This window comes from Ruegeria sp. CDSB086, from assembly GCF_059611065.1.
On the sequence record NZ_JBXWOV010000002.1, the window covers coordinates 392,804 to 450,474 of the forward strand.

51 protein-coding genes (2 of these 51 running past the window's edge) are annotated in these 57,671 nt (G+C 57.6%); 20 read left to right on the forward strand and 31 right to left on the reverse strand.

Annotated features, from left to right (window positions below):
• Nucleotides 1-154 carry the 3' portion of a ribose 5-phosphate isomerase B gene (rpiB, locus tag AC2FIO_RS05600; RefSeq protein WP_496696189.1) on the forward strand. Its footprint begins 296 nt before the window's first position, so only the last 154 of its 450 coding nucleotides appear in the window; the start codon falls outside the window, past its left edge; the stop codon is at nt 152-154.
• Nucleotides 155-211: 57 nt separating this feature from the next.
• Here the strand turns inward: rpiB and AC2FIO_RS05605 are convergent, their stop codons facing one another.
• From AC2FIO_RS05605 to AC2FIO_RS05635, 7 genes are all read right to left on the reverse strand, one after another.
• Nucleotides 212-562 carry an H-type lectin domain-containing protein gene (locus AC2FIO_RS05605; protein ID WP_058275511.1) on the reverse strand — a complete coding sequence of 117 codons (351 nt, stop codon included), beginning with the start codon at nt 560-562 and terminating at the stop codon, nt 212-214.
• Between the two features lie 116 nt (nt 563-678).
• Nucleotides 679-1,089 (reverse strand): F0F1 ATP synthase subunit epsilon, encoded by a 411-nt coding sequence (locus AC2FIO_RS05610; protein WP_496696191.1) that lies wholly within the window; start codon nt 1,087-1,089, stop codon nt 679-681.
• A gap of 12 nt (nt 1,090-1,101) precedes the next feature.
• Nucleotides 1,102-2,526 carry a F0F1 ATP synthase subunit beta gene (gene atpD, locus AC2FIO_RS05615; protein ID WP_058275509.1) on the reverse strand — a complete coding sequence of 475 codons (1,425 nt, stop codon included), beginning with the start codon at nt 2,524-2,526 and terminating at the stop codon, nt 1,102-1,104.
• 20 nt (nt 2,527-2,546) lie between these two features.
• The gene (locus AC2FIO_RS05620; protein WP_058276006.1) at nt 2,547-3,422 is read right to left on the reverse strand and encodes a F0F1 ATP synthase subunit gamma; all 876 of its coding nucleotides are present in this window, start codon (nt 3,420-3,422) and stop codon (nt 2,547-2,549) included.
• Between the two features lie 15 nt (nt 3,423-3,437).
• Nucleotides 3,438-4,976 carry a F0F1 ATP synthase subunit alpha gene (atpA, locus tag AC2FIO_RS05625; protein WP_058275507.1) on the reverse strand — a complete coding sequence of 513 codons (1,539 nt, stop codon included), beginning with the start codon at nt 4,974-4,976 and terminating at the stop codon, nt 3,438-3,440.
• Nucleotides 4,977-5,537 carry a F0F1 ATP synthase subunit delta gene (locus tag AC2FIO_RS05630; protein WP_058276054.1) on the reverse strand — a complete coding sequence of 187 codons (561 nt, stop codon included), beginning with the start codon at nt 5,535-5,537 and terminating at the stop codon, nt 4,977-4,979.
• A gap of 311 nt (nt 5,538-5,848) precedes the next feature.
• Nucleotides 5,849-6,583 carry a class I SAM-dependent methyltransferase gene (locus tag AC2FIO_RS05635; RefSeq protein ID WP_109313357.1) on the reverse strand — a complete coding sequence of 245 codons (735 nt, stop codon included), beginning with the start codon at nt 6,581-6,583 and terminating at the stop codon, nt 5,849-5,851.
• A gap of 61 nt (nt 6,584-6,644) precedes the next feature.
• On the opposite strand from AC2FIO_RS05635, the gene gloB reads away from it, so the two are divergent.
• The 3 genes from gloB (at nt 6,645) to AC2FIO_RS05650 (ending at nt 10,935) form a co-directional block, all read left to right on the forward strand.
• Nucleotides 6,645-7,412, forward strand: a complete 768-nt coding sequence (gene gloB, locus AC2FIO_RS05640) for a hydroxyacylglutathione hydrolase (protein ID WP_496696194.1) — start codon at nt 6,645-6,647, stop codon at nt 7,410-7,412.
• 172 nt (nt 7,413-7,584) lie between these two features.
• Nucleotides 7,585-9,909, forward strand: coding sequence for an ATP-dependent Clp protease ATP-binding subunit ClpA (gene clpA / locus AC2FIO_RS05645; RefSeq protein WP_058275504.1), 2,325 nt, complete (start codon nt 7,585-7,587; stop codon nt 9,907-9,909).
• A gap of 138 nt (nt 9,910-10,047) precedes the next feature.
• Complete coding sequence (locus AC2FIO_RS05650; protein WP_496696197.1) at nt 10,048-10,935, forward strand: YHYH protein; 888 nt, start codon at nt 10,048-10,050, stop codon at nt 10,933-10,935.
• 25 nt (nt 10,936-10,960) lie between these two features.
• Here AC2FIO_RS05650 and AC2FIO_RS05655 read toward each other — a convergent pair whose 3' ends face one another.
• The 3 genes from AC2FIO_RS05655 to AC2FIO_RS05665 all read right to left on the reverse strand — a co-directional run bounded on the left by AC2FIO_RS05655 (nt 10,961) and on the right by AC2FIO_RS05665 (nt 14,443).
• On the reverse strand, nt 10,961-12,661 hold the full coding sequence (locus tag AC2FIO_RS05655) for a peptidoglycan -binding protein (protein ID WP_109313293.1): 1,701 nt from the start codon (nt 12,659-12,661) through the stop codon (nt 10,961-10,963).
• A gap of 3 nt (nt 12,662-12,664) precedes the next feature.
• On the reverse strand, nt 12,665-13,843 hold the full coding sequence (locus tag AC2FIO_RS05660; protein ID WP_282118959.1) for a biopolymer transporter ExbB: 1,179 nt from the start codon (nt 13,841-13,843) through the stop codon (nt 12,665-12,667).
• A gap of 69 nt (nt 13,844-13,912) precedes the next feature.
• Complete coding sequence (locus AC2FIO_RS05665; protein WP_496696200.1) at nt 13,913-14,443, reverse strand: gamma-glutamylcyclotransferase; 531 nt, start codon at nt 14,441-14,443, stop codon at nt 13,913-13,915.
• A gap of 67 nt (nt 14,444-14,510) precedes the next feature.
• Here AC2FIO_RS05665 and AC2FIO_RS05670 point away from each other — a divergent pair, with 67 nt between their 5' ends.
• Nucleotides 14,511-15,512: a DUF2125 domain-containing protein gene (locus AC2FIO_RS05670; RefSeq protein WP_170559057.1), complete on the forward strand. Its 1,002-nt coding sequence runs from the start codon at nt 14,511-14,513 to the stop codon at nt 15,510-15,512.
• Here the strand turns inward: AC2FIO_RS05670 and AC2FIO_RS05675 are convergent.
• The 4 genes from AC2FIO_RS05675 to AC2FIO_RS05690 all read right to left on the reverse strand — a co-directional run bounded on the left by AC2FIO_RS05675 (nt 15,509) and on the right by AC2FIO_RS05690 (nt 19,824).
• Nucleotides 15,509-16,345 (reverse strand): extensin-like domain-containing protein, encoded by an 837-nt coding sequence (locus AC2FIO_RS05675; RefSeq protein WP_108859255.1) that lies wholly within the window; start codon nt 16,343-16,345, stop codon nt 15,509-15,511. The two genes, AC2FIO_RS05670 and AC2FIO_RS05675, sit on opposite strands and share 4 nt — an antisense overlap.
• A complete protein-coding gene (locus tag AC2FIO_RS05680) occupies nt 16,342-17,262 on the reverse strand; it encodes a prephenate/arogenate dehydrogenase family protein (protein WP_496696203.1) in 921 nt (306 codons plus the stop codon). The genes AC2FIO_RS05675 and AC2FIO_RS05680 overlap by 4 nt, the downstream gene beginning before the upstream one ends.
• A complete protein-coding gene (hisC, locus tag AC2FIO_RS05685) occupies nt 17,259-18,344 on the reverse strand; it encodes a histidinol-phosphate transaminase (protein WP_496696205.1) in 1,086 nt (361 codons plus the stop codon). The genes AC2FIO_RS05680 and hisC overlap by 4 nt, the downstream gene beginning before the upstream one ends.
• A gap of 64 nt (nt 18,345-18,408) precedes the next feature.
• A complete protein-coding gene (locus AC2FIO_RS05690; RefSeq protein WP_496696207.1) occupies nt 18,409-19,824 on the reverse strand; it encodes an aminotransferase class V-fold PLP-dependent enzyme in 1,416 nt (471 codons plus the stop codon).
• A 103-nt stretch (nt 19,825-19,927) separates the two neighbouring features.
• On the opposite strand from AC2FIO_RS05690, the gene AC2FIO_RS05695 reads away from it, so the two are divergent.
• On the forward strand, nt 19,928-20,389 hold the full coding sequence (locus AC2FIO_RS05695; RefSeq protein WP_058275495.1) for an Lrp/AsnC family transcriptional regulator: 462 nt from the start codon (nt 19,928-19,930) through the stop codon (nt 20,387-20,389).
• A gap of 278 nt (nt 20,390-20,667) precedes the next feature.
• On the opposite strand, the gene rpsD is transcribed toward AC2FIO_RS05695, so the two are convergent.
• The 4 genes from rpsD to AC2FIO_RS05715 all read right to left on the reverse strand — a co-directional run bounded on the left by rpsD (nt 20,668) and on the right by AC2FIO_RS05715 (nt 25,605).
• Complete coding sequence (gene rpsD, locus AC2FIO_RS05700) at nt 20,668-21,288, reverse strand: 30S ribosomal protein S4 (RefSeq protein WP_058275494.1); 621 nt, start codon at nt 21,286-21,288, stop codon at nt 20,668-20,670.
• Nucleotides 21,289-21,488: 200 nt separating this feature from the next.
• On the reverse strand, nt 21,489-21,989 hold the full coding sequence (locus tag AC2FIO_RS05705) for a hypothetical protein (protein WP_496696210.1): 501 nt from the start codon (nt 21,987-21,989) through the stop codon (nt 21,489-21,491).
• A gap of 415 nt (nt 21,990-22,404) precedes the next feature.
• Nucleotides 22,405-23,193, reverse strand: coding sequence for a hypothetical protein (locus tag AC2FIO_RS05710; protein ID WP_496696212.1), 789 nt, complete (start codon nt 23,191-23,193; stop codon nt 22,405-22,407).
• Between the two features lie 129 nt (nt 23,194-23,322).
• On the reverse strand, nt 23,323-25,605 hold the full coding sequence (locus tag AC2FIO_RS05715; protein WP_496696214.1) for an adenosylcobalamin-dependent ribonucleoside-diphosphate reductase: 2,283 nt from the start codon (nt 25,603-25,605) through the stop codon (nt 23,323-23,325).
• 128 nt (nt 25,606-25,733) lie between these two features.
• Between AC2FIO_RS05715 and AC2FIO_RS05720 the strand changes: the two genes are divergently transcribed.
• Nucleotides 25,734-26,165, forward strand: a complete 432-nt coding sequence (locus AC2FIO_RS05720; protein ID WP_282118950.1) for a DUF1489 family protein — start codon at nt 25,734-25,736, stop codon at nt 26,163-26,165.
• Here the strand turns inward: AC2FIO_RS05720 and hisG are convergent, their stop codons facing one another.
• The 3 genes from hisG to hisS are packed head-to-tail and all read right to left on the reverse strand — an operon-like array spanning nt 26,166 to nt 29,431.
• Nucleotides 26,166-26,855 (reverse strand): ATP phosphoribosyltransferase, encoded by a 690-nt coding sequence (gene hisG, locus AC2FIO_RS05725; protein ID WP_058276022.1) that lies wholly within the window; start codon nt 26,853-26,855, stop codon nt 26,166-26,168. It lies immediately after the preceding gene.
• Nucleotides 26,852-27,940, reverse strand: a complete 1,089-nt coding sequence (locus AC2FIO_RS05730) for an ATP phosphoribosyltransferase regulatory subunit (protein WP_496696217.1) — start codon at nt 27,938-27,940, stop codon at nt 26,852-26,854. The genes hisG and AC2FIO_RS05730 overlap by 4 nt, the downstream gene beginning before the upstream one ends.
• Before the next feature lie 3 nt (nt 27,941-27,943).
• The gene (gene hisS / locus AC2FIO_RS05735) at nt 27,944-29,431 is read right to left on the reverse strand and encodes a histidine--tRNA ligase (protein WP_496696219.1); all 1,488 of its coding nucleotides are present in this window, start codon (nt 29,429-29,431) and stop codon (nt 27,944-27,946) included.
• A gap of 131 nt (nt 29,432-29,562) precedes the next feature.
• On the opposite strand from hisS, the gene AC2FIO_RS05740 reads away from it, so the two are divergent.
• The gene (locus AC2FIO_RS05740) at nt 29,563-29,757 is read left to right on the forward strand and encodes a SlyX family protein (protein WP_058275721.1); all 195 of its coding nucleotides are present in this window, start codon (nt 29,563-29,565) and stop codon (nt 29,755-29,757) included.
• An 11-nt stretch (nt 29,758-29,768) separates the two neighbouring features.
• Nucleotides 29,769-30,458: an imm11 family protein gene (locus AC2FIO_RS05745; protein WP_496696221.1), complete on the forward strand. Its 690-nt coding sequence runs from the start codon at nt 29,769-29,771 to the stop codon at nt 30,456-30,458.
• Between the two features lie 21 nt (nt 30,459-30,479).
• On the opposite strand, the gene AC2FIO_RS05750 is transcribed toward AC2FIO_RS05745, so the two are convergent.
• From AC2FIO_RS05750 to dnaE, 3 genes are all read right to left on the reverse strand, one after another.
• Complete coding sequence (locus AC2FIO_RS05750) at nt 30,480-30,848, reverse strand: hypothetical protein (protein ID WP_496696223.1); 369 nt, start codon at nt 30,846-30,848, stop codon at nt 30,480-30,482.
• Between the two features lie 5 nt (nt 30,849-30,853).
• Nucleotides 30,854-31,072: a YMGG-like glycine zipper-containing protein gene (locus AC2FIO_RS05755; RefSeq protein ID WP_496696225.1), complete on the reverse strand. Its 219-nt coding sequence runs from the start codon at nt 31,070-31,072 to the stop codon at nt 30,854-30,856.
• Between the two features lie 85 nt (nt 31,073-31,157).
• A complete protein-coding gene (dnaE, locus tag AC2FIO_RS05760) occupies nt 31,158-34,658 on the reverse strand; it encodes a DNA polymerase III subunit alpha (protein WP_496696227.1) in 3,501 nt (1,166 codons plus the stop codon).
• A gap of 344 nt (nt 34,659-35,002) precedes the next feature.
• Here dnaE and xdhA point away from each other — a divergent pair, with 344 nt between their 5' ends.
• The 8 genes from xdhA (at nt 35,003) to AC2FIO_RS05800 (ending at nt 45,925) form a co-directional block, all read left to right on the forward strand.
• Nucleotides 35,003-36,364: a xanthine dehydrogenase small subunit gene (gene xdhA, locus AC2FIO_RS05765; RefSeq protein WP_496696229.1), complete on the forward strand. Its 1,362-nt coding sequence runs from the start codon at nt 35,003-35,005 to the stop codon at nt 36,362-36,364.
• Nucleotides 36,361-38,763: a xanthine dehydrogenase molybdopterin binding subunit gene (gene xdhB / locus AC2FIO_RS05770; protein ID WP_496696231.1), complete on the forward strand. Its 2,403-nt coding sequence runs from the start codon at nt 36,361-36,363 to the stop codon at nt 38,761-38,763. The genes xdhA and xdhB overlap by 4 nt, the downstream gene beginning before the upstream one ends.
• Nucleotides 38,763-39,698 (forward strand): xanthine dehydrogenase accessory protein XdhC, encoded by a 936-nt coding sequence (gene xdhC, locus AC2FIO_RS05775; protein ID WP_496696233.1) that lies wholly within the window; start codon nt 38,763-38,765, stop codon nt 39,696-39,698. The genes xdhB and xdhC overlap by 1 nt, the downstream gene beginning before the upstream one ends.
• Nucleotides 39,695-41,212 (forward strand): ABC transporter ATP-binding protein, encoded by a 1,518-nt coding sequence (locus AC2FIO_RS05780; protein ID WP_058275481.1) that lies wholly within the window; start codon nt 39,695-39,697, stop codon nt 41,210-41,212. Before xdhC ends, AC2FIO_RS05780 begins: the two co-directional genes overlap by 4 nt.
• Nucleotides 41,213-41,275: 63 nt before the next feature.
• Nucleotides 41,276-42,358 carry an ABC transporter permease gene (locus AC2FIO_RS05785; protein ID WP_058276029.1) on the forward strand — a complete coding sequence of 361 codons (1,083 nt, stop codon included), beginning with the start codon at nt 41,276-41,278 and terminating at the stop codon, nt 42,356-42,358.
• A gap of 3 nt (nt 42,359-42,361) precedes the next feature.
• Nucleotides 42,362-43,282, forward strand: coding sequence for an ABC transporter permease (locus AC2FIO_RS05790; RefSeq protein ID WP_108859238.1), 921 nt, complete (start codon nt 42,362-42,364; stop codon nt 43,280-43,282).
• A gap of 35 nt (nt 43,283-43,317) precedes the next feature.
• On the forward strand, nt 43,318-44,391 hold the full coding sequence (locus AC2FIO_RS05795; protein WP_282151819.1) for a BMP family ABC transporter substrate-binding protein: 1,074 nt from the start codon (nt 43,318-43,320) through the stop codon (nt 44,389-44,391).
• Between the two features lie 166 nt (nt 44,392-44,557).
• Entirely contained in the window at nt 44,558-45,925 is a 1,368-nt protein-coding gene (locus AC2FIO_RS05800) for an MFS transporter (protein WP_496696237.1), read from the forward strand.
• Nucleotides 45,926-45,967: 42 nt separating this feature from the next.
• On the opposite strand, the gene AC2FIO_RS05805 is transcribed toward AC2FIO_RS05800, so the two are convergent.
• Nucleotides 45,968-47,200, reverse strand: a complete 1,233-nt coding sequence (locus tag AC2FIO_RS05805; protein WP_282169004.1) for an HlyD family secretion protein — start codon at nt 47,198-47,200, stop codon at nt 45,968-45,970.
• Nucleotides 47,201-47,203: 3 nt separating this feature from the next.
• On the reverse strand, nt 47,204-47,608 hold the full coding sequence (locus AC2FIO_RS05810) for a hypothetical protein (RefSeq protein ID WP_370246295.1): 405 nt from the start codon (nt 47,606-47,608) through the stop codon (nt 47,204-47,206).
• A gap of 180 nt (nt 47,609-47,788) precedes the next feature.
• On the opposite strand from AC2FIO_RS05810, the gene AC2FIO_RS05815 reads away from it, so the two are divergent.
• The 3 genes from AC2FIO_RS05815 (at nt 47,789) to AC2FIO_RS05825 (ending at nt 49,910) form a co-directional block, all read left to right on the forward strand.
• Nucleotides 47,789-48,856: an NAD(P)/FAD-dependent oxidoreductase gene (locus AC2FIO_RS05815; protein ID WP_282151822.1), complete on the forward strand. Its 1,068-nt coding sequence runs from the start codon at nt 47,789-47,791 to the stop codon at nt 48,854-48,856.
• Nucleotides 48,853-49,506 (forward strand): DUF938 domain-containing protein, encoded by a 654-nt coding sequence (locus tag AC2FIO_RS05820; RefSeq protein ID WP_496696240.1) that lies wholly within the window; start codon nt 48,853-48,855, stop codon nt 49,504-49,506. Before AC2FIO_RS05815 ends, AC2FIO_RS05820 begins: the two co-directional genes overlap by 4 nt.
• A 68-nt stretch (nt 49,507-49,574) precedes the next feature.
• The gene (locus tag AC2FIO_RS05825) at nt 49,575-49,910 is read left to right on the forward strand and encodes a carboxymuconolactone decarboxylase family protein (RefSeq protein WP_282169006.1); all 336 of its coding nucleotides are present in this window, start codon (nt 49,575-49,577) and stop codon (nt 49,908-49,910) included.
• A gap of 36 nt (nt 49,911-49,946) precedes the next feature.
• Here the strand turns inward: AC2FIO_RS05825 and AC2FIO_RS05830 are convergent, their stop codons facing one another.
• From AC2FIO_RS05830 to AC2FIO_RS05850, 5 genes are all read right to left on the reverse strand, one after another.
• Nucleotides 49,947-52,454, reverse strand: a complete 2,508-nt coding sequence (locus tag AC2FIO_RS05830; protein ID WP_496696242.1) for a GcvT family protein — start codon at nt 52,452-52,454, stop codon at nt 49,947-49,949.
• 137 nt (nt 52,455-52,591) lie between these two features.
• Nucleotides 52,592-53,839 carry a hypothetical protein gene (locus tag AC2FIO_RS05835; RefSeq protein WP_496696244.1) on the reverse strand — a complete coding sequence of 416 codons (1,248 nt, stop codon included), beginning with the start codon at nt 53,837-53,839 and terminating at the stop codon, nt 52,592-52,594.
• Between the two features lie 100 nt (nt 53,840-53,939).
• Nucleotides 53,940-55,346, reverse strand: a complete 1,407-nt coding sequence (locus tag AC2FIO_RS05840; RefSeq protein WP_496696246.1) for an FAD-binding oxidoreductase — start codon at nt 55,344-55,346, stop codon at nt 53,940-53,942.
• A gap of 24 nt (nt 55,347-55,370) precedes the next feature.
• Complete coding sequence (gene ggt / locus AC2FIO_RS05845; RefSeq protein WP_496696247.1) at nt 55,371-57,164, reverse strand: gamma-glutamyltransferase; 1,794 nt, start codon at nt 57,162-57,164, stop codon at nt 55,371-55,373.
• Between the two features lie 67 nt (nt 57,165-57,231).
• Nucleotides 57,232-57,671, reverse strand: partial view of a 2-hydroxyacid dehydrogenase gene (locus AC2FIO_RS05850; protein ID WP_282169011.1) — the final stretch only. The gene runs 547 nt beyond the window's last position; 440 of the gene's 987 nt are visible here — the last part of the coding sequence; its start codon lies beyond the right edge, outside the window; the stop codon is at nt 57,232-57,234.

The window sequence follows — 57,671 nt, forward strand, 5'->3', positions numbered from 1 at the left end:
CCGCGCGCACAACAACGCCAACATGCTGTCGATTGGCGCGCGTGTCGTGGGCGAAGGTCAGGCCCTGGATATCGTAGATGCGTTTCTGGAGGCCGAGTTCGAAGGCGGTCGCCACGCAACCCGTGTAGATATGATTGAGGCACAAGGCGACTAAATCGCCTTCCTAACCCAAGACGACGTATTGTGGCCCGCTGACAGGGGGCCTTTTGCGTTAAGAGATATTCCAATCGTCGTCATGGGCCACCTCTCCGATGGCGGTCCATGTGACCCGTATCCGGGCGATCCGTGTATCGGACCATGTGCGAAAAACGGCGCTAAAGCCCTCTGGCGTGATGTCTTCAGCCGTGACTTCGGCGCGCAGAGCGGAAGATGTATCCACATCCCACAAAGAGACACCGATCTGAACCACCGGATTTGATCGGAAGGGTTGGTTGAACATAACGCTCGACCGCCGCTGGCGCGGTCCTTCGCCCGTCCACATTTCGCCACCATCGGCGAATTCGGAAAAAATAACTGCTTCGCCTTGGTCAATACCAATTGGATGGGTTCGAAACGTCTTCATTGATTTGTCTTTATCTATGTAATTCCGGACCTTAACCCGTCGCATTGATAAAATCACGATAAAAAAACGGCCCCGTGTTTACGGGGCCGTTTCTAACTGTCGGAATGCGGTGAGCCTTACAGGCTCATATGCGTTCCAAGGGCTTCCATGTCGGCCAGCAGTTTGGCAGCGTCATCGACAATTGTCTGATCATCGCCTGCCTTGGCTGCTTCGTGCGAAGCACGCGCCTCGGCGACCAGATCGTCCAGATGCGACCGTGTCACTTCGGCGACCGGAATGGCTTTTTCGGCCAGAACCGACAGGCCATCGCCATTGATCTGAGCAAACCCGCCGGTGACCAGATATTCACTGGACCCTTGGGGTGCCTCGACCTTCAGGATGCCCGGGCGCAGCGTCGTGATGGTGGGGGCATGATCAGGCATCGCCGTCATGTCCCCGTCCGCGCCGGGAAGCTGGACCGCGGTCGCGCTGAGCGAAGCAAGGCTACGCTCGGGGCTGACGAGGTCGAATTGCATCGTGTTTGCCATCAGGTGTGCTCCTTAGGCGGCTTCTGCGGCCATCTTTTCCGCTTTGGCGATCACGTCGTCGATGCCGCCAACCATCAGGAAGGCTGCCTCGGGCAGGTGATCGTATTCGCCGGCCACTACGGCCTTGAACGACGCGATGGTGACATCCAGAGGAACCTGAACGCCGGGCGAACCGGTGAAGACCTGTGCCACGTCGAACGGCTGCGACATGAAGCGTTCGATCTTACGGGCACGGGCCACGGTCAGTTTGTCCTCTTCCGACAGTTCGTCCATGCCGAGGATGGCGATGATGTCCTGCAGCGACTTGTAGCGCTGGAGGATCTGCTGAACGTCGGTCGCAACGGTATAGTGCTCTTCACCGACGATCGCCGGATCAAGCAGACGCGAGGTCGAATCGAGCGGGTCAACAGCAGGGTAAATACCCTTTTCCGAGATCGCACGGTTCAGAACGGTGGTCGCATCGAGGTGCGCGAACGACGTCGCAGGCGCGGGGTCGGTAAGGTCATCCGCAGGGACGTAGACGGCTTGCACAGAGGTGATCGAGCCCGACTTGGTCGAGGTGATCCGTTCCTGCATCGCGCCCATGTCGGTCGCCAGCGTCGGCTGATAGCCCACCGCCGAAGGGATACGGCCCAACAGGGCGGACACTTCGGAACCTGCCTGTGTGAAGCGGAAGATGTTGTCGACAAAGAACAAAACATCGGTACCGGTTGCGTCACGGAATTGTTCCGCAAGGGTCAGGCCCGACAGAGCGATCCGCATACGTGCACCCGGAGGCTCGTTCATTTGGCCGTACACCAGCGCGATTTTCGAATCTTCCAGCTTTTCGGGAACGATAACACCGGATTCGATCATCTCGTGATACAGGTCGTTGCCTTCACGGGTCCGTTCACCAACACCCGCGAACACGGACACGCCCGAGTGCACTTTGGCGATGTTGTTGATCAGCTCCATGATCAGAACTGTTTTACCTACGCCGGCGCCGCCGAACAGACCGATCTTACCGCCTTTGGCGTAAGGGGCCAGCAGGTCAACAACCTTGATGCCGGTAACCAGAACTTCGGATTCCGTTGCCTGATCCGAAAAGTCTGGCGCAGGCTGGTGAATGGCGCGCGTTTCTTTGGTTTCAACGGGGCCTTTTTCGTCGATAGGTTCGCCCACAACGTTCAGGATTCGTCCCAGTGTTGCGTTGCCGACCGGAACCGCGATCGGTGCGCCGGTGTCAGTTACAGCTTCGCCGCGAACCAGACCTTCGGTTGCGTCCATCGCAATGGTGCGGACAGTGTTTTCGCCCAGATGCTGTGCAACCTCCAGAACCAGCTTTTTGCCGTTGTTGGTTGTATCCAGCGCGTTCAGAATTTCTGGCAGCTGATCTTCGAAGTGCACGTCGACGACGGCCCCGATGATCTGTGTGACTTTGCCTTTTGCATTCGCCATGTTTCGTCTCCGGTTTGTCTCTACAGCGCCTCAGCGCCGGAAATAATTTCAATCAGCTCGTTGGTGATCACGGCCTGACGCGAACGGTTGAACTGGATCGTCAGCTTGTCGATCATCTCACCCGCGTTGCGTGTTGCGTTGTCCATCGCGGACATACGTGCACCCTGTTCCGAGGCTCCATTTTCGAGCAGAGCCGAGAAGATTGCAGTCGCAACCCCCTTTGGTAGCAGGTCGGCCAGAATGGCCTCTTCGCTGGGCTCGTAGTCGAACACGGCACCACTGTCGTCGCCCTCGGTATCCTCAAACGAGGCTGGGATGACCTGTTGTGCCGTCGGGATCTGGGTCACAACGTTGACGAACTTCGAGTAGAAGATCGTGGCAACATCGAACTCACCCCCATCGAAACGGGACAGGATGCCCTTGGCGATGTCTTGCGCGTTGGTGTAACCCAGACGCTTGACTTCGCTCAGGTCGATATGTCCAACGAACAGATCGCCAAGGTCACGCTTGAGCGCGTCGCGGCCTTTTTTGCCGACAGTCAAAACCTTGACCGTCTTGCCTTTCAGGCGCAGCTCTTCCGCTTTGACACGGGCCAGCTTGGCGATGCTCGAGTTGAAGCCGCCACACAGGCCGCGTTCAGCTGTCATGACAACCAGCAGGTGGACATCATCACTGCCCGTACCACGGAGCAGCTTGGGGGCGCTGTCGCTGCCCCCGACCGATGCCGCCAGCCCCGCCATCACGGCATTGAACCGTTCAGCATAGGGACGCGAGGCTTCGGCAGATTCCTGGGCGCGGCGCAGTTTTGCAGCCGCGACCATCTGCATGGCCTTGGTGATCTTGCGGGTCGATTTGACCGACTCGATCCTGTTTTTAAGATCCTTAAGATTTGGCATGTGCCCGCCTCTCCCTTAAGCGAAGGTTGCGGCGTATTCGTCCAGCGCAGCCTTGATCTTGTCGGAAGCGTCGCCCTTGATCTTGGGATCTTCGTCGGTGATCCACTGAAGCAGGTCGGCGTGCTTGCCGCGCAGGTGCGCCAGCAGGCCAGCTTCGTAACGGCCAACATCGGAAACGTCGATCTTGTCGAGGTAACCGTTGGTGCCGGCGAAGATGACACAGACGATTTCAGCGTTGGTCAGCGGCGAGTACTGCGGCTGCTTCATCAGCTCGGTCAGACGCGCACCACGGTTCAGCAGCTGCTGGGTCGCGGCGTCAAGGTCGGAACCAAACTGCGCAAACGCAGCCATTTCGCGGTACTGAGCCAGTTCCAGCTTAACCGGACCGGCAACCGACTTCATCGAGTTGGTCTGAGCCGAAGAGCCCACACGCGAAACCGACAGACCGGTGTTCACAGCAGGACGGATGCCCTGATAAAACAGTTCGGTTTCCAGGAAGATCTGGCCGTCGGTGATCGAGATCACGTTGGTCGGAATAAATGCCGAAACGTCACCACCTTGCGTTTCGATAACCGGCAGAGCAGTCAGCGAACCAGCACCGAAGTCTTCGTTCAGCTTCGCCGAACGCTCCAGCAGGCGGGAGTGGAGATAGAAAACGTCGCCAGGATAGGCTTCACGTCCGGGCGGACGACGCAGCAGCAGCGACATCTGACGATAAGACACAGCCTGTTTCGACAGGTCATCATAGATGATCAGTGCGTGGCGGCCATTGTCGCGGAAGAATTCGGCCATTGCGGTTGCGGCATAGGGTGCCAGGAACTGCATCGGCGCCGGGTCGGACGCGGTTGCGGCCACAACGATCGAGTAGTCAATCGCGCCGGACTCTTCCAGTTTCTTCACCAGCTGCGCAACGGTCGAACGCTTTTGGCCGATCGCAACGTAAACGCAGTACAGCTTCTTCGACTCGTCGTCGCCTGCTGCATCGTTGTAGGTTTTCTGGTTCAGGATGGCGTCCAGAGCAACGGCAGTTTTACCGGTCTGACGGTCACCAATGATCAGCTCACGCTGGCCACGACCAATCGGGATCATCGCGTCAACCGATTTCAGGCCGGTTGCCATCGGTTCATGAACCGATTTACGCGGGATGATGCCAGGTGCTTTGACGTCAGCAACGCCACGCTCGGTGGATTCGATGGGGCCTTTGCCGTCCAGCGGGTTGCCCAGACCGTCAACAACACGACCCAGCAGACCGTTACCAATCGGAACGTCCACGATCGAGTTGGTGCGCTTGACGATGTCACCTTCTTTGATGTCACGGTCGGAACCGAAGATAACAACACCAACGTTGTCGCTTTCCAGGTTCAGCGCCATGCCCATGATGCCACCGGGGAATTCGACCATCTCACCCGCTTGCACATTGTCCAGACCGTATACGCGGGCAATCCCGTCACCGACGCTCAGCACGCGACCGATTTCGGCCACTTCGGCTTCCTGACCAAAATTCTTGATCTGGTCCTTCAGGATTGCAGAAATCTCTGCAGCTTGGATTCCCATTTATCCGACCTCTTTCATTGCATTCTGTAGGGAGTTGAGCTTCGAACGGATCGAGCTATCGATCATCTTCGAGCCCACTTTAACGACAAGACCGCCAATGAGGCTTTCATCAACGGTCGCATTTATTGTCACGGTCTTGCCCACACGCTCGGACAGCGTCTTGGACAGTTTTTCCAGTTGTGTCTTGGTCAGCGCCTTGGCCGACGCGACATCGGCGGTCACTTCGCCACGTTCGTCCGCCAGCATGTCGCGCAAAACCTGCACCAACTCGGGAACTACGAACAGACGGCGCTTCTGAGCCATCAGAGCCAGCGTGTTACGCATGATGGCGTGCAGACCCATTTTGTCAGCGATTGCGGTAATGGCGCCTTCTTGTTCGGCACGCGAAACCAGAGGCGATGCGATCAGGTCGCGCAGTTCGGCGCTTTCGCCCAATGCTGCTGCCAGATCGTTGATTCCGGTTTCCAGACCTGCGAGGTCATTATTCTCTTTGGCGATCTCAAAGATCGCGGTGGCATAGCGCTTGGCAATGCCTGTGGAAATCGAAGCTGGTTCGGACACGTCCACCCTTCCGATATTTTGGGCCCCGAATTCGCGTTGCGGCAGCTACCCCGGGGGCGTGAAGAAACCCCGGCCAGACGGTCGGGGATCAAAATCACCGGGGATGTAGCAGAGCCGAACCCAGCTAGCAATATATTATCACGGCAACAGGTTTATCCACAAAATGTTCAATTTCAATTACTTAAGGAGGGTGCGACCCTTTTATCCGGCTGAAACAGACGAAAAATGTTACGAAAGTGTAGGTTTTTGCGATTCCTGTGTCTTTTTTCCCTCAATTTTTGCGAATTGAAGGGGGGAAATGACCGGGCTGCTCAGGCTGGTTTCAGAAGGCCATCAAGCGCCTTTATCGGACGACGTTCGGCATCCTTTGCAACACTGCCGCTGGGCGGTCGGATGTGTTTTGTCACCTCAACCATAAGCACTCCGCCTGCCATGACTGTTGGCAGCCTTTGGCCAGTCTTTTCGATCAGGCTCGCCGACTTCAGCCAGAAACGGCGGAATGACGGCGGCAGATACAGAGCCGAGCAATGGCTTTCCGGGATGAAGTGATGCGCCTTGAGCTGACTTTCCAGCTGCGAGGCTGTGTACGGTCGGCCAAAGCCAAACGGGGTCTTATCCGTCCGAGACCACAAACCAGCCCGATTGGGCACAACAAAGAATGCGCGCCCCCCTGGCCCCAACACGCGCCAGCACTCATTTAGCAATTGGCTGGGCCGCTGCGAGGTTTCAAGCCCGTGCATCACAATCAGCTTGTCGACATGACCTGTTTCAATCGGCCACAGGGTTTCTTCGGTCAGAACCGACACATTGGGCATTCCGGCGGGCCAGGGCATGACGCCTTGCGGGCCTGGCATCAAACCGATCACGCGGCGGGCGTCCGCAAGATAAGGACGCAGCAATGGAACCGCGAAGCCGAATCCAGCAACCGTTTGCCCCTTGGCCTCGGGCCATTGCTCGATCAGTCGCCCACGGATCGCCGCCTGCGCGGCACGACCCAGAGTGCTGCGATAGTAGAAGTTCCTCAAATCCTGCACATCAAGATGCATTGCAGACACCCGGTCAATCGGCTTAGCTGGGCGCAGTCTAGCAACGAAAGGGCAAAAGGCCATGCCTCTTGAGGTCGTTACCATCCCATGTCTCAGCGACAATTACGCATTTCTGGCGCATGACGCCGCAAGCGGCAATACCGCACTGGTCGACGCGCCCGAAGCCGGACCCATTCTGGCCGAGTTGGACAAGCGCGGCTGGACATTATCCCATATTCTTCTAACCCATCACCATTGGGACCATGTGGATGGCCTGTCTGCCATTTTGGAAAAGCACCCGGCTAAAGTTGTTGGCGCGGCCTCCGATGCACACCGCCTGCCCCCGCTGGATCAGCAGGTCAGCGACGGCGATACGTTTGAATTCGGAAGCGAGCAGATTCGGGTGCTGGATGTGTCCGGCCATACTGTTGGCCATGTCGCCTTTTACATGCCGGACAGCGCAGTGGTTTTCACAGCAGACAGCCTCATGGCATTGGGGTGTGGACGCTTGTTCGAAGGCACGGCACCGCAGATGTGGGCCTCTCTCAGCAAGCTGGCCGCGCTTCCCGATGAGACAATCGTTTGCTCGGGCCACGAATACACGCAATCAAACGCAAAATTCGCTTTAACCGTCGATCCCACCAATGCCGCACTGCAAAAACGCGCGGATGATATTAACCGCGCTCGCGCTGCCGGAGAACCCACGGTTCCTTCGACGATGGCGCTGGAAAAGGCCACAAACCCGTTCTTGCGGGCCGCTGACCCGGCGATTCAGGCTCATTTGGGAATGCAAAATTCAGACCCCGCAGACGTTTTTGCTGAAATTCGGACTAGAAAAGACAGCTTCTAGTACCCAAATTGCCTTCCTCACGGCCACGGTCACGTGAAATGTGACTGTCAAGAGCAAGAAAACCCTTGAAGCCGGGCCACGATCAACCAAACTCTAATAGTATGAGGACATGGTTGGGATGGGGTTCCGGCCGAAGCCTGCCCCTTTCGACCCAAGACAGAGGAGCACCCGCGTGCCTTCATTCTCGAGCACATTAGAACAAGCCATCCACGCGGCCTTGGCGGCTGCGAATGAACGGCGTCACGAATTTGCCACGCTAGAGCATCTGCTTCTGGCGTTACTGGAAGAACCTGACGCCATCCGCGTCATGAAGGCCTGCAGCGTCGATCTGGAAGAACTGCGCAGCACTCTGGTTGAATTCATTGACGAAGACCTGTCCAATCTGGTCACGGATATCGACGGTTCCGAGGCCGTGCCAACCGCCGCTTTCCAGCGCGTCATACAACGCGCGGCGATCCACGTCCAAAGTTCGGGCCGGACCGAAGTGACCGGCGCAAACGTTCTGGTCGCCATCTTCGCCGAACGTGAAAGCAATGCGGCCTATTTCCTGCAAGAGCAGGACATGACGCGCTACGACGCGGTAAACTTCATTGCGCACGGCGTGGCCAAAGACCCTGCGTACGGCGAAAACCGCTCGGTTTCGGGCGCGGATCAAGTCGAGGAAGAGGCTCAGCCTGGCGTCACCGAAGGCGAACAGAAGGAAAGCGCGCTTGGGAAATACTGCATTGACCTGAACGCTAAATCGCGCGCAGGCGATGTCGACCCGCTGATCGGCCGTGCTGATGAGGTTGAGCGTTGTATTCAGGTCCTGTGCCGCCGCCGCAAGAACAACCCGCTGCTGGTAGGTGATCCCGGCGTGGGCAAGACCGCCATCGCTGAAGGCCTGGCACGCAAGATTGTTGGCGGCGAAGCGCCAGATGTGTTGTCTGAGACCACAATTTATTCTCTCGACATGGGTGCTCTGCTGGCAGGTACGCGCTATCGCGGAGACTTCGAGGAACGCCTGAAGGCGGTTGTGACCGAGTTGGAGGACCACCCCGACGCGGTGTTGTTCATCGATGAAATTCACACCGTGATCGGTGCCGGTGCCACCTCGGGCGGTGCGATGGATGCGTCGAACCTGCTGAAACCTGCCCTGCAGGGCGGCAAATTGCGCACCATGGGCTCGACCACGTACAAGGAATTCCGTCAGCATTTTGAAAAAGACCGCGCGCTGAGCCGCCGGTTCCAGAAGATCGACGTGAGCGAGCCTTCGGTCGAAGATAGCGTGAAAATTCTGCGCGGTCTGAAACCCTATTTCGAAGAGCATCATGAGATCAAATATACCGCCGATGCCATCAAGACCGCGGTGGAACTGTCGGCCCGCTATATCAACGACCGTAAACTGCCCGATAAAGCCATCGATGTAATCGATGAGGCCGGTGCGGCGCAGCACCTGGTGGCTGAGAGCAAACGGCGCAAGACCATCGGGGTCAAGGAAATCGAGGCGGTCGTCGCCAAGATCGCCCGCATTCCACCCAAGAACGTCACCAAAGATGATGCCGAGGTGCTGAAAGACCTCGAGGCCTCGCTGAAACGTGTCGTATTCGGTCAGGATCTGGCAATCGAGGCGCTGTCCAGTGCAATCAAACTGGCGCGTGCCGGTCTGCGTGAACCTGAAAAGCCCATCGGCAACTATCTGTTCGCCGGCCCGACCGGTGTGGGTAAGACCGAAGTAGCGAAACAGCTGGCGGATACGCTGGGTGTAGAACTGCTGCGCTTTGACATGTCAGAGTACATGGAGAAGCACGCCGTCAGCCGTCTGATCGGCGCGCCTCCGGGCTATGTAGGATTTGATCAGGGCGGTCTGCTGACCGATGGCGTCGACCAGCATCCGCATTGCGTGCTGCTGCTGGATGAGATCGAAAAGGCCCATCCGGACGTGTTCAACATCCTGTTGCAGGTGATGGACCACGGTGAGTTGACCGATCACAATGGACGTACGGTGAACTTCCGCAACGTGGTGCTGATCATGACCTCGAACGCAGGTGCGCAGGAACAGGCCAAGGCCGCCATCGGCTTTGCCCGTGACCGACGCGAAGGCGAGGATACGGCCGCAATCGAACGTATGTTCACGCCGGAATTCCGCAACCGCCTGGACGCTGTGATCTCATTCGCGCCACTACCGAAAGAGGTCATCCTGCAGGTGGTCGAGAAGTTCGTTCTGCAGCTTGAGGCGCAATTGCTGGATCGCAATGTGACCATCGATCTGACCCCCAAAGCCGCCGCGTGGCTGGCGGAAAAAGGGTATGACGACAAGATGGGTGCACGTCCTCTGGGTCGTGTCATTCAGGAACACATCAAGAAACCACTGGCCGAGGAGTTGCTGTTCGGCAAGCTGGCCAAGGGTGGTGTGGTCCGCGTGTCTGTCAAGAAAGGCGATTTGAACCTGGATATCCTTGGCCCCGATCAGCCAAGAATTCCGGGCGACAAACCTCCGCTTTTGACCGCGGATTAAGACGCCGCATTCGCCTAACAAGTCTAATCGCCCGGTTGTTCAGCAGCCGGGCGATTTCGTTTCGGCCACAAACTTTTTCGACGGAACAGCCAAACCTGCGCGTTTCATTATCACTGATAAATTGCAAAGGGGATTTTGATGACCAAAACCGTCGCCGTTTGGAGCGTAGCATTCGCCCTTTCTGCCGTTGCCGCCATAGCAACCGCTCAGCATAGATTTCGGTATCATGACGAAACGGAAACACGACCGTTGCGCCTGCAGGCCGCAACGGTTGATCCGGGGCACAGCCACTCTGAAATCTCTGAGACCCGCAAAAGTATACGCGTCTCGGCCAACGGGATCCCCGATCACCTTGTCGGGCGCTTTCCGAACCAAGGCAATCCGCACAGCATTTCCGAGCAGCGCGTCAACTTGAAAGTACCGACGAACCCGAAATCCAATCGATCCACCACCCCGCTTGAAATGGGTTGGAACTTTGGTGTGTCTCTAAACGGCGTCGTGTTTGACCCGTTGGCCGCAGAGTTTTGGCACGGCAATCCCCGCTCAGGCTGGTCCTACAATGCGCTTGGGGGCGCGGTTACTTTGGGGTTCGACGAAAACTATGCCCATGTGCAACCCAATGGAAAATATCATTACCACGGCATCCCCACGGGCTTTATTGAGCTGCTGAACTATACACCCAGCCAACATTCACCGCTGATCGGATACGCGGCAGACGGCTTCCCGATTTACGCAATGACCGGCGTTTTGGATGGGAAAGTGACGCAAATGAAGTCGTCGTACAGATTGAAAAGCGGCAACCGCCCTGGAGGAAGCGCACCCGACGGAAAGCATGATGGCACGTTCAATGAGGACTACGCTTATGTAGCAGGCGCCGGAAGTCTGGATGAATGTAACGGAGCCTTTACGATTTCGCCTGAATATCCATCTGGAACGTATGCCTATTTCCTGACCGAAAGTTACCCGGTCGTCCCGCGCTGCTTTGCGGGTAAGCCAGACAACAGCTTTCGGTTTGGTCGTCGCTGACCCGTACCCTTAACGAGTGTCTCGGTTACCTTTCGGTGAGTTTCAGCTCGATCCGGCGGTTTTGTGCCCGGGCCTCCGGGGTGTCTGCCGGGTTTACGGGCTGGAACTCACCAAAACCGTTTGCGGCCAACCGGCTCGGCGGGATGCCCAGCGCATCGACCATGTAGCGCACGACGGACAAGGCGCGGCCCTGACTAAGCTCCCAATTGTCGCGATAGCGCCCGGACCCGGCAAGTGGCACGTTATCGGTGTGACCATCGACGCGGATCACCCAGTTCAGGCCTTCGGGAATTTCAGCCGCCACGCTGCGAAGGATATTGGCCACTTTGGCGATGTCCTGCTGCCCGGCCGGTGACAAAACGGCCGAACCCGTGTCAAACAGGACCTCGGACGAGAATACAAAACGGTCGCCTTCGATCCGAACGCCCTCCTCATCCCCAAGCACGTCGCGCAGTCTTCCAAAGAACTCTGACCGATAGCGTTGCAGGTCTTCGGCCTGCGCGGCCAGTTCCTGATTTTGTCCAGACAGAGCTTCTGCCTCGGCTTCAAGCCGGACACGCTCAGCCTCTTCCAGCAGACGCCGGCGGCGTTCTTCCGAGGCCGCGCGGGCCAAAGCTGCGTTCAGGTCCTGACCCAGGGTCTGAATTCGAATGTCCGAAGCGGCGTTGCGTTCTTCATAGTCGTCCAACAACGCCTGCAACCCGCCAAGTTGTTGGCGCAGCGCCGCCATCTGTTGATTCAACAACGCCGTCTCTCGCTGCGCTTTTGCGGAAATCGTTTTCTCCGCCGAGATCGCTTCACGGGCCACAGCCAATAGGTTTGCACGCTCTTCGGCTAATGATCGCTGCGATTGTGCCTCGGCCTGTGCCTCGGTCTGCGCAGCCAAAGCGGCTTGTAGTTGCGCCTGCAACTCGTCCGCATCCAGCGCACCGAACTGGCGCTCAAGCTCGGCCCTGGCGGCTTGTGCTGCGGCAAGCAGGGTCAATGTATCCTCAGCTTCTTTGCGCTGTGCTTCCAAGGCCAGTGTCATTGCTGTCAACTCGGCATCTGCATCCTGCAGACGGTTGCGCAGGTTCTCGGCAGCTGCAGCTTCGGCTAGCTTGGCGGCCTCTTCCGCACTGATCTGTTCTTCCAGTTCACTGATCCGCGTGGATTGCGCCGCGTCGCTTTGTTCAAGATCCGCAACCAACGCCTCCAGCGCCTCGCGTTGGGCGGCAGCCAGCCGGGCGGCTTCGGCCTGTTCGTCGATCTCAGATCGGCTTTGCGCCAGTGCGAGGTTCAGCGCCTCTTGGTCCTCCAGCAACTTGGCGCGCTGGGATTCCAGTGTTGCAATGGCACCGCGCGCCCGCTCCTGATCCGTCAGAAGTGCGGCGACCTGCGCCTCGAAATCCGTGATACGTGCCTGCGACAAGGCCAGGTCCACTTCGGCCCGCGCCAGCGTATCTTCAGTTTGCGAAAGGGTCGTGTTCAACGCGCCAAGACGGGCCTCCAGGCGGTTATTCTCACGCTCCTCCAATCCCAATGCCCCGGCCAGCGCTGCGACTTCGTCCGACAGGGCGGTCAATTCGTCCTCTTGCCCGGAAATGGTTTCGCGCAACACGAACTGCACCACCATAAAGATGGTCAGAACGAAGGTCAGCACCATCAGCAAACCGGTGATCGCGTCAACAAAACCCGGCCAAACCGAGCCCTGAAAACGCTGACCTGTGCGACGGGACAGAGCCATGGATTACTCTCCTTCCGGAGCGGTGCGCACGGCGCCTCGGGGCAATGTCAGAGCTTTGACCAGCAATTCGATATCCTTGCGCAGTTCGCTCATGCTTTCCTGACGACCGGCCGAGATTTCTTCGAGGATGCGCAATAGCTGAACGTCCATCGACCGCAGGCGCATCCGGCTTTCGGCGTCAATTCCTTCACCCGTGCCCTGATCACGCATGTGATCCAGAAGGGCGTCCTGCCCAAGGGCCACGCGTTCCAATGCGGCTGTCACCCCTTCGGATTCAGACTGTCGCACATTCATCTCACCAATCGCGTCGACCAACTGGCCCAGCTTGACCGACACGGTGGCGCGATCAGCCTCTTGCCCCGAAAACAGGTCTTGCAGCGCGTCCATCTGTTCAGACATCGCGTCTAGAACGGGTGTCAGGACCGCAATTTCCGCCCCACCTTCCTCAGCCGCGGCAAAGCCAACACGGGTGATTGAGGACAACCATTCCTCAAGCTCGCGGTAGAACCGGTTCTGACCGTGACCCGTGAACAGTTCCAGCAACCCGACGATCAGAGACCCGGCAAGGCCCAAAAGGGACGAACCGAATGCCACGCCCATTCCTTGTAGCTGTGCCTCAAGCCCCACCATCAGGCGGTTGAACACGGCCAGTCCTTCTTCGCCCTCTTGCGGGTTCAGGCTGCGGATCGTGTCGACAATAGCTGGGACAGTGGTCGCCAATCCAAAGAACGTGCCCAAAAGGCCCAGATAAATCAGAACATTGGTAATATAGCGCGTGATCTCACGTTCTTCCTCGACGCGTTCTGCAACCGAATCCAGGATCGACCGGGTCGAACTGGAACTGATCTGTGACCGGGCACCACGTTCCCGCAGCAACGATGCCAGGGGCGCCAACAATTGCGGCGTGCGCGCGTCCTCGCGAACAACGCCGCCAACAAAAGCCTCGATCCAGCGAACCGAGCCAATCAGCTGTGTCACCTGAAAGAAACAGGCAAAAACGCCGATTATGAAAACCAGAATGATAAAACCGTTCAGGTACGGGTTGGCCTGAAACACCGGCAGCACATAAGGCAGCGCCATGAAGACGCCCAACCCCGCCAGGCCAATTGCGACCAACATCATCACAATCTGACGGATGGGATGCGAGAAATGGGGTCTCGCGCCCTGATGTGCCTGCGCCATGCGCGTGTTTCCCGGTTTTTGCCTGCTCTGGCTTGAATCTAGCCAAAATCCGCCGGTGACGCCAAGGGTTTATGCTGTGATACTACGTACCCGTTGCGCTAACCACTCAAGATCAGGATCGCGCAGGTTGATCTCGGCCAGATGTTCCGCAGTATTATACAGATATTCCGTATTCGGTCCGCGCCCGCCAATCGCATGTGCAATGATCTGCGCCTGCTCCTCTAACGGCATGCCACCACAGTATTGGACATGTTCTGCGTCGATCACATAAGTCACGGCGGTGACGACTTCGCCGTTGTTTAAATGCACATCAAGGTTTTTCTCGACATAAGCTGACGAAATCAGCTCGCGCTCGCGCAATTCATGCAAGGTGCGCTCTTCATGGCCGACCTCGACTGCAAGTGCCAAGCCGGTGCAATTGGCATCGGCCTGTTCGTCCAGTGCCAGTACAAGGCCGGGGTGTTCTTCGGTACCGCGGTGGTGAATTGAACTCATGCAGAATGACCGGGCATACCCATGCAGCGTGGCGTGTTCGCTGCGTGCCACCGGAAAGCCCGGATTCCACAGCAATGATCCATATCCGAAAACCCACATCGTCATAGCTCTGGTCCTTGCCCGTTTCGGCCTATAAACATCAAATTCAACGCGGGAAAAAGGGCCAACTGCCATGCGCGGTCTAATACGAGTAGTCATTTTCTTAACGGTTATCTGGAGCGCCTATTGGTTCGTCGCCGGATTCGGATTGCGCAACGCAATCACCGCCTGGTTCGACAATCAGCAGGAACAAGGCTGGCAGGCGGACTTTTCCGATGTTTCGACAGCCGGGTATCCGTTTCGTCACGTTACGCGCCTGAACAGTCCTGCTCTGGCAGACCCGGTCAACGGCACCGCGTGGAGCGCGGATTGGATTGAGTTCCAAAGTCCCGCCATCTGGCCCGGACGCCAGGTGCTGCGCTTTGCTGACACCCCTCAGCGCCTGTCCTATTTTGATCAGACGGCGACCATTGAAGCCAGCGATCTGCAAGCCGAGCTGCAGCTGCAACCCGGTGTGGCGCTGGTGCTGGAAAAAATGGCTTTGACCGCGGGTTCATGGTTGATCACCGATGATGCCGAAGCGCTGGCTGGCGGCGATACGCTGACATTGGTTATGGAACAGACCTCTATTCCGGTAACATACGCCATCGGCGCTCGAATAGACGGGTTCACCCCGGGAGATGGTCTGCGCGATTTGATGCGGTCCGCGACCACATTGCCGCAGGCGTTTGAGACGCTCGAACTGGACATGACGGCCACGTTCAACAAACCGTGGGATCGTACGGCTCTGGAGCAGGGTAGACCACAGCCGGTGAAGATTGACCTGAACCTTGCCGAGATGAAATGGGGCGCTTTGCGTTTGTTTGCAGCAGGCGAGCTTGATATCGACCACCAGGGCATCCCAACGGGCGAGATTGCGGTCAAAGCTGAAAACTGGCGTGACATGATCGCCATGGCTAATGCTGCAGGCGCCCTGCCCGATCAGGCCGTTGATCCTGTGACACGAGCGCTGAATTTCATGGCCGGGCTGGGTGGGAACCCAAATGCGCTGGATCTGCAGCTTAACTTCCGGGACGGTTTCGTGGCGCTGGGGCCGTTGCCGCTGGGGCCTGCGCCCCGCCTGATCCTGCGTTAACGGCAGTATGGCCCGCGACGGTGGCGGGCTGTATCCAGATGGAAATGATCCCGGTGATACCGGTCCGCGTTTGGCCCCAATACGGTGCCAAACGGCCCGCATGCATCTCGCCAGATCTTGACCAGTTGTTTTTGGGACGGGTTCTTGCGCCAGCCATTCAGGACCGTCACAACCTCTCCATCGGCCATCTTGAAGGCCGAGATATCAATCGCGCGGCCTTTTCCATGCTCGGAAATGCGGGCGCCCTTACGGTTGTTGCGCGTCCGACACGCGTAGTGTGCGGCAACCTGCAATTGAACCACAGGCCCGCGTCGCTTGAACGTCGGCTTGACCGTTTTCTCAACCCATTTGTTCAGCGCAATCGCCGTTCCACAATCCATCGTGGAGGGACGGCTAAGCGTCACACCTGAGACCGAGGTGATCTGAACAGCGTCCTTGATCCCGCAAGCCTTGATCCTGCCCGGTACCGTCCCGACAGGCTTACCCTGAATATCGATGTCGCCACACACCGATCCTTTGCGCAGTTTGCGCTTTTTGAACAGCGCCTCCTGCTCCAAGGCTTTGGGCCGCAGGTAAGGCATCAGCGACGTGTCCGGGCCAAGCAGAGGCAGCTCTGCAGGTCGTGCCGCGGCTGCTAAAACCTGCGGTGAATCCGGCCGCAATTCTGGTCGTATGGTGGCCGGAGGCAGCTGAGGCACTGCGCTGCTAAGGACCGCAAGTGTAGCCTGAGGTCGCGATATCGGTATTAACGAACGTTCCAGCGAACCAGCCTGAGTTGACATTGCGCAAAGCGCTGCAAATCCGGTCAGAATGGTTCTCCAGCCCTGCGTCATGGGTTCGTTTTTCCCCGTCCGAAATCAGGCGCATCCGTATCCTGGCCAGCATCAATGATGCCGCGGCGGATGGCGCGCGTACGGGTGAAATAGTCGAAAAGCTGCTCGCCGTCACCCGTTCTGATCGCGCGCTGTAGTGCAAACAGTTCTTCGGTGAACCGGCCAAGGATCTCCAGCGTCGCATCCTTGTTGGTCAGGAACACGTCCCGCCACATGGTCGGGTCAGAGGCCGCGATGCGGGTGAAGTCTCGGAATCCTGCGGCGGAATACTTGATGACCTCGGTATCGGTGACCCGGCGCAGATCATCCGCAACGCCCACCATCGTATAGGCGATTAGGTGCGGCGCGTGCGATGTGACGGCCAGAACCAGATCATGGTGATCCGCATCCATCTCATCAACGTTTGACCCCATGCCTTCCCAAAGTGCCCGCAAACGGGCAATCGCATCCGGGTCCGAGCCTTCAACCGGGACCAAAAGACACCAGCGGTTGTCAAAGAGTTCTGCAAAACCCGATTCCGGGCCAGAATGCTCAGTTCCTGCCAGGGGGTGCGCAGGGATGAAATGCACACCATCCGGGATTACCGGCCCGACGGCCTGAATAACGTGACGCTTGACCGAGCCGACATCAGTCACCGTCGCCCCGGGTTTCAGGACAGGTGCAATATCTTTTGCAACAGCGCCCATCGCGCCGACAGGAACGCAGAGAACGACCAGATCCGCGCCCTCGACCGCCTCTTGCGCAGTATCGCAGACGCGATCACACAAGCCGATGCGGCGGGCCGTGTCGCGGGTGGTCTCGGACCGGGCATAGCCAGTCACTTCGCCAGCAAGCCCGGCACGTTTGATCGCCCAGAACATGGACGAGGCGATCAGGCCAAGACCAATCAAGGCCACACGGTCGTAAACTTGGCTCATGCGACGCCCCCTTTGAACGCGGTGATGGCCGCAACAACGCGGCGGCAGGCTTCTTCGTCGCCTACGGTGACCCGCAGGGCATTTGGCAGGTTGTAGCCCGCCACACGGCGCACGATCAAACCTTGTGTCTTCAGATAGTCGTCACACGCCTCAGCCTCTGCCCGATCGGCAAAGCGGGCGAGGATAAAGTTGGTGCAGGACGCATCCGAGGGCACGCCGATCTTGGCCAGTTCTTCCGACAGCCACACCCGCAGGCGCGCATTTTCAGTCTGACAATAGGACAGGAATTCTATGTCATTCACCGCAGCCTCTGCTGCCGCCAAAGCGGTCAAGGACAGGTTAAAGGGCTGACGCACCCGGTTCAGTACGTCGATAATCGATTGCGCAGCATAGCCCCAACCGACACGCATTCCGCCCAGACCGTACACCTTGGAAAAGGTCCGCGTCATGATCACGTTGTCAAACCGATCCACCAGCGATGCACCACCGTCGAACCCATCGACAAACTCGGCATAGGCCCCGTCGATCACCATCAGGCAGGTCTTAGGCAATGCTTCGGCCAGACGCAGCAACTCAGCCTCGGGGATCATAGTCGAGGTCGGGTTGCCCGGGTTCGTCACAAACACGATCCGGGTCTGGTCGCTCACGGCGGCCAGAATGTTTTCGACATCCACGTGGCGATTGCGCTCGGCCACCATCACCGGTGTCGCGCCGGCCATGCGGGCGATGATCGGGTACATTGAAAACCCGTGCTCGGTATAGATGACCTCATCACCCGGTCCGGCATAGGCCTGGGCAATGAATTGCAGCACTTCATCACTGCCAACGCCGCAGATAAGCCGCGCAGGGTCCAACCCGTGCCGTTCACCAATCGCTGAGCGCAGGCTTGCGTGATCGGTACTGGGATACCGATGCAGCGTCGTCGCACTATCGCGCACGGCCTCTATCGCCTTGGGGCTGGGACCGAACGGGTTTTCGTTGGAGCTGAGCTTGATCACATGCTCTACCCCGGCCACATGCGACTGGCCGCCCTGATAGAGCGCGATGTCCATAATGCCGGGCTGCGGGGTGATCTTGTTCATAAGAGGCTCCGTTGTTGGAGCCTCTCATACCCGTCTCAACGCGTTGAGAAAAGCGGCAATTCCGTCACGCCGCTTTGAAGCGGGCGGTCGCCGGGTCCGCGTTGTAATAAGGGGTGAATTCCTCAGTCCGGTGGGACAGATCATTGACGCTATCGATGATGAACTGAACCGTCTCCTCGCTCATAAGGTAAGAGAAATTCAGGCGGACCCATCCGGGTTTCTTCATCTCTTCCCCTGCGGACAAAGCAGCATGCAATTCAGTGGACGTTTTACGGTCGATATCCAGCAAGCGATGCGCATATGGCCCGGCACACGCGCAACCACCGCGCGCCTGAATGCCGTAGATGTCGCTGAGCATCCGGGTAAACAGCTGCTGATGCACCGGCTGGCCAGAGTTGTCCCGCACAAGGAAAGAATAGATCGGCAAACGATGCTGGTTTTCAGTGCCTAGCAAAGTCAGGTTTGGATTGTCGCCCCACCCTTTCAAGGCCATTTCATTATATCGTGCTTCGCGTTCAGCAATTTCATCCGTGCCGACGACATCCTTGACGATGAAGGCCAGCGCGGCGCGGATATCTCCGATCACATTGGGTGTTCCGGCTTCTTCCCGCGTGGCCAAATCCTCGCTGTAGTCATGGCGCCAGGGCGATACAAAGCTGACAGTCCCGCCACCAGGCCAACTTGGGCAAGTACGGCGAACTGCGTTCTGATTGACGATCAACACACCGGACGCGCCCGGGCCGCCCGGGAACTTGTGCGGGGAGACTACGATGGCATCCTTGCGCGCATCTTCTGGCCCCATGTCCATCGGCATATAAGGTCCACCACCGGCGTAATCCCAGATCGAAACAGCGCCATGAGACTTGAGCAGCCGCGTGATCGGGTCCGGGTCTGTAATGATGCCGGTTACGTTAGAGGCAGCGGAAAATGAACCGACAATCAGATCGGAATCGGCATTGTCCACCAATGTCCGTTCAAGTGCACCGAGATCAACGCCGCCTTCGGGCGCTTCGGGGATTTCGATGACCTGCGCTTTGCTTTCCCGCCAGGGGAGGATGTTCGAATGATGCTCGTATGGCCCGATCAGAACAACCGGCCGGTCAGCCCCCTCAATTCCCATCAAACTGACCAGCCGGTTAAGGCCCGCAGTGGCGCCGGACCCGGTAAAGATCACCGCGTCGTCTTCCTTTGCTCCAACAATGCGGGCTATTTCCGCGCGCGCTTCGCGGCGCAGACGGGTCATATACGACCCACAATAGGAGGCCTCAGTGTGGCTGTTGGCATAAAAAGGCAGCACCTCATGGGCGACAAAATCCTCTACCTGCTGCAGCGCACGACCCGAAGCGACGTAGTCCGCATAAACCAGCGGCACGTCCCCATTCAGACCGGGGATCAGAACATTCTCTCCGATCAGCCCGTCGCGCAGGGTTGAATTGCGAGTGGTGGATTGGAGGTCTGCGCGAAATTTGGACAAGGTCATGATTAATTCTCCATATTGCATCACCAAATATGATTGAATGAGGACGCAGAAACTTCACCTTTCTTTTGGTAGATTTCTAAATTTTTGTGTCATATGCTTCAGTATGGCAGAAAAATTAGATCATATTGACAAGCGCATCCTTCGCGAACTTCAAACAGACGCAACACTTTCGCAGCGTGAGTTGGCGGACCGAGTCGGGTTGTCGCAAAATGCCTGTTGGCGGCGGCTGAAGGCGTTGAACGAAAATGGCGTCATTACCGGTTCGACCGCGCGGATCGCCCGCGAAAAATTGGGGCTGAGCCTTGTGGTCTTTGTTATGCTGCGCACCCGGCACCATTCGGCTGAATGGCTACAGGCATTTCGAAGTCATGTCCTAACCATCCCCGAGGTAGTGGATTTTCACCGCATTGGTGGCGACTATGACTATCAGTTGAAAGTCGTCACGCAAGATATGACGTCATATGACAAGGTGTATCAGCGATTGATCGACAAGGTCGAACTAGACAGTGTGACCTCGTACTTTGCGATGGAGGCCATCGCCGAAAGCAGGCCGCTGCCAATTTGATTCAGCGCCTTCGGCGGACTTCTTCAATGGTCAGGCTGGAATACTGCTCGTAGGTTGTTACGCGTTCAATTCAAAACACAGCCTGCGCCACCCAAGCGTGTACTTCAGCATTCCCACCCACTGCAGGCGTTCCATTGGGGCACTTCGGTGGATATTTTCTAATAGCCGAGATGCAACTTGCTGGATCAGCCTTCAAACCCAATACGCGTCATCGCATGTCCAAACAAAAAAGGGCCGCGCAAATTGCGCGGCCCTGGAATTCTGGATGTCGGCGAAGATTAGTTCTTCGCGTAGAATTCGACGACCAGGTTCGGTTCCATGACGACCGGGTAAGGCACATCGCCCAGGCCCGGCGCGCGAACGAAGGTCGCGGTCATTTTCGAGTGGTCGGCGTCGATGTAGTCAGGCACGTCACGCTCGGCCAGAGCAGCGGCTTCCAGAACTACAGCCAGTTGCTTGGACTTGTCGCGTACTTCGATCACGTCGCCTTCTTTGACACGGTAGCTGGGGATGTTGACCCGCTTGCCGTTCACTTTGACGTGGCCGTGGTTCACGAACTGACGTGCAGCAAAGACGGTTGCAACGAACTTGGCACGGTAGACAACCGCGTCCAGACGACGCTCCAGCAGACCGATCAGGTTTTCACCGGTATCACCGTTCACACGTACAGCTTCGGCGTAGATGCGGCGGAATTGCTTCTCGGTCAGGTCGCCATAGTAGCCTTTCAGCTTCTGCTTGGCGCGCAGCTGCAGACCGAAGTCCGACAGTTTGCCCTTGCGGCGCTGGCCGTGCTGGCCGGGGCCGTATTCGCGACGGTTAACCGGGGATTTCGGACGACCCCAGATGTTTTCACCCATCCGGCGGTCAATTTTGTACTTGGCAGACGTGCGTTTGGTCACGGCTGATCTCCTTCGTTAGGTCGAGGCCCGTACAGGCCACTATGAAGGGCGTTGTCCTCTTGAGGTTTCCCCCATGACAGGAATCCCCTTACGGGGTCCACCAACACCAGTGAAGCCGCGCTTATATCCGCAGAATTGGCGGAGTCAACACGGCTGTGGATTTTTTGCTATGTGCGAATTTCGTCGGCCTGCTTGGCGTTTTAGTCTGCTACGCTTCGGACGCCCGCAACTGCGTTTTCCCAACTCTTATCCATCGGCGACCGCGTCGGGAAAGCGACAACGGTTTGGTCCGGGAGGCTGGAATTGCTTTCACTTTCAAACTCGGTATACGCACTGACCCAGAATTCCTGATCGCGCGCGGGATACCCGTTTTCGAAAACCAGCGTCGGGTGTGTGTCTCCGGCAACCGAAAACAATAGCGCCGTGTACTTTTGTGCGCCATTGGTCAGAACGATACGACCCAGTGCTCCGTCTGCCAGATTCGGCGATGGCGCTATGCTGCTTAGCACTTTTGATGCGAATGCTTCGGCCTGACCCGACAACACAAGGCCCTGCTCGGCCGGACTGGCCAATGAAAGAGCCTGCCCACGCCACGACCATGCGGCTCCTACTTTCAAAAAAGACTGAGGCGCCGCCTCAAGTCCGTTTAACTCTGTCTGCGTCCACGAAATGGATATGCGACCGCTGTCCCCGGCTGTCATTGTATCCGCCTGTACCTTTCAACAAATCACTGCTTACTACACCTACTTATCAGGACAGAATCTGGCGGAAAAGAGACCGAAGTGCAGCAATCACGTAAATGTTTCCGGTGTGTCAAGTCAAACTGATACTAAAAGTGAAAATAATTCAACCTTAGATTGTTTCTGGCAAATAGCGACGCACTAGTCTCAAGAAATCTCAAAGCGATTCTCTACTCAAATATTTGTTTTTAAATTCAAATTAAGCCTAGGGTATTCGCTCTTCATGTACCATCAATTCCAAGCGGTATTTTGGAAACCATGATATTCCGGTTCATCCAATCCAGTCTGGGCATCCGATTTGAGCCGTCCGATCGTTGCATTACAGCAACTAAATTGGGCAGCGGTACCAATCTGGGCCTGCCCCTGCTTCAACTCATCAATGGATGCCATTCGACCGCTTCAGCTTTTCCAAGTACGCGCGTTTCGCGGCCGCTACCTCTTCATCGCTCAAACTCGACCGGTTCAGGTCCAGAAAATAGTCTGCGCCTCCGGCTGGCTGTACGTTCCGATTTTCACTTGTGATGAGCCTGTCGGATCTCACGTTCAGAATGGAAAGTGCCTTGATCAACGGGAAATCGTGATCGCCCAGCCCGGAAACGTTGACAGATTCGACCTCGGCGCGCGGTGAAACCGCTTCTTTCACCCGGCACACCACCGCCTCAAGATCTGCACCCTGTTGCAACGCCTTTCCGTATTGTGACAGATCCTCGCGGATTCTGTGGCTGCGAAGGTTTTGCCAATACGTACTTCTGATCCAATCGGCCGCGATTCTGGTCGTAAACAGAAAGATAATGCGATCCCCGACATCAGTCAGGCGCGAAACCTCATCCAACAGAGTTTTGGAAAGAACGTGCGTTTGCTCATATGACCAAACCCCTTTGCGACCGGGGATCAAACCAGCGAATTCTTCATTGCTGATCAGCAGTGGTTTGCTACCTTCGTCTGCAAACGGCTTAAGCGCCTCGCGAACGATTGCTCCGAAATTGCGAAGGGTGCGATCCTTGGGGGCGACCGCATACCGCCGTGCGGCCAGGCTGGCTTCTTGTAAGTCATCAGGCAATAGAACATTCACGCGATCTTTCAGGTATTCCCGATTTTTCGAGAGCGTCTTTTGCAGGGTCGTTGTGCCCGTTTTATGGAAACCTTGATGAATTACGACCTTCAATACAATACGTCCCGTTCGTCCTTGGCCTGCGTGCTGCAGGGCTTTCAAAAAAAATGCCAAACCTGCTCAACACAGGCTTGGCACTTCTTTGGTCAGACCAATTTGAAACCGGCGCTGAATTTCACGACATCAGCCACATTTTGAATGACCGCAGCTGCGGCAGGTCATGCAACCCTCGATCATCACCATGTCGTACTGGCCGCAGGATGGGCAGGCTTTGCCGCGTGGCGCGTCCATGTTGACGACCTGAGCCTGGGGGTCGGATTTGAGCGCCATGCCCTCGCCCTCAAGAAAGCCAATATTGATCATGTGCTGTTCGATCACACCACCAATTGCGGCCAGGATCGACGGGATATACTTGCCCTGAACCCATGCGCCACCGCGCGGGTCGAATACCGCTTTTAGTTCTTCCACCACAAAAGACACATCCCCACCCCGGCGGAATACGGCCGAGATCATGCGGGTCAGCGCCAGCGTCCAGGCGTAATGCTCCATGTTCTTCGAGTTGATGAACACTTCGAACGGACGACGACGGCCACCAATGACAATATCATTGATCGTCAAGTAGATCGCGTGTTCGCTGTCGGGCCACTTCAACTTATAGGTCGACCCTTCCAGAGATTGTGGGCGATCCAGCGGCTCCGACATGTAGATCACGTCGCCACCGTCAATTTCATGCGGTGCGCTTGCACTTTCACCCGGCGCTTTGTCTTCGCTTTCCGACACGGTCAGGACGGACCCCGTCACATCGTTCGGACGATAGGTCGTGCACCCTTTGCACCCCTGATCCCAGGCCTGCATGTAGACATCTTTGAAAGCGTCAAAGCTGATGTCCTCGGGGCAGTTGATCGTCTTCGAGATCGAGCTGTCGATCCATTTCTGCGCCGCGGCCTGCATCTTGACGTGATCGGACGGGGACAGCGTCTGTGCGTTGACGAAATAGTCTGGCAGCTCTTTGTCGCCGAATTTGTCGCGCCACATCTGCACCGCGTAGTCCACGACCTCTTCTTCAGTGCGCGAGCCATCCTTTTGCAGGACCTTCCGCGTATAGGCATAGGCAAAGACCGGCTCGATCCCTGACGACACATTCCCTGCATAGAGAGAAATTGTCCCCGTCGGCGCGATCGAAGTCAGCAAAGCGTTGCGAATACCGTGTTCGCGAATTGCATCGCGCACGTCATCATCCATCTGCTGCATCGTGCCGCTTTCCAAGTATTTCTCGGCGTCGAATAGGGGGAACGCCCCTTTTTCCTTCGCCAAGTCGACCGACGCCAGATACGCAGCGCGCGCTATCGCTTTCAACCAGAGCTCGGTCTGACGCGCGCCCTCGTCCGATCCATAGCGCAGACCCAGCATCAGCAGAGCATCCGCCAGTCCGGTCACGCCCAGCCCGATACGGCGCTTGGCCTGCGCCTCGGCGGCCTGTTCCGGCAGCGGGAACTTCGACGCGTCGACAACGTTGTCCATCATGCGGACGGCTGTCGCGACCAGCTCTTGCAGGGCAGCCTCATTCAGATGGGCCGCATCTTCGAACGGCTCTGCCACAAGACGGGCAAGGTTGATCGAACCCAGCAGGCACGCGCCATAAGGCGGCAAAGGCTGCTCGCCACACGGGTTTGTCGCCGCGATGGTTTCGGCATAGCTGAGGTTGTTGGCTTTGTTGATCCGGTCGATGAAAATCACACCCGGTTCGGCATAGTCATAGGTGGCCTGCATGATCTTGTTCCACAGATCACGCGCTTGAACGGTGTGGTAAACCTTGTCTTCGAACACCAGCTCCCACGGGCCATCGGCTTTGACAGCTTCCATGAAAGGATCGGTGACCAGCACAGACATGTTGAACATACGCAGGCGTGCAGGGTCGGACTTAGCCGTGATGAACTGTTCGATATCCGGGTGGTCACAGCGCATGGTCGCCATCATCGCACCCCGGCGCGAACCTGCGGACATGATGGTGCGGCACATCGCGTCCCATACATCCATAAAGCTCAGAGGCCCGGATGCATCCGCCGCGACCCCATGCACATCCGCTCCGCGCGGGCGAATGGTCGAGAAATCATAGCCGATCCCCCCACCCTGCTGCATGGTCAGCGCGGCCTCTTTCAGCATATCGAAGATACCGCCCATGCTGTCCGGCACCGTGCCCATGACAAAGCAGTTAAACAGCGTCACACGTCGCGCAGTGCCTGCGCCAGCGGTGATACGGCCAGCAGGCAGGTATTTGAAATCTTCCAGCGCTTCGAAGAACTTCTGCTCCCAATGCGCCGGGTCTTTTTCGACCTGCGCAAGATCGCGAGCGATACGCCGCCAGCTGTCCTCAACCGTTTGGTCAATGGGAGTGCCATCGGCCTGTTTGAAACGATATTTCATGTCCCAGATCTGCTCGGCGATGGGGGCGGCAAAGCGGCTCATTGGTGATTCCCTGTTCTGAAAGAGGTATCCAGATTATCCCAGATCACACCTTAACCACAACACCTTGATGACAGGCTTTCTTGAGCTACAATGTATAGACGGTCTTGGGACGACTCTGTGGGAAAGCTGTGGATAAGTACATAAACCTCATAAAACTCTCCGTCGGATCGGAAAGCGTCGACACGCTGATGGAATGGCAGGATAGCCGCAAACCGCTTTATGAAGACGGCTTGCCGCGCCACGTCACCCGCATGTGGCCCAAGCGCGAGGCCGAGATTCTGAACGGCGGATCAATCTATTGGGTGATCAAGGGTGTCGTACAGTGCCGCCAGAAGATCCTGCGGCTGGACGAAGTGCGCGGCGAGGACGGTATCCGCCGCTGCGCCATCGTGCTGGACCCTGAGGTGCACCGCACACAGAACGCTCTGAAACGCCCGTTCCAAGGGTGGCGATACCTTAAACCCGAAGATACGCCTGCCGATCTTCCCAAAGGACGGGCCGAGGATGATTCTCTGCCCGACGATCTGAATCGCGCGTTGGCGGACATCGGCGTGCTGTAATCAGCTCAGCCGGTCAAGCAATTCGGAAAGAACCTCTTTTTCACCCACACCATAGCTGGCAACCCGACTACGCCACAGCGTGGCCTGTGATTGCAGGATCAGGCCGTCCGACAGGATTTTTAGGTGGTTTGCGCGCAATGTCTCACCTGTCGAGGTGATATCGGCAATCGCCTCGGCGGTTTCGTTCATCACAGTGCCTTCGGTTGCGCCCTGGCTGTCCACCAGAGTGTAATCTGCAACCCCAGCGTCCGTCAGAAACTCGCGCACCAATCGGTGGTATTTGGTCGCAATCCGCAACCGGTGCCCGTGGGTTTTGCGAAACGCTGCCGCGGCAGCATCTAGATCGTCCAGAGTTTCGACATCGACCCAGCAGGCTGGTGTCGCGATAATCAAGTCGGCTTTGCCAAAGCCCAACTCGGAGACTTCTTCAATCTGCTGTTCCCACCGTGGCAATTTTTCGTGCACCAGATCGGTTCCCGTGACACCCATATGAATGCGGCCAGCTGCTAGTTCGCGGGGGATTTCCCCGGCAGACAGCAGGATCAGCGAGACTCCGTCGATCCCTTCAACCTTACCGGCATATTCCCGGTCTGATCCGCTGCGCGACAATGTGATGCCGCGCTTTTCGAACCACGAAAAGGTCTTCTCCATCAATCGGCCCTTCGAGGGCACACCCAGTTTCAGGGTCATTGCGCGGCCTCCTCGATTTCCAGCATCAGGTCCGGACGCAACACGCCGCCAACAGCTGGAATTTCTGCCCCGTTGCCCAGTTGTCGCGTCAGCGCATCGTAACGCCCGCCGGTGGCAATCGGAGGCAAATCGGGGCGACCTTCGGCATAAAACCCAAAGACAAACCCGTCGTAATACTCCATCGACGTACGCCCATAGGCAGCCTCGAAATCCAACCTACTCACGTCAACACCACGCGCATGCAGGGCGGCAATTCTTGCCTCAAGCCTGTCCAGCGCCGGGGTGATCTGAGGCAGGTCAACGGCCACATCCCGCAACTGCTCCAAAGCAAAGGGCATGGTTTCCCGAACGGTCAGCAGAGATTCCAGGCCTGCAAGCTCGTTGTCAGAAATCGGTGGCGTGTCGCGATCTTCGCGCAACGCGTCGATGCGCGCCTCGATCTCGGCAGCGCGGCGTTTGCCGATCATAGGAACGTCAAACCCCATCGGGTCTGCGGCCTCCAAAAGCATTGTGCGGTGTTCCGGCTCGGGCTTTCGCCCGGCGAACCGATCGAGCAGGACGCGGAACCGACGTGGACGCCACAGGTGGCGCATCAGCGCGGCCTTGCGCCGATCCGTGGTGCGCAGCCCCTGAACAGCCGCCGTAAGGATGCCGATGTCACCGGTTGCCGCGCGCAGGGGCAGCCCCCGCAATTGCAGGGCAAACAGAGAAAACACCTCGGCATCGGCCCCGGCGGGATCATTGCGGTCAAAAACTTCATAACCGACCTGAATGTACTCGTTGGACCGATCCGGGTCATGCTCTTGCCGACGGAAGACTTCGCCTGAATAGGTATAGCGTGCGGGTTCAGCCCCTTCGGTCATGTGCATCTGCACCACCGGCAGGGTGAAGTCGGGGCGCAGCATCTGCTCACCGCGCAACGCATCCGAGGTAACGTAAGCCCGGGCGCGAATATCCTCACCATAAAGGTCCAATAGCGTTTCCGCCGGTTGCAGCAGGGGTGTATCCACAACCTGCGCCCCGGCAGCCTCGAACCGGACCCGCATCATCGCGGCGCGGGCCTGTATCTGGGAACGATTGGGCATCGGTCAGTCCTGACTGTCCAGAATTTCGCGCACTTTGGCGACCAGATCACCACGTGACACTTCGAACTGGCTGGGGCGTTCTTTCCATTCCTCGAGCGTGGCGCTTTCGGCAATCTTCGCGCCAAGGATCAGGTCCTTGATCTGCACGATCCCATTGGCTTTCTCGTCACCGCCCTCGATCACTGCAATCGGAGAGTTCCGTTTATCCGCATATTTCAGCTGATTGCCGAAGTTCTTGGGATTACCCAGATAAACCTCTGCCCGGATACCTGCGTTGCGCAGTTCTGCCACCATCGCCTGATAATCGGCCATCCGGTCGCGATCCATAACGGTCACGACTACAGGACCCGTAGCCTGCGCGGCTATCCTGCCTTTTTCGCGCAGGGCAGCCAGCAGACGGTCGACACCGATGGAGACGCCGGTCGCCGGAACTTCCTGCCCGGTGAAGCGTTTAACCAGATCGTCATAGCGACCACCACCCGAAACCGATCCGAATTGCCGCTTGCGGCCTTTCTCATCGAAAATCTCAAAGGTCAGCTCGGCCTCATAAACCGGCCCGGTATAGTAACCCAGACCGCGCACGACCGAAGGGTCAATCTCGATCCGGTCCGCGCCGTACCCGCCCGCATCCAACAAGGTGCCGATTTGTTCCAACTCGGCGATCCCGTCCGCGCCGATCTTGCTGTCGCCTACGGCGGCGCGCAAGTTGGCCAATGTTCCGGCGGTTTCCGCGGCCTTGGAGGTCAGAAACGCGATCACCGGCTCAGCCTGATCCTCGCTAAGACCAACACCGTCGATAAACGCGCCAGAGGCGTCCAGACGGCCTTTGGTCAGCAGCTCTCGCACGCCCTGCTCGCCAACTTTGTCGAACTTGTCGATGGTGCGCAGAACGTTATCGCGGGCAGCGACGTCTTCGCCAAGCCCCATCGCCTCAAGCACGCCGTTCAGAACTTTGCGGTTGTTGACCCGCACAAGATAATCGCCGCGCGGAATGCCGACGGTCTCAAGCGTGTCCGACAGCATCGCGCAAATCTCGGCGTCAGCGGCCATCGAGGCCGTGCCCACCGTATCCGCATCGCATTGATAAAACTGGCGATAGCGCCCCGGCCCCGGCTTTTCATTCCGCCAGACTGGTCCCATCGCATAACGACGATAAGGCGTCGGCAAATCGTTGCGGTGCTGCGCGTAAACCCGGGCCAAAGGCGCGGTTAGGTCATAGCGCAGGGCCATCCAGTCGCCCTTGTCATTTTCGTCGACTTCCTGCCACGCGAACACACCCTCGTTAGGGCGATCTACATCCGGAAGGAATTTGCCAAGCGCCTCGACGGTTTCAACCGCGCTGCTTTCCAGGGCGTCAAACCCGTACTGATGATAGACGTCCGCAATAGCCCGCAGCATCTCGGTGCGCTGCGTGACTTCCTGGCCGAAATAGTCACGGAACCCTTTTGGCGTTACGGCCTTGGGGCGGGGCTGTTTCTTGGGCTTGGCCATGTGGGACGTCCTTGGGAGTTGCCTTGTTCCGCGCGCGGTCTATCCCATGGCCTGCATCGGGGCAAGGCGCGCTTTCGCTGGCCATGCGCTGTCCGGGTCGCTATGACCGGCCTAAGACACAGGAGTCCCCCATGCAGCATCTGGAAGAGCAGATCGCCCATCTTGCCCGTACGGTCGAAGACCTCAACTCGGTCGTCACCCGCCAACAGGACGAGATTGATCGTTTGACACGCCGTGTCGAGATGCTGATGCGCCGCGAAGGCGAACGGGCGCAGGAAGGCTCGGGCGGGATCGTTTTGGGCGACGAACGCCCGCCGCACTATTGAGTGCTTGGCTGATGCCGAATGATGTGAACGGTGACCTCTGCGTCTGGATTTCCACGACAGTAAACAACATCAACGCAATACAAGCGGCAGGCCGTAAGGAGTTTGGCGATACATGGCGTGCGAAGCACTCGCCAGAACAGGTTGAATGGTCCAAGAGGATGGTTCAGGAATCGTCTCTGGGCTGGAAGCATGGGAAGATCCTGACCAAAGAACAGGTTGGCGATATCTGGTACTACAATACACATCCAGAATATGAAGTGCCGCCGTATATTTCCGGGGGTGGATATCCTTTGGTTTCCGAATCCGCCAAAGCTGTTCTGGAACAGTATGATCTTGGGGAGACCGTCTTTCACGCCTTGATCTTGATGGATTCAGCTGAAACGCGCCTTTCAACACCCGAGCCGTATTTTCTGCTGAATGTCGGCAACAAGCGCGCGATGGGCAACTACGAGGCACTTGGTCCTGAAGGTGATAGTCGCGCACATCTAAACTGCCGAGGAGGCGGGATAGCGTATCTTCCGGTAAGCGGGAAAGAAGACCAGTTGGTCGTTACTCCTGAAGCGGTAAGTGGCCCAGACATATGGCTGGACCCCAAAGTGCCTTCACTACTGTTCCTGTCCGACCGCCTTGTCGCTGGCCTCAAGGCCGCCGGGATGGAAAAAGGTTGGGCTCTGGTTCGTTGTGCGGTGGGCACGCTCTAACGTGCCTAAAACGAACGTGGGTCACAAACCCAGCGATGTTTTCACCGCGTTGTCGACCACGCCGCCCAAAAGGGCATCCTTATCCGAGGCGCAACCTTCCGACAGCGCTGCTATGAATGCTTCACGCAACTGGGCCTTTTCCTCATCTGTGGCCGCATGATCTTCGATATTGATCTGGCGATTGTGGAGAGACAGGGCAGTCATCTTTGCGACAACAGTCACAACAAATTCTTCATCACCATCCGCTTCTTCTGCAATCGAGGCGCAAGTATAGTGCATGACGGGCAATGCATCCTGTACCATCTGCTCAGCCGCCTCATCGGCCGCAGCCACACACGGAGCCGCCAGGATTGCGGCGCAAGCGGACATTTTGAGTTTGAAAAAACGCATCACAATCACTTCCAGTTATGTCCAATAATAGCTCCGGCCACGCCACCAATCGCTGCGCCTTTTCCGTCACCGACAATCGCTCCAACACCTGCGCCGATCAGCGCACCCTCAAGGGTCTTCTTTTTCTTCTTGTCGTCCGCCGACGCGACCGAGGCTGCAATCAAGGCCAGCGATGCCGCCGCCCCGAACAAAACTCTTCTGAAATTGAGACCTGCAATTGTCATATCAACACCCTCCTGCGGCATGACCCAAAGACATCTCTGTCGGGTCAGCCTAGCGGGGTGCTAACTGTCTGGCAACAAAGAGAGGTCAGATCTCTTCGACGGACAGAATACCTTCTAGCGATTTTATCGCGCCTTTGATCTGCGGGTTGATCGGAAACTCAACACCCAGGTCCATTTCGACATCACCTGGCAGGCTTGGGTCCAGTAACAACAATTGGATCGGTCCGCGCGCTGCGCCTTTGGCAGCGGTAGCGGCATCCTCAAGGACTTTTGCTACGGTTGGCACCGCTTGCGCTGCGTCAACAAAGATACGTAGCCCCGTCGCCCCGGCTTCTGCCACCACGGAATCCGCCGGGCCGACCGAGCGCCCCAGCAGCTTGAGTTGATCCGCCTCCATCGTCGCTTCGGCGGTCAGCACCACCTGTGCTCCGGTTTCCAGATACTCGCGGGACTTTTCGAGCGTTTCTGAAAACAGCGTTACCTCGTATGCACCTGTCGGGTCGGACAACTGGGCAAAGGCGAACCGGTTTCCACGCGCGGATTTACGCTCTTGCCGTCCGGCAACAACACCAGCCATTTTGGCGATAAAGGGGCCAGAGCGTGCTTTTTCGGTCACCTCATCCAGCGTGAGAACCTGCTTTCGCTTCAGCGCGGGCATATAGTCGTCCAACGGATGGCCCGACAGGTAAAAACCGATGGCTTTGAATTCTTCGCTCAGACGTTCCGCCGGTAGCCAATCAGGCGAAGGCGACAAGCGCGGTTCGGGCAGGTCATCGCCCGCCTCGCCAAACAGCGACACCTGGTTCGAGTTCTTCTGGTCATGGATGGCGGCCGAATACTGCACCAGCGGATCGAGGCTTTCGAAAACGCGACGGCGGTTCTTGTCGAGTTGATCGAAGGCCCCTGCCCGCGCCATCATCTCTAGCGGGCGCTTGCCGACCCTCTTCAGATCAACCTTGCGGGCAAAGTCGAACAGGTTCACGAACGGCTTGCCTTCGCGACCTGCGACCACAAGGTTCATCGCTTCGACACCTACATTCTTTAGCGCGCCCAGCGCATAGATAAGATGCCCGTCCACCACGTCGAATGTCGACAGCGACCGGTTCACGCAAGGCGGTACATAAGGCAGTTCCAGCCCCTTTCGGACCTCTTCGAAGTATACGGCCAGCTTGTCGGTCAGGTGGATATCGCAGTTCATGACACCGGCCATGAACTCGACCGGGTGGTTCGCCTTCAGCCAGCCTGTCTGATAGCTGACAACCGCATAGGCGGCCGCGTGGGATTTGTTGAACCCGTAGTTGGCGAATTTATCCAGCAGGTTCCAAACCTCGGTCGCCTTGGCCTCATCCACATCGTTCTCAGCAGCACCCTTGAGGAACTTGGGCCGCTCTGCGTCCATCGCCTCCTGGATTTTCTTACCCATCGCGCGGCGCAGCAAATCCGCACCGCCAAGGCTGTAGCCCGCCATTTCCTGGGCGATCTGCATCACCTGTTCCTGGTAAACGATGATACCTTGTGTCTCGTCTAGGATATGATCGATGGACGGGTGCAGCGTGTCCCGCTCGCTCAGCTTGTTTTTGACCTCGCAGAACTTGGGGATGTTCTCCATGGGACCAGGACGGTAGAGCGCGACGAGGGCAATGATATCTTCGATACAGTCAGGCTTCATCCGCTTGAGCGCATCCATCATGCCCGAGGATTCCACCTGGAACACCGCCACCGTCTTAGCCGCCGAATAAAGTTTGTACGTCGCCTCATCATCCAGCGGGATGGCGTTGATCTGGTTCTCGGCCCCGTCTGCAGGCTCATAAAGCTCGGTTCCGTCGGCGGCGACGTGCAATGGACGGTTGGATTTGAAGATCAGATCCATTGCATTCTGGATCACAGTCAGCGTCTTCAGACCAAGAAAATCGAACTTCACCAGCCCGGCCTGTTCCACCCATTTCATGTTGAACTGAGTGGCCGGCATGTCGGATCGCGGGTCCTGATAGAGCGGCACCAGAGCATCCAGCGGGCGGTCTCCGATAACCACTCCCGCCGCGTGGGTCGACGCGTTTCGCAGCAACCCCTCGACCTGCTGGCCATAAGTCAGCAGGCGGTCCACAACCTCTTCGTTGCGCGCCTCTTCGCGCAGACGGGGTTCGTCTTTCAGCGCCTTTTCGATGGAAACGGGTTTGACGCCTTCCACCGGGATCATCTTGGACAGGCGATCCACCTGCCCGTATGGCATCTGCAGCACGCGCCCAATGTCGCGCACGGCAGCTTTCGACAGCAACGCACCAAAGGTGATGATCTGCCCCACCTTGTCGCGGCCGTATTTCTGCTGCACGTAACGGATCACCTCTTCGCGGCGGTCCATGCAGAAGTCGATATCGAAGTCCGGCATCGAAACCCGTTCCGGGTTCAGGAACCGTTCGAAAAGCAGCGAATAGCGCAGCGGATCAAGGTCAGTAATCGTTAGCGCATAGGCCACCAAAGATCCCGCACCCGAGCCCCGACCCGGCCCGACCGGGATATCGTGATCCTTGGACCACTGAATAAAATCGGCAACAATCAGGAAGTAGCCGGGGAACCCCATGCCTTCGATGATGTCGAGCTCGAAATCCAGACGTTCCTGGTATTCTTCAGGCGTCACCGCATGTGGGATCACCGCCAGACGTTTTTGCAAACCATCATTTGCAATACGGCGCAGTTCGGCAACCTCGTCATCAGCGAATTTCGGCAGGATCGGATCGCGGCGATAGGCCATGAACGCGCAGCGCTTGGCAATCTCGACCGTATTCTCAATGGCCTCGGGCAAGTCGGCGAACAAGGTCGCCATCTCCTGCTGCGACTTAAAATAGTGCTGCGCGGTCAGACGGCGGCGGCCTTCCTGCTGATCGACATAGGCCCCCTCCGAGATACAAATCAGCGCATCGTGCGCTTCGTACATATCTGTGGTCGGGAAATAGACGTCATTGGTGGCGACCAGAGGAAGGTTTTTGGCATAGGCCATTTCCACATGGCCACGCTCGGTCAGACGTTCGGCCTCGGGTTGACCGCCCTCACCCGGATGACGTTGGAGTTCGATATAGAGGCGATCGGCGAACATCGCTGACAATCGGTCCACCAAGGCTTCAGCCGCGGGGCGTTGACCCTGTTGCAACAACATCCCAACCGGTCCATCCGGCCCACCGGACAAGCAGATCAACCCTTCAGATCGTTCCGCAAGTTCTTCCAGAGTCACCTGCGGCAACTGCCCACCCTTGTCGACGTAAAGACACGAGCTGAGCTTCATCAGGTTCTCATACCCGGCCTCGGACTGGGCAAGCAAAACCACCGGTGCGGGTGTTTTGGGCTTTTCGCCCGGTTGCGCCTGCACATAGGTCAGGTCAACCTGACAACCCATAATCGGCTGCACTCCGGCCCCGCTGGCGGTGACCGAAAACTCCAAAGCCGAGAACATGCTGTTGGTATCCGTCACAGCGACGGCGGGCATATCCATCTTATCACACAAACCGGGCAGCTTTTTCAGCCGCACGGCGCCTTCCAGCAGGGAATATTCGGTGTGAACACGGAGGTGAATGAATCGAGGAGTACTGCTCATGACTGCCACGCTATCCCAGCCGCGCGCCCGGCAAAAGCAGGAACCTTGGCTTTGGATTGCCAAAAAGATGGGCTTTGATTATTCGGCTTTTCCAGAAGGTGCTTCGGAGCCCGACAGCAGCCAAAGACAAAAAACGCTTTAGTTTCAATCAGGTGATCTCTAAACGAAGATAACAATCACGCAGAGTCAGTGCTCAATGGTGTATCACATAGGTAGTTTTTCTTGCCAGACAACCTGCGCTGTTTCTAACATCAGATGGCAAGCTATCCGCCCGCTACTCTTTCTACGTCGCATCGAAGGGGGGCACGCAAGGGCGCAACCGGGTAAGGCGACGGGTTTCTCGAATGAATATCACGTTTCTTCTGAACGGAGAGACAGTGGAACTGGCGGATGTCAATCCGACAGCGACCCTGCTGGATTGGCTGCGTGAGGATCGCGGCCTGACCGGCACCAAAGAAGGCTGCAACGAAGGCGATTGCGGGGCATGCACTGTCATGGTGACGGATGAAGGTGGCCACAAGGCGCTGAATTCCTGCATCCTGTTTCTGCCTCAACTGCATGGTAAGGCGGTTCGCACGGTCGAAGGCGCCAGTGGCCCCAATGGCGAGGCGCACCCAGCCCAGCAGGCGATGGTGGATCTGCACGGCTCGCAATGTGGCTTCTGCACGCCCGGTTTCGTTATGTCGATGGTGGCAAGTCATGCAAATGGCGCGACGGATCACGACACCCAGCTTGCTGGCAACCTGTGCCGCTGCACCGGCTACGCGCCGATCATTCGCGCCGCCAAGGTTGCCGAAGAAGTTCCCGTGCCAGTTTGGGTGAAAGACAAGCCAGTCGCCACGCGGGTCACATCGCAGATGTTGCCGGAGTCTTCGGATGAATTGGCCAAAATCTATGCGGAACACCCGGACGCCACTCTGGTCGCCGGCGCAACGGACGTTGGGCTTTGGGTGACCAAGCAACTGCGTGACCTCGACCCAGTGATTTTTCTGAACCGCTGTGATGATCTGAAAGAGATCACCATCACGGATGACGAGGTTCTGTTCGGCGCGATGGTCGATATGAACCGGATGGGCGAAGCACTGGCGGACCTGCACCCGTCTTACGCCGAAATGATCCGGCGCTACGCCAGCGTTCAGGTGCGGCACGCGGCCACCGTGGGCGGAAATATCGCAAACGGCTCGCCCATCGGAGACAATCCTCCTGCACTGATCGCTCTGGGCGCAACGCTACATCTGCGCAAGGGCGACGAACGTCGCTCGGTCGCATTGGAGGACTTCTTTATCGACTACGGCAAACAAGACCGGACACCTGGCGAGTTTGTCGAATCCGTAAGTTTTCCGCGTCAGGTGGATCGTTTGAAGGCCTACAAACTCAGCAAACGGTTCGATCAGGATATCTCAGCCGTGTGTGGGTGCTTTAACATCATCGTATCGGACGGAACGGTTACTGATGCGCGTATTGCCTTTGGCGGTATGGCCGGCATTCCAAAACGGGCTTCAAGTGTCGAAGCCAAGCTGGTTGGAAAGCCGTGGACACTTGAGACCATTCGGTCCGCCATTCCGGCCTTCGACAGTGATTTCACGCCAATGACGGACATGCGCGCCTCGGCCAACTATCGGCTGCAGACCGCCAAAGCGATGCTCGAACGGTACTTCCTAGAGGATCAGGGCGAAGTGACAAATGTATTGGAGGTATCCGCATGAGCGTGACCAAACCCCTCCCCCATGACGCGGCGCCACTGCATGTCGCGGGAACCGCACGCTATGTGGATGACATTCCGACGCCCAAAGGATCGTTGCATCTGGCCTTTGGAATTAGCCCGATTGCCAAGGGTAAGATCACCACGATGGACCTGTCGGCGGTGAAGGCAGCCGAAGGTGTCGTCATGGTAATGACAGCCGACGATCTGCCGTTTGCCAATGACGTCTCACCGTCGATCCATGATGAACCTCTGCTGTCTGATGGCACGGTGCACTATATCGGGCAGCCCGTTTTCCTCGTCATTGCGACCAGCCACCTTGCCGCGCGGAAAGCGGCGCGTTTGGGCCAGATCGATTATGCCGAAGAGACCCCAATCCTGACGGTTGAAGAGGCGCTTGCCGCAGACAGTCGGTTCGAGGACGGTCCGCGCATCTACGCCAAGGGCGATGCGGATGCGGCCATTGCGGGTTCGGCGCATGTGATCGAAGGTGGGTTTGAACTTGGCGGTCAGGAGCATTTCTATCTGGAAGGTCAGGCTGCACTGGCCGTGCCCAATGAGGGCGCGGATATGTTGGTGCATTCTTCGACCCAACACCCGACCGAGATTCAGCACAAAGTAGCGGACGCTCTGGGTGTTCCGATGCACGCGGTTCGCGTTGAAACGCGCCGTATGGGCGGCGGCTTTGGCGGCAAGGAAAGTCAGGGCAACGCTTTGGCTGTTTCCTGCGCTATCGCAGCGCGTGCGACAGGCAAAACCTGCAAGATGCGCTATGATCGCGATGATGACATGATCATCACCGGCAAGCGCCACGCATTCCGGATTGCGTATAAGGCCGGGTTTGATGAGAACGGTCACATCCAAGGCGTTTCCTTCCTGCATCATGCGATTTGCGGTTGGGCCCAAGACCTGTCCCTGCCCGTCGCGGACCGCGCGATGTTGCATTCGGACAATGCCTATCTGCTGCCGAATGCCCGGATCGAAAGCCACCGGCTGAAAACTAACACTCAATCCGCCACCGCCTATCGCGGCTTCGGCGGACCACAGGGTATGGTCGGGATCGAACGCGTGATGGATCACGCTGCGTATGAGCTGGGAATGGACCCGGTCGAATTGCGTCGCCGGAACTACTATGAGCCGGCGCATGTTGTTGCGGATCCCGTGATCGCTGAAAAGCCGCTGGGCCATCCTGACCCGCACGAGGACCTGACCAGCCGAGGCGCGGTTGAGATGGGCAACGCCCCGGTGCGTCCCTTGCCCGCAGGTGGCAATACCACGCCGTACGGGATGGAGGTCAGTGACTTCGAACTGCACGGCATGACTGCCAAGTTGCTGCAATCCAGCGACTACAACGCGCGCAAGGCAGCCATCCAGAAGTGGAACGCCGAGAACAGCGTGATCAAGAAAGGCATCGGCTTTTCTCCGGTTAAGTTCGGCATTTCGTTTACGTTGACCCATCTGAACCAGGCGGGCGCGTTGGTGCATGTGTATCAGGACGGCTCGGTTCACCTGAACCACGGCGGCACCGAGATGGGGCAAGGTCTTTTCCAAAAGGTCGCGCAAGTGGCCGCGTCCCGCTTTGGTATTCCGTTGGAGATGGTGAAAATCACCGCGACCGACACCGCCAAGGTGCCGAATACCTCGGCTACGGCCGCGTCCTCGGGCAGTGACCTGAACGGTATGGCGGTCAAAGCGGCCTGCGACACGATCCGCGACCGGATGGCTGACTATCTGGCGCATCGACATCAGGCCGATCCCTCAACGGTGACGTTCTCTGATGGCCACGTCTCGGTCGGCGTAGAGCGCTACACATTCTCAGAAGCAGCTGCGCTGGTTTATCAGGGCCGGGTCAGCCTGTCTGCGACCGGGTTTTATAAGACACCCAAGATCGAGTGGGACCGGATCAAAGGCCGGGGGCGTCCGTTCTTTTATTTCGCCTACGGCGCGTCGATTACCGAAGTCGCGATCGATACACTGACAGGCGAGAACCGCATTTTGCGGACGGATATCCTGCATGATGCAGGCGCGTCGCTGAACCCGGCGCTGGATATTGGGCAGGTCGAAGGCGCATACGTACAGGGTGCGGGATGGCTGACCACGGAAGAACTTGTCTGGGACGGCAAGGGCAATCTGCGCACGCATGCGCCGTCGACCTACAAGATCCCCGCTTGCTCGGACCGGCCTGATGTTTTCAATGTCGCGCTCTGGAGCGGTGAAAACCGCGAGGACACGATCTATCGCTCAAAAGCGGTCGGAGAGCCGCCGTTCATGCTGGGTATTTCCGCGTGGCTTGCCCTGTCGAATGCGGTGGCGGCCTGCGGGGACAGCTATCCGGCACTGGATGCACCCGCCACGGCTGAAGAAGTCTGGAAGGGTGTCCAGCGGGTAAAGGGAGAGACCTGATGGGATTTGATCGAGAGGCTTTGAGGGAGGCGGTCAAAACCCACGGCAAGGTGACCCGGGTGGTTATCGCCGGGATCAAGGGGTCATCCCCCCGTGAAGTTGGCGCTGCAATGCTTGTTTGGGAGAACGGGCAGTCGGGCACCATCGGCGGTGGCACGTTGGAGTATCAGGCGGCTGAAGCAGCTCGATCCCAAGCAGCGCCCATGCGCCAAACGCACCATGCCCTCGGCCCGGATATGGGCCAGTGTTGTGGCGGTGCAGTAACTCTGCTGAGTGAAATCTACGATCTTGCGGCCGTCGACAGGCTGGATGATGCAGTCATTGCGCGCTCGGCTTCGGGCGGTGAGATGCCGCTTTCGGTCAAGCGACTGTTGTCGCAGGCCCGCGGTCAAGGTGTTGCGCCCGAACCGCAGCTGATTGACGGCTGGATGGTCGAACCCGTTCACGAACCGGCGCGCAATCTGTGGATATGGGGTGCCGGTCACGTTGGCCGGGCTCTGGTTGACGTTCTATCCCCATTGCCTGATCTGTCAATCACCTGGGTCGATACCGGGCCTGAGCGTTTTCCCGAAGCGGTGCCCGCAGGCGTAACCGTCGTTCCGGCAAGCAAACCGGCCGAGCTGGTTCGCCATGCGCCGCGTGATGCCGAGCACCTTGTGCTTACTTATTCACACAATCTGGACCTGGAGCTGTGCAACAGGTTGCTTTTGCATGATTTCCGCTTTGCGGGCCTGATTGGCTCGGCTACGAAATGGGCGCGGTTCCGATCCCGGCTGGCCGCTTTGGGACATGCGCCCGAGCGGATTGGCCGGATCACCTGCCCAATCGGAGATCCAGCCTTGGGTAAACACCCGCAGATGATCGCAGTTGGTGTCGCGGCGCAGATCCTGCGCCCTGCCCGGCAAAACGAAATAAAGAAGGACCTGAGCGCGTGACCACTCCACTTCTAAGCTTACAAGGGCTGACTAAAGCCTATCCCGGCGTCGTGGCCAATGATCAGGTGTCCTTTGACATCGGTGAGGGCGAAGTTCACGCCTTACTGGGCGAAAATGGTGCCGGAAAATCCACTCTCGTAAAGATGATCTATGGGCTGGTGAAGCCCGACAGCGGCACCATGCTGCTGCGCGGACAAGCCTTCGCACCACCCGAACCCCGCGCCGCACGGGCGGACGGGATCGCGATGGTGTTCCAGCACTTCTCGTTGTTCGACGCATTGAACGTGGCCGAAAACATCGCCTTGGGGATGGAAAACCCACCAGCCATGGGCGATCTGGCGGCGCGTATTCGCGAAGTTTCGGAAACTTACGGTCTGCCACTGGATCCCTATCGCACCGTCGGCGATCTGTCCGCGGGTGAGCGTCAGCGGGTCGAAATCATCCGCTGCCTGTTACAGGATCCGAAGCTGCTGATCATGGATGAGCCGACATCGGTTCTGACACCTCAGGAAGTCGACATTCTGTTTGAAACGCTGAACAAATTGCGGTCCGAAGGTACTTCGATCCTGTATATCTCGCACAAGCTGGAAGAAATCCGCACACTGTGCGACCACGCCACAATCCTGCGTTTGGGTAAGAATGTCGGCGAATGCGTTCCAGCTGAGACCTCAGCGCGGGATATGGCCGAGATGATGGTGGGTTCGACCCTGCAAACACCCGAGCGTTCGGGGCGTGAGTTCGGTGAGGTCGCCCTGGATGTCAGCGGTTTGTCAGTTCCATCACCATCCGAGTTCGGTACCGCATTGAAGAATGTCCACATGACCGTCCGTAAGGGCGAAGTTTTGGGCGTTGGCGGTGTCGCGGGCAACGGCCAGGACGAATTGTTGGGCGTTCTGTCGGGCGAGATCACCACAGCACCCGACGCGATTAAGTTCAACGGCCAGCCGATCGGAAAACTGGGGCCTACCGCGCGCCGCAAGCTGGGCGTTCTGACCGCTCCGGAAGAGCGGTTGGGACATGCGGCCGCCCCTGACATGAGCCTGACCGAAAACGCTTTGCTGACTGGATCGGTCCGGGAAGGACTTGAGAACAACGGCTTCCTCAAATGGGCAGAAACCAAGAGTTTTGCCGAAAAGATCATCAGTGCCTTTGACGTCCGCACACCGGGGCCAGAAAACGCAGCACGATCTCTGTCAGGGGGCAACCTACAGAAATTCGTCATTGGGCGCGAAGTCCTGCAAAACCCGGACGTTCTGGTTGTGAACCAACCGACATGGGGCGTTGATGCGGCCGCCGCGGCCTCGATCCGTCAGGCCATTCTGGATTTGGCCGCCAAAGGCACCGCAGTCATCTGCATATCGCAAGATCTGGATGAGCTGATGGAGATATCGGACAGCTTTGCAGCGCTCAATGAAGGGCGGCTCAGCGCTCCGCGTACGACCACGGGTCTGACGGTCGACGAAATCGGCCTGATGATGGGCGGCGCGCATGGCATGGAGGTGGCCCATGTTTAATCCGTCGGACCGCCTTCGGCGGGAAAATTTACAAAAAGATGAAGAAACTGGGGGAATGAGCAGATGATTGTGTTGGAGAAACGGCCGCAGCCGTCCAAAGCGTGGTCTTACGCGACCCCTTTGGTGGCCGTGCTGGCAACCATGGTTTTCGGCGGCATCCTGTTCGCCATTCTGGGCAAGAACCCGATCCAAGCCATTGGCACCATTTTCTGGGAGCCGCTGTTTGGCGAGTTCGCTTTCTACTATCGTCCACAATTGCTGGTCAAAGGCGCGCCGCTGGTTCTGATCGCCATTGGCCTGTCCTTGGGTTTCCGAGCCGGTATCTGGAATATCGGGGCCGAGGGGCAATACATCATGGGCGCTATCTTTGGCGCAGGTGCAGGTCTGGCCTTTTACCCGCTGGATGCGTTCTACGTTTTCCCGATCATGGTGATCGCCGGCGCATTTGGCGGTTGGCTTTGGGCGGCGATACCGGCCTTCCTGAAGGTGCGTTTTGGCACCAACGAAATTCTCGTATCACTGATGCTGGTCTACGTGGCCGAGCAGATGCTGGCTTCGGTTTCCCTTGGTCTGTTGAAGAACCCCGAAGGGTTCGGCTTTCCCGGATCGCGCAACCTGCAATCCTATGAAAGCGCGCATAACGCTGAGTTGATCGCCGGATCGGGAATGCACTGGGGTGTGGTGACCGCGCTGATCGCAGTGATCTTTGCCTATGTCCTGCTGAACCGTCACATGCTGGGCTTCCACATTCGCCTGACGGGTGAAGCGCCTCGGGCGGCGAAGTTCGCGGGTGTAAACCCGGCACGTCTGATCCTGTTCTGTCTGGGCATGTCCGGTGCCCTGGCCGGGTTGGCGGGGATGTTCGAGGTCGCAGGCCCATCAGGTCAGGTCAGCATCGACTTTAATGTGGGCTACGGCTTTACAGCGATCATCGTGGCCTTTCTGGGCCGTTTGCATCCGGTGGGTATCCTGCTGGCAGGTGGCTTGATGGCGTTGACCTATATTGGCGGCGAAATCGCGCAATCCCAGTTGGGCCTGCCTGCTGCTGCCATTCAGGTCTTTCAGGGCATGCTCCTGTTCTTCCTGCTGGCTTTCGATCTTTTGACCAACTACCGCATCCGTGCGGCCCGTAATGAGGTGGCGTGACCCATGGACCTAGGTGAAATCAATCCCGTACTTTTGGTCGCCTCACTTATGGTGGCCGCAACCCCCCTGCTGCTGGCGGCGATCGGAGAGCTTGTCGTCGAAAAAGCAGGTGTTCTGAACCTTGGCGTAGAGGGCATGATGATCGTCGGCGCAATCAGCGGATTTGCGATATCTGTCGAAACAGGATCACCCTGGCTGGGGTTCATTGCAGCAGCCATTGGTGGCGCGGTTCTGTCCCTGCTGTTCGTCCTGCTGACGCAGTTTGCGCTGGCGAACCAGGTGGCCAGTGGTCTTGCACTTACCCTGTTCGGCCTAGGCTTCAGCGCGCTGATGGGTCAAAGCTATGTAGGTGTCAAACCGCCCAGCATGGGAGATATCCATATCCCGTTGCTCAGCGATATTCCTGTGATTGGCCCCATCCTGTTCCAGCATGATCCGATCCTGTATCTGGGCATCGCCTTGGTTGCGGCCGTCTGGGCCACGCTGAAATACACACGCGTCGGTCTGATCCTGCGCGCAGTGGGTGAAAACCACGACGCCGCACACGCCCTGGGCTACAAGGTCATCAAGATCCGCATCCTGGCGATCCTGTTTGGTGGCGCCTGTGCGGGCCTCGGTGGAGCCTATATCAGCCTGATCCGCGTCCCGCAGTGGACCGAGGGCATGACCGCCGGTGTTGGATGGATCGCGCTTGCGCTGGTGGTCTTTGCCAGCTGGAAACCATGGCGTGCTTTGCTGGGTGCTTATTTGTTTGGCGGAATCACGGTGTTGCAGCTTAATCTGCAGGCCGCAGGCGTTGCCATCCCAGTCGAGTATCTGGCAATGTCGCCCTACATCATCACGATCCTTGTGCTTGTGATCCTTTCGGCCGACAAGAGCAGCGCACCTGCCTCACTGGGCCGGACCTTCCACGCCTCGCACTAGACGGGGCCAATTGAACCAACTTGGGGAGTAACCACATGAAATTCACTTCACTTCTTGCCAGTGCCGCCATGGTGCTGGGTCTTGCGACCGGCGCGGTCGCACAGGACAAAACAAAAGTAGGCTTTGTCTATGTCGGTCCGGTGGGCGACGGCGGCTGGACCTATGAACATGACAAGGGCCGTCTGGCGGTTGAGAAAGAATTCGGCGACAAAGTCGAGACCGTGTTTGTTGAGTCCGTTCCCGAAGGCCCGGACGCGGAACGTGTGATGACGCAGATGGCGCTTGAAGGCGCTGACCTGATCTTTACCACCTCGTTCGGGTACATGGACCCGACCATCAACGTGGCCAAGAAATTCCCGAACGTGAAGTTCGAGCACGCGACCGGCTATAAGACCGCCCCGAACGTGTCCGTCTATTCGGCCCGTTTCTACGAAGGTCGTGCCGTTCAGGGCCACATCGCGGGTAAAATGACCGAGTCGAACATCATCGGATACATTGGCTCCTACCCAATCCCCGAAGTGATCCGCGGCATCAACTCGGCCTACATCCATGCCAAAAAGGTAAACCCGGATGTCGAGTTCAAGATCATCTGGGCCTACACTTGGTTCGACCCGGCGAAAGAGGCTGATGCCGCAACCGTTCTGATCGAACAAGGTGCGGACGTGATCCTGCAGCACACCGACTCGACCGCGCCGCAGGCCGCCGCACAAGAGGCAGGCAACGTGATCACTTTCGGTCAGGCCTCGGACATGAGCGAATATGCTCCCAAGCCGCGCGTCTCTTCGATCATCGACAACTGGGCGCCTTACTACATCGCACGTACCCAAGCTGTCATGGATGGGTCATGGGAAACCGTGAACACCTGGGACGGTATCAAGGAAGGCATGGTTGAGATCGGTGAGATTTCAGACGCCGTTCCGGCCGATATCAAAGAGGAAGCACTGGCGATGAAAGCCGCCATGGCAGCGGGTGAATACCATCCCTTCACAGGCCCGATCAAAAAGCAAGACGGCAGCGACTGGCTGGCTGAAGGCGAAACCGCCGATGACGGCACGCTGGCTGGTATGAACTTCTACGTTGAAGGTTTGGAAGGCGAAATTCCGCAGTAAACCTTTGCACGAACACGTTGAGGGGCTGGCCATTAGGCTGGCCCTTTTTCGTTTCTATGGGAGCACCTCGCCTAACCTTAACTAATTACTGTCTTGACGATTGCAGACACGACGGACCTGATGGGGTTAATGTTTTACCTGTCTCAACACGAAACGTAAAAATCCCATGGAGATCAAAGCGCAAGACCACAGCCGCTGGTGGATACTCGGCGCAATGGGCGCCATCTTGGGTGTTATTCTGCTGGACGAAACGGTCGTCAGCGTCGCGCTTCCAACCATTCGCGATGAGCTTGGCCTGTCTCTGCTGGAAGCGCATTGGGTGGTGAATATCTATCTGCTGGTGTTGGCTTGTTTTGCGGGCGCAGCAGGGCGATTGGGCGATGTTCTGGGCATTCGGGTTTTGCTCAGTGCAGGTTTATTGATTTTCGGTTTGTCCTCCGCGCTGGGAGGGTTTGCCGAAAGCGGACTTGAACTGCTAACAGCGCGCGCCGCACAGGGCATCGGTGCAGCACTGATTTTCCCGCTGTCGCTAGTGGTTCTGATCCAGTCTTTTGACGAAAAGGAACGCGGGCTGGCACTGGGTCTATACGGCGGGATCGGGACAGTATTCCTGTCAATGGGTCCGCTGGTTGGAGGCGTTCTGACCGAATATCTGTCTTGGCGCTGGATCTTCTGGGTCAACCCCCCAATCGTGCTTGTGGTCGCTCTGGTCGCAAGGGCTTTCTGGCGGGACCCGCCACACCAACCGGAGCGCGAGTTCGACCTGAAAGGCCTAATTCTACTGGTGACGGGGTTGGCGGCTGTTGTGTTTGGTGTCATGGAGGGCCCGGACAGAGGCTGGGCACAGCCCGAAGTTCTTATGGCCCTGTCAGCGGGTCTTATTTTTTTGGTGTTATTTGTCCGCGTCGAACAGAGGGCAACATCGCCTCTGATTGCCATCTCCCTTTTTGCCGGCCCCGGGTTTGCTGCTTCAAACATGATCCTGTTCACCGCACAATTCGGCAAGATTACTCTGTTCGTGTTCGGCGCATCCTACTTTCAATCAAAGCTCGGGTTTTCACCGCTGACTGCTGGTGTCGCCCTGTTGCCGATTGCTTTTCCGCAGATTTTCATTGCCCCGATGGCGGGGAAAATTGCTGATAAATTTGGCTCTCGCGGCCCTTCTCTGACAGGTACAGCGCTGGGTACGATTGCCATACTTATTGTCGCACTGGGAATGCATTTGGACGTCGCCGCGCTGATCTATGCTGGCTACTTCCTTTGGGGTTGTTGCGTGCCGTTTCTGTTTGTCCCCCCAAGGCGGGCCATCATGTCAATGGTACCACAAGCTCTGCACGGACAGGCAAGTGGCATCTCGATGACATTTCAGCTGCTGGGCGGTACGGTCGGGATGGCCCTGGGCAGTTCGGTTTTTGCCATAACCGGCTCGTTCACTCTCGTTTTCTGTTTTGTTGCGGCGTTCGCTGTCTGCGTTCTCGCGTTTGCTTACGTGTCCCTCGCCTTAGATAACAAACCCGGCCGCCCAGCGGTTTAAACCTCACACAGGCCGGATCTGAAATCAAAACGCTTGAATGGATCAATGCCCGGTCAGCACCAGCGTATTCACCGGCATCAGGATCAGACGCAGGCGCAAGCCCGCCGCGTGGACAACACCGATCGTGTCGATCACATGCAAGGCGGCGGCGTGCCAGAATCCCAAATCCTCATGCTCAAGCCGTTCATGGTTATCGGTGTAGACATTGGCCAGACAGTTGCTGCCGGGCGGTATGTCATCGGCCATGTTTTTGTACAGCGGCTCCATATAGACCAAAATCGAGCCGGGCACCTTGTTGGTCTGAACATCGCGCAGCTCATCTGTGGGACGTATCTGACCTGACGGGATGACATCCTGCACCTCAACCACAACCATCGGGATCACGGTGAAGGGCTTGGTCATGCAGCCCAACTCTCCGATCATGCCCGGCTTGATGACCTGAGCGGCCATCTGGTTGAATGCAGCCTGAAACCGGTTATGGCCCGAGCTTGACGGAACCAGAATGCCCGCAGGCCGCAGCAAGGGGCTGACATAGTCGCCCACCTGAAGGCCGAATTGTTCAACGCGACCGGTCACACCTGCGCTTACGACTGTTTTGTCCAGCTCGGTCAGCGCGGCGTCCAACTGGGCGTTGGCGCTGGCCAGTTGGGCCGGGATCAGTTCTTCGATCTGCTGCACCACGGCGGCACGGCGGGATCGCGATGCGGTCAGCTGCGCTTCACGCTCGGCAACAAGGTTTTCCAACCGGTCGATTTCGGCCAATCGCACGGCGCTGGAGCCTTCGTCCCGCAGGGTGGTGTTACGCTCCAAATCCTCAAGCGATTGATCCAATGCAGCGCGCGCGCCTGCGATGCCTGCGTCGGCCTCGGCCAGATCGGTTTCCGCCACTTTCAGCGAGGCCTGAACCTGCGCGATCTGCGCGTGCGCGGCCTCGACCTGTGCGGTTTGGGTGAAATCCTCGATCCGGAAAATCGGCTGGCCGGCGGTGACCTGCTGATTGTTGGTGACGTAAATTTCGGACACGCGACCGCCGAGTTGAGGCAGAATTGTCACCGTTCGGAAATAGGACGCCGCCGTTTTACTGGCAGGGTGGAAGTAAAACAGCGTGGTGATCACGGTCAGCGCAAGAATGGCGCAGGTGGTCAGGCCCCAACGCAGTTCATACCACATGGTGAACAGTGTGATTTCATGGCCTATACGTTTGCCCTGTACGTAACGGCGAAATAAGTAATCCGGCAACACGGTGACCAGCGCGCACATCAGTGTTTCAAGCATCTCTTACTGCTCCTGCTGCGCGGTCGGTTGCGATGGGGTCGCTGGGGCAGGAACATCGTTGCCTTGATTGCCCAAGGATCGGATTGCGTCGGCAATGGCGCGCAAGGGGGCGGCGACATCCGGGAACTGGAATCCGGCTACAAGAATGGCCGCCACCCAGAACAGACCATTGTGGGTAAACAGAGCCAACAGCGCCAATATCCCCACAAGCTGAAACTGAGGGTGGTTGGATTCATGCGCGATTTTTTCCGGGATGGAGTGCAGCGTAAAGTAGCCAACTCCGATCAGAACGATCACCAAAACGGTAAAAACAAACATGAAGGTCAGCAAAAAGTCGCTGCCATCTGCCTGCGTGACGTATGAGGGGATATGCCCCGTGGCCATTGGATGTAATTCTGCCGGTGTCACGTCTTTCTCCGATTCCGATGATAGCTGCACTAAAAACAGGCCGGTCTCTTTGGTTCAAGTTTACATTGCGGAAATTACGCCTCTTTTCCAATAGTGTTACGCATGCGAAGCTTTGCGCATGAATAAAAGCAGATCTCAAATCCACCCGTTTTGGGGTGATCCTAGGGCGGAGTTTCTAACATGATCGATTTCCTGGTCATCGGTGGCGGCATCGCCGGATTAAGCGCGGGCGCGCGTTTGTCCGAACATGGTCATGTCGTCGTGCTCGAAGGCGAAGACGCGCTGGGATATCACACCTCTGGCCGGTCGGCGGCGTTGTTCGAAAAAGGGTATGGACCGCCTTCCGTGAAGACCCTGAACGCAGCGAGCGAAGCTTATCTGAGATCGAATGGCTATCTGTCGCCGCGCGGGTTGATGCTGATCGCCGGCCATGATCAACGAGACGCGTTTCTTCAGGATCAGGCTGACCTTCGTCTTACAGAAATCTCGGTCGAGGATGCCATATCGCGGGTTCCGATACTGAACCCTCAGACTGTTGGATTTGCCGCGAGCAGCGATTTTGCTTTCGACATTGATACCGACCGGATGATGCAGGATTTCGCTCGTGTGATTAGGGCCAACGGTGGTCTGGTGCTGACACGCCAAAAGGTAAAAAGTATCACCAAAGCGGGGCATTGGGTTGTCGAGGCGGCAGACGCTTTCGAGGCCAGATCCCTTGTAAATGCTGCAGGCGCATGGGTGGATGAGATTGCGACGTTGGCAAGCGTCGCGCCGATCGGCATAGAACCGCGTCGGCGCTCAGTGGCTCGTATCCCCGCCCCTGCCGGACATGACGTGACGGGTTGGCCTTTGATGTTGGGCGCTAGCGAAGGCTGGTATGCGAAACCGGATGCCGGAAAGCTGATCGTTTCCCCTTGCGAGGCTGATCCGACCTTTCCCCATGATGCCTATGCGGACGACATGGTGTTGGCCGAGGGTCTGGCGCGGTACGAAGCGATGGTGACCGAGTCGGTCACAAGGGTCGAGGCGAACTGGGCCGGACTTCGCAGCTTTGCGCCGGATGGTACGCTGGTCTTAGGACCCGACCCTGCCGAACCCACGTTTATCTGGTCGGCAGCGCAAGGTGGTTATGGCTTTCAAACGGCACCGGCGGCCTCACAGCTGGTGGCAGATTTGACGACTGGTGCTCGTTCAGAATTGGAGGCGGCGAGCGTTTCCGCCCTAAGGCCAGAAAGGTTACGTGGATGACGAAACGCAAACTTCCCGCAAATGCCAGCGTGGCGACGGTATCCGATGGGCAAAAATTGGTTGCTCCGGCGGCCAGCAGGAATGCCGACGCGCTGTGTGATTTGCTGGCTCAGTTCGCCCCTGTGTCCGGTCGCGCGCTGGAACTGGCCAGTGGTACAGGGCAGCACGTCGTGGCTTTTGCAAATCGACTGCCCGGCCTGAATTGGCAACCCAGCGAGATTGACACTGAACGACGCGCTTCAATCGACGCGTATGCCGAAGGCGTAGAAAACATAGCCCCGGCGATAGAACTCGATGCGGTCCAACCCGGTTGGCATTCTGTTCACGGGGCAAATGACCTGATCCTCTTGATCAACTTGCTGCATCTGATCAGCTGGTCGGAGGTGGAAGCCTTGGTGACCGAGGCCGCGCTGGCGCTGAACCCGGGCGGTCGGCTAATCCTCTACGGGCCATTCATGCGCGGCGGTCGGTTAACCAGTGCCGGAGACCAGAACTTTCATGCTGCGTTGAGCCAACAAGACCCGGACATCGGATACAAAGATGACGCCGACATTCTGGACCTGCTGCGTCGTGTTCAACTGAGTTTAATCGGTGCTGTTGAAATGCCGGCAAACAACCTGGCATTTGTCGCTGAAAGACCTGCAGTCTGATCAAGATCAAAGTCAGGCAGCTTCCATAAACATATTCACAAGGTGATATGTTTAAAGGAAGCCCACAAATGAATTGGCAAGACAAGCTGTCGGATACGCGCAACAATCTGCGCAACCTCAACGCTGCAATCCCTGATACCGCCCGTGCCTTCGGTGCGCTGGGAAAAACCGTTAAAGAAGGCGGTTCGCTGGACTACAAAACCAAAGAGCTGATCGCTTTGGGTATGTCCATCGCTGCCCGTTGCGAACCTTGCATAACGCTACACACCGAAGCTCTGATCAATACCGGAGCAAGCCGCGAAGAAGTGTCAGACGTTCTGGCCATGGCCATTCAAATGGGCGGAGGACCGTCGATGATGTATGCGGCCAAGGCGTTGGAATGCTTTGACGAGCTATCAGTATGAAGAAAGGCCCCGGAGATCTCCGGGGCCTTTGCTTGATCATCCGTCCTTGCGGATAGTTTCGTTTTTCGGATCGTAGGGGCTGTCGCATGTTACGACCGCATCCCACAATTTGTCCTGAAGCTTGACCTTCAGCTTGGTGCCTTCGACCGCCAGATCGGGTTTCACATAGCCCATGCCGATGGATTTCTCGAAGGCGACCGAATAACCGCCCGAGGTCAGACGACCGACGCGTTCACCTTCCGGCGTATACAGCACTTCACGGCCCCACGGATCGGCATCCTCCGGCCCGTCGATTAGCAGGGTGCAGCATTTCACGCGTACGCCAGTCTCTTCCAGCTTGGCCTTGCCATAGAAGTCTTTGGACAGGTCGACAAAGCGCGGCAGGTCGGCTTCTAGCGGGGTCGCGTCGCGGCCCAGCTCGGTGCCGAAGGCGCGATAGGATTTCTCCTGACGCAACCAGTTCTGGGCGCGGGCACCGACCAGCTTCATACCGTGTTTCTCACCAGCTTTTTCCAGTAGGTCGAACAGGTAGTTCTGCATCTCGATCGGGTGGTGCAATTCCCAGCCCAGCTCACCGGTATAGGCCACACGGATCGCGTTGACCGGGCACATGCCCAGTTCGATCTGGCGGGCCGACAGCCATGGGAAGCGCTTGTTGGACAGTGCGGTTTCCGGATCGGCGTCTTTGATGACCTCTTTCAGAACGTCCCGCGATTTGGGTCCGGCGATGGCAAAAACGCCCCACTGAGTGGTCACATCTTGGATCTCGATGTAACCGAACTCCTCCATCTTGTCCTCGGCCGCCTTGCGCAGGTAATCGGCGTCGTACTCAGTCCAGGCACCGGCAGAGACGATGTAGTAGTTGTTCTCGCCGTTACGGACGATGGTGTATTCGGTGCGGGTGGTACCGTGCGAGGTCAGCGCGTAGGTCAGGTTGATACGACCGACCTTGGGCAGCTTGTTGCAGGTGAACCAATCCAGGAACTGGGTCGCACCGGGGCCTTTGACGACATGCTTTGTGAAGGCCGATGCGTCGATCAGGCCAACGCCTTCGCGGATCGCCTTTGCTTCGTCAACGGCATGCTGCCACCAGCCACCGCGGCGGAACGAGCGGGCATCATGGTCGAAGTTTTCGGGTGCATCCAGCGGACCAAAGTAGTTCGGGCGCTCCCAGCCGTTAACCCAGCCAAACTGTGCGCCACGCGCTTTCTGACGGTCGTAGGCCGGAACAGTCCGCAGCGGGCGGCAGGCAGCACGTTCTTCATCGGGGTGGTGCAGGATATAGACGTGCTCATAGCACTCTTCATTCTTACGTGCTGCAAACTCGGTGGTCATCCAGTTCGACGAGTAACGTTTGGGGTCCAGCGAAGCCATGTCGATCTCGGCTTCGCCGTCGACCATCATCTGCGCCAGATAATAGCCGGTGCCGCCTGCGGCGGTGATACCGAACGAGAACCCCTCGGCCAGCCACATGTTGCGCAAGCCAGGCGCGGGACCAACCAGCGGGTTGCCGTCGGGCGTGTAGCAGATCGGGCCGTTGAAATCGTCTTTCAAGCCGGATTCGGCACAGGACGGCACGCGCTCGGCCATTGCCATATACTGGTCTGCAATCCGGTCGAGATCGAGCGGGAACAGATCAGCACGGAAGCTGTCCGGCACGCCGTGTTCGAACTGCGCCGGCGCACCATGTTCATAGATCCCCAAAATCCAACCGCCGCGCTCCTCGCGTGCATAAGATTCGTTGTCAGCATCACGGACAACAGGGTGTTCGGGGTTGCCCGCTTCACGCCATTTGACCAGCTCAGGGTCTTTGTCCATGACGATAAAGGTATGCTCGACCGGGATCGCGGGCATCTTGATGCCCAGCATCTTGGCCGTGCGCTGCGCGTGGTTGCCCGATGCGGTCACGACATGCTCGGCGGTGATAACCACCTGCTCATCCGACGGAATGAGGTTACCGCCCTTCTCGACCATTTTGGTGCAGGTGACTTCCCAATGAGTGCCATTCCAGTGGAAGGCATCGGCCTGCATCTTACGGACAATTTCCACACCGCGCTGACGGGCACCCTTGGCCATCGCCTGCGTTACGTCGGCGGGGTTAATGTAGCCATCTTCGGTGTGATAGATCGCGCCCTTCAGATCTGAAGTCTCGATCAGTGGCCAGCGTTCCTTGATTTGATCAGGGGTCAGCCATTCATATGCGACATCACAAGTCTCAGCCGTGGACGCATAGAGCATGTATTCATCCATGCGCTCTTGCGTCTGTGCCATGCGCAGATTGCCAACTACGGCAAAGCCCGCGTTCAAACCGGTTTCTTCCTCAAGCTGCTTGTAGAAGTCGACCGAGTACTTGTGGATGTGTGTCGTCGCATAGGACATGTTGAACAGCGGCAACAGCCCCGCTGCGTGCCATGTGGACCCTGAGGTCAGCTCATCCCGTTCGACTAGCATCACATCGTCCCAGCCTGCCTTGGCCAGGTGATATGCAATCGAAGTGCCGACGGCACCGCCGCCAACAACCAGTGCTTTGACTTGGGTTTTCATTACCGGGCGTCTCCCCTTGAATTCAGTTGACACCATATGGCGCATTTGAATGCCCCGGCGCGACATTCATCCGACCAGTGATATAAAGAAAACGACCCGTGCACGGCGCAGAGCGTCGATTTTTCGTGCGAAGGGTTTCAGTTGCCCCCGACAGAGCACCGTTTGCTGCTGCCCAACGTGGCACAGGATGACTTACCCAAACCGCCCTTCCTGACCTTGACCTCAGCCGATGGGGCAACCTGAGGTTCGGGCTCATCCGCGTTCGCGTTGGCGTGGGCCACTTTGCCCATCAATCCCTTAATGAACCCGCCGATACCACCTGTGCTGGCCACTTCGGTTTCCACCTCGCTCAACGCGGAGGCAAGCAGCAGGTTCTGCGTGCGAATGTAAGATAGCTGCGACAGTTCCTGATTTTCGAAGACTTCGCCGTTGGTGATGTCCATGACGCCCTCGGAATTAAAGCCCGAACTGCTTAGCGTGTTCGCTACCAAAGCGGCCGCATCCAGATTTTCCAGCTTTTCCTGACCCAACCTTAGCTGCGCGATTTGCATCGTTTCATAGAGATCGTGCATTTCACCCGCTATTTCGGGCTGCCGGATCAGGGGAACTTCGATTCCGTTGCCGACAACCAGGGCCGGATGCGGCAGCAATGCGTTCAGGCCTGCATAATCGACGAGGCCAAGAAACTCTCGGACCGTCGCATCGCTGGCATCTGCGTGAAGGCGGATAACCACCTCTTGATCAAAACCGATACGCCCTGTGAACGCGCGATGGTTGGTCTTTTTGGTATCATCCAGCAGATTTCCGGTTGTTTCGATGAAAGCGACGCCGTCAATCACCGCATACCCTCGTTCGGCCTTCATCCCATCCAGAAACGCGTCCTGCGCACTCAGCGCCAATCCGGCCAAAGTGTTTCGTGCCGCTTGGGGTTTGAGGGTGATATCAAGCCAGATCAGTTCATCTTCTTTTGCGTAAACAGTGCCTGTCTCATTCAGCTTTCGAAGCGCACCGTCTTTACCGGCAGCGTTGAGCTGAAGCAATTCGGCGGGCCCGCTGATCGAACTAATAAGGGGTACTGGCCCAAATTCTGAAAGAACTCTGGAGACTGCCTTGGCGTCGGGCTCGATCAGGGCATATTGCGCCCACCCTTCTGGGGGGCTCGGAAGAAAAGCTTTTGCACCGGCATCCCATAGCTTTTGACGTTCTCGCGCCGCTTGTTTCACTTCCCGCTCTTTTTGGCTTTGATCGAACCGAGCTGAGATGGTTTCAACATAACCGCTCAACGAAAGCGTACCGTCTGTCTTTTTGTCCTGCTGGAAGTAATCTAGCCCCGCAAGGACCAGACCAACTATCAACGCAAACCCAATGAACCTTAGCGCGCCCATTATGACCTCAAAATCAATTGCTCCTCATTTTCGCAATTGATAGCAGCAGAATTGGGCACCCTTGTGGCTCTGAGGCGGAATTCCCAAGGATGCGCCGTTTCTACGTGTTCGACAGGATCTTTCCGGGGTTCATGATGTTATCGGGGTCCAGTGCCTTTTTGATGGCAGTCATATACGTGACCGCTGGTCCGAGCTCTTTGACCAGGTAGGGCTGTTTGCCCTGTCCGATCCCATGTTCGCCCGTGCACGTGCCTTCCATCGAAATAGCCAGATCATTCAGCCAACCGACGAATTGGTCAGCTTTGCTGACTTCGTCCGCGTTTTCCATGTCGATCAGCAGCAAGGAATGAAAGTTGCCATCCCCGACATGCCCAACCACGGGGGCCATAAGTCCTAGCTCACGCGCTTTGTCCTGAGTCGCTGTGACGCACTTTGCCAAACGCGAGATCGGGACGCAGACATCCGTGGAAATTCCCCGCGCGCCCGGACGCAGTTGCAAGGAAGCCCAGTACATATCATGCCGGGCTTGCCAGAGTTTATTGCGTTCCTCAGTCGTTGAGGTCGCCGCAAAATCGGTGCCACCGAACTCTTCCGCGATCTGGTTGAAGGTTTCGGACTGTTCGACCGCACCGTTTTCCGATCCGTGGAACTCGAGCAAGAGCAATGGCGTTTCCGGCAGGCTCAGCCCGGAATAGGCATTAGCGGCCTGGACCGACATTTCATCCAGCAGCTCAATCCGCGCCACCGGAACACCATATTGGATCGTCATCATGACAGCCTGACAGGCCGCATCCACAGACGGAAATGAACAACGGGCCGAGGTGATCGCCTCGGGGATGCCCTGCAGGCGCAGGGTAAGTTCGGTGATGATTCCCAGCGTCCCTTCGGCCCCGATCAGCAGTCGGGTCAGGTCGTAACCCGCCGAGGATTTCTTGGCCCGGTGCCCGGTTCGGATGATCTGCCCATCCGGCATGACCACCTCAAGACTAAGGACATTGTCCTTCATCGTGCCATAGCGAACCGCGTTGGTCCCGGACGCCCGCGTCGCCGCCATTCCACCCAACGAGGCATTCGCGCCGGGGTCGATCGGAAAGAACAGGCCCTGATCCCGCAAATGGGTATTCAGGTCTTCGCGCGTCACACCCGGCTGTACGACGCAATCCAGATCACCCGGGTTCACAGCCAGCACCTTATTCATCTGGGTCAGGTCAACCGAGATACCACCAGCAGGGGCGTTCACGTGACCCTCCAACGATGTACCCGTACCAAATGCAATCACCGGTACCTTGTGCGTGGCGCAAGTTTTGACGATCTCGGAGACCTCTTCCGTGGAATGCGGAAAAACCACAGCATCCGGGGATTGGTTTTCGATCCAGGTGGTCGTGTGACCATGTTGTTCGCGGATTGCCTGACCGGTTTGCAACCGGTCACCAAACTTTTGTTTCAGGATGCCGACAGCTGCCTCGATCCCCACTTCATTTCGCGGCAAAGCGACTGCCTGCACCATGGTCTTCCCCTTTGAAACGCTGGGCTATTCGCCCAGCGCAATTCCTTCACGACGTGGATCGGCACCGCCGACCAGCACATCCCCGATCTCAATCGCATGCAGGCCCGATGTCAGGTCGCGCGGGTTCACTTCAAAACCCAACTCGATCAGCGGATCCGAAAACCCTTCGGCGGCGGTTCCCACTTCGACGTCATAAGTGCCAAAACGATTGACGAGATGCGGCAGTGAAAGGGCTTGCTGCACATCCATGTCCCAATCCGCCCAGGCGATGATCGACTTGGCAACATAGCCGATGATACGGCTACCGCCCGGCGATCCGATGGCCAGAACAGGCGCGCCGTCCCGCATCACAATTGTCGGGCTCATCGACGAACGTGGGCGTTTGCCAGGCTCCAACCGGTTGGCAATTGGAACACCGTCACTGTGCGTTTTAAACGAGAAGTCCGTCAATTCGTTGTTTAGCAGAAACCCGTTTGTCATCAGTCGTGAACCGAACCCGTTCTCAATCGTCGTCGTCATCGACAGGACGTTTCCGTACTGATCAACGATCGAGATATGCGAGGTTGAGGGTAACTCGATCGAGACATCGTTGGCCCAATTCGACGCATGATCAAACTCGGGGTTACCCGGTGCGACCTCTGTCAGGGCGGCTTCTCCGCCTAGCAGAGCGCCACGGTCGGACAGATAAGATGGATCAACCAAGCCCTGCGTTGGCATGGGAACAAAATCATGATCGGCCATGTAGCGACCGCGGTCGGCAAAAGCCAGACGCGAGGCATCACCGATCAGGCGCCATGCATTGGTGTCTTCGGGGCCCATCGCAGCCAGATCATAGCCGTCCAGCATGCCCAGAATCTGACCAACGGTCAGCGCGCCTGACGATGGCGGGCCCATTCCGCAGACCTCATAGGCGCGATAGGTTGCGCACACTGGTTCACGCTCAATCACCTGATATAGCGCCAGATCAATTCCCGACAGAACGCCCGGGTTGCCTTCGGCGTTGCGTACGGTGCTGACGATGCCAGCGGCAATCTCACCACCGTAGAAACCGGCCGAGCCTTCCTCGGCCAAAATATGCAGAGTTTCGGCATAGGCCGGGTTGGTCAGGCGTTGCCCCTGCTCAATCGGCTTACCGTCGGGCAGGAAATATTCTGCGGTTGCAGGAAAGCGCGACAGGCGTTCGGCATCCTTTTCGACCAGGCCAGCAAGGCGCGGAGATACCAGAAAACCGGCGTCCGCCAACGCGATGCCATCGGTAAACAGGCTTGGCCAGGGACTGCGGCCCCAGCGCCGGTGTGCCTCTTCCAGCAAGGCCGGTGTCCCGGGTGTGCCCACCGACAATCCGCCGACAACCGCATCAAAGAACTTCAGCGGTTCGCCGTTTTCGTCATGGAACAGCCTGTGGTTCGCCTCAAGCGGGGCCGTTTCACGCCCATCCAATGTCGTCAGCTTGCCCGATGCAGCGTCATACCAAACCAAAAATGCACCGCCACCAAGGCCCGACGATTGCGGTTCGACCAACCCCAGCACAACCTGAACGGCGACCATTGCATCAGCCGCCGACCCGCCAGCGCGCAAAACCTTTGCGCCTGCTTCAACCGCCAATGGATTCGCAGCAGCGACCATCCAGTTTTCAGATGTGACCGGCTGCCCTGCCATCTTGGCCTCAAGCGCAGCGATCACCTCTTCGGTCAGGCCTTGCACCTGCCCCTCGGACGCGCCTTCGGGCGCAACGGCATCCGCCGTTTCCTGAGCAGTCAATGGTCCTGCCAGCACCACCGCCGACAGCAACACTCCCGAAATCAGACTTCGTTTCATCGTATCCTCCTGAAAATATACGTGTGCAAATTGGCACCGCCCGCATCAAAACACGGGAAACACCTGATCAAAGCATTGCGGGGACCACCTGATCCGGTGGGCGGTGACCGTCTTCGAAAGTCTTGATATTTATAATAACTTTCTCGCCCATTTCGATCCGGCCCTCTAACGTGGCCGACCCCATGTGGGGCAGCAGAACAACGTTTGGTAACTGTCGCAATCTTGGGTTCACATCCGTCCCATGCTCATAGACATCCAGGCCCGCGCCGGCGATTTCGCCCGAGCGTATCCGACGCGTCAGAGCGTTTTCGTCGATCACCTCACCCCTTGAGGTATTCACAATAACGGCTGTCGGCTTCATCAATTTCAGCCGCCGTGCATTCATCAAATGGAAGGTAGACGGTGTCGACGGGCAATGGACCGAAATCACATCCATTCGCGCCACCATCTGATCAAGGCTTTCCCAGTAGGTCGCTTCCATCTCTTGTTCGGTCTCGGGGCGAAGCC

Coding starts and splice junctions, on each gene's coding strand:
- AC2FIO_RS05605 (WP_058275511.1), bottom strand. CDS start 562: ATGAAGACGTTTCGAACCCATCCAATTGGTATTGACCAAGGCGAAGCA.
- AC2FIO_RS05610 (WP_496696191.1), bottom strand. CDS start 1,089: ATGGCAAACACGATGCAATTCGACCTCGTCAGCCCCGAGCGTAGCCTT.
- atpD (WP_058275509.1), bottom strand. CDS start 2,526: ATGGCGAATGCAAAAGGCAAAGTCACACAGATCATCGGGGCCGTCGTC.
- AC2FIO_RS05620 (WP_058276006.1), bottom strand. CDS start 3,422: ATGCCAAATCTTAAGGATCTTAAAAACAGGATCGAGTCGGTCAAATCG.
- atpA (WP_058275507.1), bottom strand. CDS start 4,976: ATGGGAATCCAAGCTGCAGAGATTTCTGCAATCCTGAAGGACCAGATC.
- AC2FIO_RS05635 (WP_109313357.1), bottom strand. CDS start 6,583: ATGCATCTTGATGTGCAGGATTTGAGGAACTTCTACTATCGCAGCACT.
- gloB (WP_496696194.1), top strand. CDS start 6,645: ATGCCTCTTGAGGTCGTTACCATCCCATGTCTCAGCGACAATTACGCA.
- AC2FIO_RS05650 (WP_496696197.1), top strand. CDS start 10,048: ATGACCAAAACCGTCGCCGTTTGGAGCGTAGCATTCGCCCTTTCTGCC.
- AC2FIO_RS05655 (WP_109313293.1), bottom strand. CDS start 12,661: ATGGCTCTGTCCCGTCGCACAGGTCAGCGTTTTCAGGGCTCGGTTTGG.
- AC2FIO_RS05660 (WP_282118959.1), bottom strand. CDS start 13,843: ATGGCGCAGGCACATCAGGGCGCGAGACCCCATTTCTCGCATCCCATC.
- AC2FIO_RS05665 (WP_496696200.1), bottom strand. CDS start 14,443: ATGACGATGTGGGTTTTCGGATATGGATCATTGCTGTGGAATCCGGGC.
- AC2FIO_RS05670 (WP_170559057.1), top strand. CDS start 14,511: ATGCGCGGTCTAATACGAGTAGTCATTTTCTTAACGGTTATCTGGAGC.
- AC2FIO_RS05675 (WP_108859255.1), bottom strand. CDS start 16,345: ATGACGCAGGGCTGGAGAACCATTCTGACCGGATTTGCAGCGCTTTGC.
- AC2FIO_RS05680 (WP_496696203.1), bottom strand. CDS start 17,262: ATGAGCCAAGTTTACGACCGTGTGGCCTTGATTGGTCTTGGCCTGATC.
- hisC (WP_496696205.1), bottom strand. CDS start 18,344: ATGAACAAGATCACCCCGCAGCCCGGCATTATGGACATCGCGCTCTAT.
- AC2FIO_RS05690 (WP_496696207.1), bottom strand. CDS start 19,824: ATGACCTTGTCCAAATTTCGCGCAGACCTCCAATCCACCACTCGCAAT.
- AC2FIO_RS05695 (WP_058275495.1), top strand. CDS start 19,928: ATGGCAGAAAAATTAGATCATATTGACAAGCGCATCCTTCGCGAACTT.
- AC2FIO_RS05705 (WP_496696210.1), bottom strand. CDS start 21,989: ATGACAGCCGGGGACAGCGGTCGCATATCCATTTCGTGGACGCAGACA.
- AC2FIO_RS05715 (WP_496696214.1), bottom strand. CDS start 25,605: ATGAGCCGCTTTGCCGCCCCCATCGCCGAGCAGATCTGGGACATGAAA.
- hisG (WP_058276022.1), bottom strand. CDS start 26,855: ATGACCCTGAAACTGGGTGTGCCCTCGAAGGGCCGATTGATGGAGAAG.
- AC2FIO_RS05730 (WP_496696217.1), bottom strand. CDS start 27,940: ATGCCCAATCGTTCCCAGATACAGGCCCGCGCCGCGATGATGCGGGTC.
- hisS (WP_496696219.1), bottom strand. CDS start 29,431: ATGGCCAAGCCCAAGAAACAGCCCCGCCCCAAGGCCGTAACGCCAAAA.
- AC2FIO_RS05740 (WP_058275721.1), top strand. CDS start 29,563: ATGCAGCATCTGGAAGAGCAGATCGCCCATCTTGCCCGTACGGTCGAA.
- AC2FIO_RS05745 (WP_496696221.1), top strand. CDS start 29,769: ATGCCGAATGATGTGAACGGTGACCTCTGCGTCTGGATTTCCACGACA.
- AC2FIO_RS05750 (WP_496696223.1), bottom strand. CDS start 30,848: ATGCGTTTTTTCAAACTCAAAATGTCCGCTTGCGCCGCAATCCTGGCG.
- AC2FIO_RS05755 (WP_496696225.1), bottom strand. CDS start 31,072: ATGACAATTGCAGGTCTCAATTTCAGAAGAGTTTTGTTCGGGGCGGCG.
- dnaE (WP_496696227.1), bottom strand. CDS start 34,658: ATGAGCAGTACTCCTCGATTCATTCACCTCCGTGTTCACACCGAATAT.
- xdhA (WP_496696229.1), top strand. CDS start 35,003: ATGAATATCACGTTTCTTCTGAACGGAGAGACAGTGGAACTGGCGGAT.
- xdhB (WP_496696231.1), top strand. CDS start 36,361: ATGAGCGTGACCAAACCCCTCCCCCATGACGCGGCGCCACTGCATGTC.
- xdhC (WP_496696233.1), top strand. CDS start 38,763: ATGGGATTTGATCGAGAGGCTTTGAGGGAGGCGGTCAAAACCCACGGC.
- AC2FIO_RS05785 (WP_058276029.1), top strand. CDS start 41,276: ATGATTGTGTTGGAGAAACGGCCGCAGCCGTCCAAAGCGTGGTCTTAC.
- AC2FIO_RS05790 (WP_108859238.1), top strand. CDS start 42,362: ATGGACCTAGGTGAAATCAATCCCGTACTTTTGGTCGCCTCACTTATG.
- AC2FIO_RS05795 (WP_282151819.1), top strand. CDS start 43,318: ATGAAATTCACTTCACTTCTTGCCAGTGCCGCCATGGTGCTGGGTCTT.
- AC2FIO_RS05800 (WP_496696237.1), top strand. CDS start 44,558: ATGGAGATCAAAGCGCAAGACCACAGCCGCTGGTGGATACTCGGCGCA.
- AC2FIO_RS05805 (WP_282169004.1), bottom strand. CDS start 47,200: ATGCTTGAAACACTGATGTGCGCGCTGGTCACCGTGTTGCCGGATTAC.
- AC2FIO_RS05815 (WP_282151822.1), top strand. CDS start 47,789: ATGATCGATTTCCTGGTCATCGGTGGCGGCATCGCCGGATTAAGCGCG.
- AC2FIO_RS05820 (WP_496696240.1), top strand. CDS start 48,853: ATGACGAAACGCAAACTTCCCGCAAATGCCAGCGTGGCGACGGTATCC.
- AC2FIO_RS05825 (WP_282169006.1), top strand. CDS start 49,575: ATGAATTGGCAAGACAAGCTGTCGGATACGCGCAACAATCTGCGCAAC.
- AC2FIO_RS05830 (WP_496696242.1), bottom strand. CDS start 52,454: ATGAAAACCCAAGTCAAAGCACTGGTTGTTGGCGGCGGTGCCGTCGGC.
- AC2FIO_RS05835 (WP_496696244.1), bottom strand. CDS start 53,839: ATGGGCGCGCTAAGGTTCATTGGGTTTGCGTTGATAGTTGGTCTGGTC.
- AC2FIO_RS05840 (WP_496696246.1), bottom strand. CDS start 55,346: ATGGTGCAGGCAGTCGCTTTGCCGCGAAATGAAGTGGGGATCGAGGCA.
- ggt (WP_496696247.1), bottom strand. CDS start 57,164: ATGAAACGAAGTCTGATTTCGGGAGTGTTGCTGTCGGCGGTGGTGCTG.